Origin of the sequence: Agromyces sp. SYSU T00194 (assembly GCF_040496035.1) — a bacterium.
Classification (GTDB): Bacteria; Actinomycetota; Actinomycetes; order Actinomycetales; family Microbacteriaceae; genus Agromyces; species Agromyces chitinivorans.
Map to the genome: position 1 here is coordinate 854,703 of NZ_JBEPJZ010000002.1, position 55,449 is coordinate 910,151.

Genomic DNA, 55,449 nt, shown 5'->3' on the forward strand with positions numbered 1-55,449 from the left:
GGACCCCCAGTGCCCGCCGGAGTTCGGCACGACCGGCGCCCCGGAGCATCCGTCGCCGTACTGGTCGGACACCCGCTGCCCGACCTGGGTGAGCATGCCGGCGATCGTCACGATCACCAACAGCGCCACCGGTGAGGTCTACCGCCACAGCGACGGGAGCCCAGCGCTCTGCGACAACGCCGGCGTGACGCACCTGGAGGAGCTCGTCGACGGCGACACCACCGCCGTCACCGACCTCGCCTACGACGAATGGGGCAGCTACAACCGCATCGTCTACCCCGAGGGCGAGGACGGCGTGCGGTACGCGGTCGAGTACGTCTACGACGCCGACCGCCACTCCGACATCGCGAAGGTCACCGAGTACGACCTCGACGAGACCGCAGCCACGCTCGACACGGGCTGCACGGACGCGGTGACCTCGGTCGAGGCCTTCCTCGACTACGACGGATGCACCGTGCCGGTGCCCGTGCGCACCGGCCTGACCTCCACGGCGACGTTCGACGGCGACTCGGGACGCATCGCGAGCCGCACCGACGCGAACGGCAACACCACGTCGTACGAGTACGACAACCTCGCCCGCATCTGGAAGATCAGCAACGAGCTGCAGGACGACGTGGTGGAGTTCGTCTACAGCCCGAGCGCCTCGGGCTACGGCTACGCGATCGCGAAGCACCACGACCGGTTCAACGCCGACCCGATCGAGACGATCTCGTTCGTCGACGGGCTGGGACGCGTCACCGAGGAGAAGCGCGACGCGCGCGTGGTCGATGCGACCGGCGTCGCGGTCGACGGCCGCATCGTCACGGGAGCGACGAACTTCGACGACCTGGGCCGCCCGATCGAGCAGTACCGCCCGGTGTTCGACACGGTGGCGCAGACCGCGTACGAATACACCACCTCGGCACCCGACACGGTGACGACGACCGAGTACACGCTCACCGACCTCGAGACGAAGGTCACCGAGCCCGGCGGCCGGGTGACCACCACGGCGTACGACTTCACCGAGGTCGCCGGCGTGACGCTCTTCAGCGCCGCGACCACCGACCCGCGCGATCGGGTGGGCACGACGTTCAGCGACGTGCGCGGCAACACGCGGGTGTACGACGACCAGCCCGACGGGGTCGACGCGCTGCGCTCGGTGTACGAGTACGACGGCATCGGCCAGTTGCTCGCCTCGATCGACCCGGCCGGCGAGGAGACCGTGCACGAGTACGACCAGCTCGGCAACCGGCTCTCGACCGAGACGCCCGACGGCGGCCTCGTCGAGTTCTGGTACGACGCCGAGGGCAAGCTCGTGCGCGACCAGTCGGCGACGCTCCGCGAGGAGGGCCACTTCACCGACTACGCCTACGAGCTGCGTCGCCTCGTCGAGATCGACTACCCGGAGGACACCCCCGACGTGACGTACACGTACGGCGCCGCCGGCGCCCCGGGCAACGGCGCAGGCCGTGTCGTGCAGGTCGAGGACGGCTCGCAGATCACGTCGTTCGCGTACGACGCGCTCGGCGCGGTCGTGCGCGAGTCGGCCGAGGTGAAGCTGCACAACTGGGAGCCCGACCTCGACGCCGACGACGTGGAGAAGTTCACCTGGGTCACCGAGTGGACGTACGACGCGCTCGGGCGCCTCGCCTCGATGGTGTACCCCGACGGCGAGCGCCTCACGTACGACTACGACGCCGGCGGCCGCGTCACGTCGATCGTCGGCGAGGAGGACGGCCAGAAGCAGGTGCCGCTCCTCGACGCGGCCGGCAACGTGGTGCTCGACGAGTACGGCGTCGTGGTCCTCACCGACGCGCCGACCACGTATCAGTACCCGTACGTCGACGACCGCCGGTACGACGAGTTCCTGCGACCCGCAGCGGTCGACCTCGGCAACGGCGTCACCACCGAGTGGACGTATGACGACGAGACGCTCTGGCTCACGGGCATCCACTCGGATTCGCCCGGCCGCGACCTGAAGGACAACCCGGCCGAGTACTCGGAGATCCAGGACATCCGCTACACGTACGACGTCGTGGGCAACCCGAAGACGTACACGAACGACCTGCCGGCGGCCGTGTCGAACCTGTTCGGCGGCGTCGTGACCGCGGCGTACGACTACGACGAGTTCGACCGGCTGGTCGGGGCCGCGGCGAAGTACGACACCCTGCCGAAGGATCGCACGTACACGTTCGCGCTGAGCTACGACGACCAGGGCAACGTGCTGAGCAAGGAACAGGTCGACAAGATCGGCAACAAGGAGCAGAAGGACACGACGTACTCGTTCGACCGCACCTACGCGGCCGACGACCCGCACCAGGCGGTGGCCGCCGGCGACGAGGCGTACCACTACGACGCCGACGGCGAGCTCACCCACATCACCACGGAGACGAAGCAGGGCAGGATCGAGCTCGTCCGCGAGATGGAGTGGGACTGGGCGGGCCACATGGTGCACCTCGACGACGCGTCGAACGACACCGACTACACCTACGACGACCAGGGCCAGCTCGCGATCGAGCGCGGCCCGTCGGGTGAGACGGCGTTCATCAACCCGTGGGTGAGCGTGCGCAACGGCACCGACCTGTACAAGCACATCTGGCTGGACGACGAGCGCATCGGCACCCAGCGCGACAACGAGGGCAGCGGCAACAACGACCCCGACGCCGACGGCGGGTACGAGGAGACCCAGCGGTACTTCCTGCACACCGACCTGCAGGGCAGCACCAACGTGGTCACCGGCCCCACGGGCGACACCTTCCAGCACCAGGAGTACTTCCCGACCGGGGAGGTGTGGGTCGCCGAGCACAGCACGCAGTACCGCACGCCGTACCAGTACGCGGGCGGCTACACCGACGAGCAGCGCGCCATCATCTCGCTCGGCGAACGCTGGTACGACCAGCAGCGGGAGATGTTCACGACGGTCGACCCGGTACTCGTCGACGATCCGACGATCGTCGTCGGCTCGCCCGAACTGCGCGCGACCTACGCGTACGCCGGTTCGAACGCCGTGCGGTTCGTCGACCCGAGCGGCCAACTGTTCACGATCGCGAGCGCGAACGACGTGGTCGCGAAGGCCAGGGCGGCGAGGACCACGACCTCGGCCACCCCGACGGCGGGCACCGCGGGTGCCCAGGGCACCAGCGCCACGACGAAGAAGACCAGGGCCGAACGTCTCTACAAGTTCTCCAAGAAGTGGGACGCCAAGCCCCTGTTCGACATCGATCGGAGTGACGGCACCGTGAAGTTCGCGCCCCTGCTCACCGGCCCGCGCATCAAGCTCAAGGAGGGCAAGAAGGCGCCCGCGTCGCTCCAGACGGCGCCCGGTTCGAACACGACTGCGAACACGAACACCACGTCGACTTCGAAGCCGGATGCCACGAGCTCGACCGGTGGGCCCACGGTGAAGAACGACACCACGTCGCCGACCGGCTCCACCAGCACCAAGGCACCCGCGAAGCCGGGCTCGGGCGGCGGCACGGGCGGTGCGCCCGACAGCGGTGGCGCCGGCAACGTGAAATCGCTGAAGACGTCGTCGACCGCCGGGTCGGGCACCGGTGGTCGCAACGGCACGTAGGCGTCGCCGCCACGGCGCCCCGGCCGCATGATCGGGGCGCCCTGGCTCGGTTCAGACCCGCGCGAGGAACGCGCGCACGCGCTCGAGGAGCAGCGCTGCCGACTCCGGGTCGTACGCGTCGAGCGACGAGTCGGCGAAGAGGTGCTGGTTGCCGGGGTAGACGAACAGCTCGGCGGCATCCGTCGACTCGGCGAGCTCGCGCGCAGCCGGCAGGTCCTCGTCGAAGAACTCGTCGCCGTCCTTGCCGTGGATCTGCACCGTCACCCCATCGGGCCACGACTCCCCGAACTCCGACACGGGCACGCACGAGAACAGCAGCAGCGCGCCGCGGGCGCCGGGCTCGGTCTGCGCGAGCCGCTGGGCGATCATCACGCCGAACGACATGCCGGCGTAGACGAGCCCCGGCCCGAGACCCTCGGCCGCAGCCGCGCCCCGCTCGCGGAGACGATCGAACCCCGCCTCCTGGGCGAACGCGAAGCCCTCCTCGATCGAGTCGAACGTGCGGCCGTCGAAGAGGTCGGGCGTGTGCACGGTGTGCCCGTCGGCCCGCAGCTCGTCGGCGAACGCCCTCACCCCGTCGGTCAGTCCCTGGATGTGGTGGTACAGCAGCACTTCGGCCATCTCGGTCGCGATCCTCCCCGTCGGTCGGTGGCCGCGCACGTCGTCGAGGTCGGCCATGGCGCGAGCCTAGGCCGACCCCACGACAGGGTCACCCCACGGGCTGGCCGGCGGCGAAGAGGTCGTTCGGATCCCACGCCGCCTTCAACTGCAGCAGGCGCTCGCGGGCCGAGCCGAACCCGAGCGCACGGTCGACGCCGCCGTCGATGAAGGTCAGCGCGAGGGCGGGCGCATGCCAGGCGGCCATCGCCGCGACCACGGCGTGGGCGGCGGCGTGCGCCGCTTCGGCGAGCTCGGGGGCCGGCACCATCGCGATGCCGGCGAGCAGGTAGTCGCCGTCGACGGAGCCGATCGCGCCGGCGCCCTCGGGGCGCCGCGCCGCGGCGCCGCCGACATGGCGCACCTCGGCGATGAACAGCACGGGCGTGGTCGTCGCGGCGGCGACCCAGGCATCGACGGCCTCGGACGGGAACGACTCCAGCATCGCACCCGCCGAGAACGCCGGGGACGGCTCCGGCGGATCCATGTGCACCTGCACGAGCGCGGCCGAGGGGATGCGCGCGAACGTGTCGAGCTCCGGCCTGAGCGCACGCAGCGGTGCGAGCAGCGCGGCGGCAGCGGCATCCGTCTCGAGGATCGCCCCGTCGATCACCACCACCGACCGGCCCGACAGGAACGGCGGCAGCTCGGGCAGCGGCGGGAAGTGCATCACGCGCAGCGAGGTCGACGCCGACTCCGGGGCATCCGTCGTCCATGCCGCCCAGGCGTGCGCGACCTCGGAGGCGCGCGATGCGTCCCACAGCAGCATGCCGGCGAACACGTCGGCGACCTCGAGCAGGTCGAGCTCGAGCGACACGACGATGCCGAACGCGCCGGAGCCGCCCCGCACCGCCCAGAACACCTCGGGCTCGTCGCGCGGCGTGGCACGCACGATGCTGCCGTCGGCCGTGACGAGCTGCACGGCACGCACCGAGTTGACCGCCAGCCCGTGGGTGCGCGCGTAGAACGACAGCCCGCCGCTCAGGGCGTAGCCCACGACGCCCACGTCGCCGGCGCTGCCGTGGAGTGCGGTCAGGCCGTGGGGCGCGGCGGCCTCGACGACGTCGTTCCACACGGAGCCGCCGAGTACCATCGCGCTCCGGGCCTCGGGATGCACCGTGACGCCGCGCAGCCGCGACAGCGACACCAGCACGACGTCGGAGAGGTCGGTGTCGGCGAGGGCTGCGGCGCCGTGGCCGGTCGACTGGGGCGCGACGCGCAGGCCGGATGCGGCGGCGGCGCGCACGACGTCGACGACGTCCTCCGCGGACTCGGGCTGCGCCACGGCGAACGGTCGCTGGTCGATCGCGAGGTTCCACGGCAGGCGCACGGTGTCGTACGCGGCGTCGCCCGGAAGGACGATGCGCTCGCCGAGCGCGTCGCGGAGCTGCTGCGCGGCGATGGCGCCGGCGTCGGTCTGGATGGTCATGTGCGAGTTCCCCCACTGCGTCGTCGACGGCACGTCGGATGCGACGGCCGAGGTTCAGTGTGGGGCCGCAGCCGTGGACGACTCCATCCCAGATCGGCGGGCGAATCCGCTCCCCCAGAACTCTGGGATGGCGCCCGCGGGGCATCCGGGAGCACTATGGACGCATGCCGACCGAGTTGGCCTGGGGGCGGGCGCGCAGCGACGTGGACGTGATGTCGCGCGCCGGCCTGCCCCTGCACCGGTTCATGGACGAGGCGGCCGAAGCGGTGCGCCGCGCGATCCCGTTCGTCGGCGGGTGCCTCGTCACGCTCGACCCCGCAACGGCGATGGTCGCGAGCACCCGCAAGGTGGGCGACCTCGACGGCCGCAACGACGGCGACGTGGCGTGGGCGGAGATCGAGTACTGCGAGGACGACCCGACGTCGCTGGCCCGCATGGTGAAGCACGGCGCCGTCGCGGTCGGCGTGCACCAGTCGCTGGGAGGCGCGCTCGACCGATCGATCCGCATGGCCGACTTCATGGTGCCGCGCTTCGACTACGTCGATGAGGCCAGGGCGATCTTCAGCGATCGGAGCGGCCCGTGGGGCGCCATCTCGATGTTCCGCGGCACCGACGACGCGCCGTTCTCCGACGAGGAGATGCGCCTCCTCGCCGAGCTGGCCCCGGCGTTCACCCGCGGCATCCGTGCCGGCCTGCTCGCGCGCATCGGACGCACCGACGCGGGCGAGGACCCGGGCCCCGCAGTGATGGTCGTCGATGCCGCGGGCAGCCTCGTGCAGTCGAGCCCCGGCGCGACGGCCCAATTGGCTCGCATGGCCGAGGTGCCGAACACCGGCGACCCGCTCGCCGTCGTGCACGCGCTGGTGCACGGTGCACGCCGCTTCGCTCGCGGTGAGGGCGATCGGATGCCCCGGGTCCGCGTCCGCACCGTCGACGGCGTCTGGCTCGTGCTCCACGCGTCACCGCTCGGCGGCGCCGGCGACCGCGCGGGCGACGTCGTGGTCACGATCGCCGAGGCGCGCCCGCAGGAGATCATCGGCCTGGTCGCCGATGCGTTCGGCCTCACGCCCCGCGAACGCGAGGTCGTCGCCATGGTGCTGCGCGGTGCCGACACGAAGGAGATCGCCGCCGCGATCCACGTCTCGCCCTACACCGTGCAGGACCACCTGAAGTCGATCTTCGAGAAGGCCGGCGTCACCAGCCGACGCGAGCTCGTCGCGCGGGTGTACTTCGACCAGTACGTCCCGCGTATGGGCGGCGAGCTCGGCCCGACCGGATGGTTCACGGGCTGACCACCGGTGGGGTGGGAAGGGGATTCGGCCCCGTCGCGGTAACCAGCCGCTGCGGCACCCAGCCCTCGACGTGGTGGATGCCGTCGAACACGGCGCCCTGCAGCTCGATCACCTCGCGCAGCGGTCGCTGGTGGAACTTCACGTGGGTGAAGTCCTCGAACAGGACGTAGTACGGCTCGTTCAGGGTGTTCTGGAACTGCTGCCCGGTCAGCACCTCACGATGCCGACGCGAGAACTCCTCGGCCTCGTCCCCGACGACGACGCCGACGTGCTCCAGTCCCATCTTGTAGACGCGCTGGTGGACGGGCGGGATGAGCTCGATGAGCGGGATCACCCGCCCGTCGAGCACCTCGAGCGGTTCGGCGAGCAGCAGCATCGAGATCGGCCGCCCGTTCCAGACACCCTCGACGTTCGCCTCGGAGCGGCGTTCCAGGAGCGTGCGGACGTGCACGTACTGGTCCCACTCCGGCACCCGGAACGCGAGGTGGCTGAACTCGTACGGGGTGATGTCGATGCCACGCGCCCGGAGCCGGTCGCGCTGCACGGCGACGAACGCTCGGTAGTCTCCGATGACGTCCTGAACAGGATCGGCCATGACCATCCTCCCGACTCGGGTACCGGCCGCCGGTGCCCGCCGCCGATCGCAGCGTCGTCGCGCGTGCGTGTCCGGGACGGCCTGCCCCCGGTCTACCGCTCCCGTCGCTCCCTCACAAGCCCGGATGCTGTGCCCTGCGCGGCGACATCCGGGCAGTCCACACCCCGATGGCACGACTGCCGGCGCTCACTAGGCTGAGCGCGAAGCGAACGAACTGCGCACAGGAGGCGACGATGCCCGATTCCCCCGCCGAGACGACCGACACGACCGCGGGCGGCGCATCGAACGCGAAGCCCGACGGCCGCGGCCCGGTCACCCCGGCATGGGAGGCGCCCGCGGGTGCGAGCACCCCCATGACGTGGGCGCCCGACGGCCACGAGCCCGTCTCGCTCACCGCGACCGCGGACTGGACCGTGCTGCGCCGGGAGGAGTCGCCGGCCGCCGAGGTCTTCGCCGTCTCCTACCTCGCCACCGACGCGGCCCCCGATCGCCCGGTGACGTTCGTGTTCAACGGCGGACCGGGCGCCTCGTCCGCGTACCTGCACGTCGGGGCCATCGGCCCCCGCCGTGTCGTCCTGCCCGACGACGGCTCGACGTCGCGGATGCCGGTGCGGTTGGTCGACAACGACGCCTCGTGGATCGCCGAGACCGACCTGGTGTTCATCGACCCGGTCGGCACCGGGTTCTCGCGCCCCATCCCGCCGGAGCAGGACTCGGATGCGCCGGGCTACTGGAGCTACGAGCGAGACCTCGCGGCGATGCGCGAGTTCATCAGCCGCTGGCTGTCGCGCCATCGCCGGTGGTCGGCCCCGGTCTTCCTCGCGGGTGAGAGCTACGGCGGCTATCGGGTCGGGCGCCTCGCGTGGTCGCTGCCGACCGACGAGGGCGTGGGGCTCGCGGGCGCCGTGCTCATCTCGCCGGCGCTCGAGATCACCCCGCTGACCTTCACCGACTACGCCACCGATCCGTACGTCGACACGGTTCCGACCATGGCGGCGGGTGCCTTCCACCACGGGCGCTGCCGGGCGCCCGAGGCGGCGGACGGAGCGGATGCGGTCGCGGCGGCCGCCGTGCGGTTCGCGACGACCGACTACGCGATGTTCCTGCTGCGCGGGGCCGCAGTGCCGGCCGAGGAGCGGGCCGCCGTGCTCGCGCGACTGGCCGAACTGGTCGGACTCGACCCGGCGGTGGTCGAGCACCTGCACGGCCGCATCGGCATCGACCGCTGGACCCGCGAGCTCCTCCGCGACCGCGGCGAGGTCGCGGGCCTCTACGACGTCACCCAGACCGTCGTCGATCCCTTCACCGACCGCGTGTCGTTCGAAGGCGGCGAGCACACCCTGGCGGGCTCGACGGCGGCGTTCACCATGGCGATCAACCACCTGCTGCGCGCCGAGATCGGCGTGGAGACCGACCGGCAGTACGCACTGCTCAGCGAGGAGGTGAACACGAAGTGGGCCACCGACGACGGCCACCACGCACTCGCCACCCCTCCGGGGTCGGTCGACGACCTCCGCCGGGGCCTCACCCTCAACCCGCATCTGCGTGCGCTCATCGTGCACGGTCGCCACGACCTGGTGACTCCGCTCGACAGCTCGCGCCGGATCATCGACCTCATGCGCCTCGCGCCCGCCACCGGCGATCGCGTGCGCCTTCGTGCCTACGACGGCGGGCACATGTTCTACACGCTCGGCGACAGCCGGGCGGCCTTCACCGCCGACGTGCGCGAGTTCTTCGCGGCGTGCCTGCCCGAGGGCGCCTCGTGATCGCAGGGAACGGACTGAGCTGACACCGGATGCCACCCGGCGCGGGCGGCTCGGGGATCTGACCGTTGACAGTTCGACGTGTGCGGCCTATCGTACAACCAAATGGTTGTACGAAATGAACTGACGGATGCTGAGACCGACCGTGTCTTCCACGCGCTCGCCGCGGCCACGCGGCGTGACATCCTGCGCCGCACCGCGGTGCGGGAGCAGTCGGTGTCCGAGCTCGCGGCCGACTACGACATGTCGTTCGCGGCCGTGCAGAAGCACGTCGCCGTGCTCGAGGAGGCACGGCTCGTCATCAAGCGCGCCGAGGGGCGGGAGCGGCTCGTGCGTGCCGACCCGACCGTGATCGCGCGCGTCCGAGCGCTGCTCGCCCAGTACGAGGACCTCTGGCGCGGACGCATCGACCGGCTCGACGCGCTGCTCGCGGAGCATCCGTCACGCGATTCCACCGAAAGGCGCTGACATGCCCACCATCGACATCACCTCCGACCCCGAAGCCCTCACAATGACCGTCGTCGCCGAGTTCGACGCGCCGGTCGAGCGGCTCTGGGCGATCTACACCGATCCGCGCCAGCTCGAGCGGTTCTGGGGCCCGCCCGGGTGGCCGGCGACCTTCTCCGCGTACGACCTCACCGTCGGCGGCCACGCGCATTACGCCATGAATGGCCCGCGCGGCGAGCTGTCGCGCGGCACGTGGGAGTTCCTCGCCATCGAGGAGCCGCACCGCCTCGAGGTGCTCGACGCGTTCGCCGACGAGTCCGGCGCGCCGATCGACGGCATGCCCGCGATGCGCATGGTCCTCACGTTCGAGCAGGCAGGCGCCGGCACGCGCATGCGCACGGTGAGCCACTTCACGTCGGTCGAGGCGCTCGAGCAGGTCATCGAGATGGGCGTGGTCGAGGGCACGCGCCTGGCGATGGGCCAGATCGAGCGCGTGCTGCACGACCTTCGCGAGTACTCCCAGGGGAAGGGCACGCAGACCGAGGTGCTCACCGACCAGCACGTGCGCATCACGCGCCTCGTCGACGGACCGCGCGATCTCGTGTGGCGTGCGCACACCGAGCCCGAGCTCATGCGGCAGTGGCTGCTCGGGCCCGACGGCTGGGCGATGACCGAGTGCGAGATGCCCGCCTCCGCGCCCGGGCCATACCGCTACGCGTGGGCGCCCGTCGCGGGCGGCGAGGGCGAACCGTTCGGCTTCGACGGCGAGGTGACGCTCCTGCAGGCGCCGCGCCGCATGGTCTCGACCGAGCACATGACCGGCACCGACTACCCGCCGACGCTCAACGACCTGCAGCTCTACGAGGAGGACGGCGCGACGCTCATCAGCCTGCTCATCGAGTACCCCGACGCCGCGACGCGCGACATGGTGCTCGCGACCGGCATGCCCGAGGGCATGGAGACGAGCTACGCCCGGCTCGAGCGCGAGCTGCTCGCGGTGTAGGCGAGCGGATGCCCCTGAGCCATCGCGCGTGACGGCGGGGCGCAGTACGGTGGGGCCCGCGGCCGGCGATGTGCCGGGTGCGGGCCCTCACCATGTGCGAAGGGGTACTCATGGGCGAACCGACCGAACCGCAGACCATCTCCGGTGCCGAGTTCCGCCGGGCGCCGGGGGTTGCCGACTGGCGGATGACCGCGTCCGGCGGGCCGCAGGCGGTGTTCACCGCTTCCTCGCTCGCCGAGGCGGCGCGACTCGTCGAACCGGTAGTCGCTGCGGCGGCGCAGCACGGGATACTGCCCGACCTCGATGTGCGGCCCGAGGGCGTCGTCGTGGGCATCCCCGACCGCGATTTCGCGGGCCTCCCCGCGTCTGCTGCGTTGTTCGCGGCCGATGTCTCGCGCGCGGCCGCCGAGCTGGGGCTCACCGCGGATCCAGCGCTCGTGCAGTCCGTGGGCATCTACGTCGCGCAGCACTCGCAGGTCGACGCGCGCCCGTTCTTCCTGGCCGCGCTCGGCTACGAGCCGCTGGGCGACACCGACGCCGTCGACCCCCTGCGTCGCAGCCCGCAACTTGCGTTCAACCCCATCAACGGCGACGCCGCGTCACGAGGCCGCACGCACTTCGACGTCTACGTGCCCGCCGACCAAGCCCAGGCGCGGGTCGACGCGGCTCTCGCGGCCGGGGGTCGGCTCGCCGACGGCTCCAACCCACCGTTCTGGTGGTCGCTCGCCTCCCCCGACAACCACGGCGTCGACATCGCGCCGTGGGCGGATGCCACGGACTGAGCTCGTGACGGGATTGATAGCGTCGCCGTATGGGGCGCCACCTCGTTATTGCTCCAGCCATAGGGCTGACGCTGCTGCTCGCGTCGTGTGCCGGCGGCCAACAGGTCGCGGAGAGCGCGGCACCGGCGGACTCGCCGATCGCCGAGTCGGTGTGCGGACCCGTCGACGCCGGCCAGCAGTTCCCCGACGTCATCGAGGCTGAACTCGAGCCGAGCGGCGACGACTTCTCGATCTCGGTCACGATGTGCTCGCCGTACGACACTCGGCAGCGGTACGCCGACGGATGGCGCGTGCTGACACCCGACGGCGAGGCGCTCGCCGAGCACGAACTCACCCACGACCACGCGACCGAGCAGCCCTTCACCCGCACCCGTGGGCCGTTCCCGATCCCCGACGACGTCGACGAGGTCGTCGTCGAAGGCCGCGACCAGGCGAACGGCTACGGCGGCGAGACCGTCACGGTCGACGTGCCGCGCTGACTCGCTTCGCCCACTCGATGCACCTCGACGAGTGCTCGCCCGGATTCAGTCGACGAAGTCGGTCACGCGACCTCAAGCGGCCTGATCGAAGCGATCTGCGCCCCCGCGAGATCCTCCGCACGGTCGAGCTCGTAGTGACTCTGCAAGTTGATCCAGAACTCCGCCGACGTGCCGAAGTACTTCGCAAGCCGAAGTGCGGTGTCGGCTGTGATCCCACGCTTGCCGTGCACGATCTCGTTGATGCGGCGCGGCGGTACACCGATGGCGACGGCGAGCCTGTTCTGCGTGATGTCGAAGCCCTTGATGAAGTCCTCCATGAGGACCTCACCCGGATGAATCGGGGGAATCTTGTCAGTGATAGTCAACGATCTCCACCTCCTCTGGCCCGGCGTCGGTCCACACGAAGCAGATCCGCCACTGGTCGTTGATTCTGATGCTGTGCTGTCCGGCACGATCGCCCTTCAGCGCCTCGAGCCGATTTCCTGGCGGGAGTCGGAGGTCATCCAGAACCTGCGCGGAACCCACCTGACGCAACTTCCGAAGCGCTGTCGAGTGGATCCGAGGATCAATCGACGGCACACGGTCACGACCCCACAGACGTTCGGTGTCCTTGCTCCCGAACGACCTGATCACACGGGCATTGTATAACGTGATGCGTCAATAACGCTACGCGTTATAGTGAGCGATCGGCCCCTCGCGTCGAGCCGGCTCACACCCGGTGATCGCGTGCGCGAGGATGGGTCGATGATTCAGGTGGTGTTGATGTGCGGCCCGGCGGGTTCGGGCAAGTCGGCGCACGCGCGTCGCCTCGCCGCACGTGGCTTCGCGCTGCTGTCGTTCGACGCGCTGGCGTGGGAGCTCGGGCACCAGGAGCATCCGCTGCCGGATGCAGCCCGTGACGAAGTCCACACTGCGCTCCGGCACGTCCTGACCGAGCATGTCAGCCGCGGAGCATCCGTCGTCGTCGACTCGTCGTTCTGGTCGCGCGCGTCCCGCGACTCGTACCGCCAGTTCCTGGCGGGTCTGGGGGTCGAGCCCGTCGTCCACTACGTGACGGCGCCCAGTGATGTGATCCTCGACCGCCTTGCGCGCCGCAGCAACAGCGGGCCCGACGACATCGCCGTGCCCGAGCATCAGGCACTGACCTACATGGCCGCCTTCCAGGTCCCCACGGACGCCGAGGGCCCGATGCTGCGAGTCGACGGAGCCTGAGCAGCAGCAACTCGCCGATGACGTCGGGCTCACATGCGACTGACGTGACACGCCCCGGGCATGGCGGCCCAGCGCTGGCGAACGACGTGGTGGCCAGCGAGCGGCTCCGGGCGCGAAGACTCGTGATCAGCGCACGCGCACACCCGTAAGCAGCGCGTCGAGGAATCGGTCGACCACCCCCGCATCGCTCGGATCTGCGGTCAGACCGAGCCGTGCTGCATACGCCACGCCGCACATGAGCGGGAAGAGATCGGAGCCCTGCAGGCTGTCGGCAAGGAGGCCCGCCGCCTTGGCGCGAGCGACCAGCCGCATCGCCAGCATGTTGAGCGACGCGATCAGCTCGACGGTGCGCGCATCCGCATGCGAGGGCGCGGCCAGCACCGCCGCCAGCGCTGGATCGCCGAGCTGCGTCTGGAGTCCGAGCCGAAGGAATCCCTCGAGCGACTGCCACGCGTCGTCCGACGCGAGCGCCGAACGTCCCGCCGCCTCGAGCTCCTCCATCACCGGGCGTGCCAGATGCTCGAGCAGCAGCTCCGGCGTCGGGAAGTGCCGGTAGACGGTCGCGACGCCGACGCCCGCGTCGCGCGCGATGTCGTTGAGCTGGAGCGGACGACCGTCGGAGAGGTAGGTCCGGCCGACCTCCGCGATCCGGGCACGGTTCAGCGCGGCATCCCTCCTCAGCGTCGACGATGCGTTCATGATCGCCAGCTTATTGGATACTTCATCCGTTTACGTGCTACCGTCCCAACGGATACATGATCCGTTTATCGCACGATGGGAGCCAGGACATGAGAACGCACAAGATCGAGGCAGGCGGCCGGCGCAGGACCTACCACCACGTCGCTCCATCGTCGCCGCGTGCCGATGCGCCGCTCATCGTCGCGCTCCATGGCACCGGCCAGCAGGGCCCGACCATGCGCAGGTTCAGCGGACGCACGCTCGACCTCCTCGCTGAGAACCTCGGAGCAGACCTCGTGTACCTCGATGGGCACCGACGCTCGTGGAACGACTCCCCCACCCGCAGGTCGAACGGCGCGGGCAGGGCGGGCGTCGACGACGTGTCGTACATCGCCGCAGTCGTCGAGCGCTTCGATCGCCCCGCCCTCGTCGTCGGCTTCTCGAACGGCGGCTGGATGGCGCAGCGGTTCGCACGCGAGCACGGCGCACTGGTGTCCGGCCTCGTCGTCATCGCCGCGGGGATGCAGGTCGACGAGACCGTCGTCCCCGGTGCACGGGAGCCCGGGGCCCTCCGCACCCTCATCCTCCACGGAGACGCCGACCCGATCGTCCCGGTCGACGGGGGCGAGGCGCGGCTGCTCGGCACGAGCCACGGCATCGTCCGGTCAGCACGTGAGACCGCCGAGGCGCTCGCGGGAGGCGGCGAGCCGGTGGAGACCGTGAGCGACAGCGTCGCCCGGTACGACTGGGGCGACGTACGACTGGTGATCCAGAGCGGCGCCGGTCACGTCATCCCCAACCGGACGCACGCGCCGATGCGATTCCCGATCGGCCGCTCGCAGCGCACCGTGGACACCGGGGAGGAGATCTTGAGCCACTTCCGCGTCGGCGCCCAGATCTCCGGGCACACCACTCTGCGGTGAGGTGTGTAGCCGAGCGATAGCTGCTCGTCCCTCTGGTGACGAGCCGGAACCTAAGGCACTCGACCCGGAGCGACAACATCGAGCCCTGCGGACCGCGCTGCCTCGCCGAGCCGGTGGTCGTACGTCAGGACGGCATCGACGTCCAGCCGCATCGCCGCTTCGAGATGCAGGGCGTCGAGCGTACGCAGGTACGGCATCGGCAGCAGCCCTGCCGAGCGGTACGCGACCCGGTCGAGTGCCGCGAGGGATACACCATCGAGGATCGCGCTGACCTTCGACTGATCCCGCCCCTCGCGCACAGCCATCCGACGCAGCTCTGTCTCGAGCAGATCGCTCGAGACGAGCCTGACATCCGCCTGGTCGAGCCACTCGACGAGGGCCTCCGTCTCGGACTGGGCCACCAGGAGCGCGCCGAGCGCCGACGTGTCGACGTAGACGAGCGGGGCGTCGCTCACACGCGATCCTCTCGCATCTCGTCGAGGATCTGAGCCATCGGCCGGTCGCTCTCGACCCGCTGGGGCTTCAACGACGCCCACCCACCGACCCGCTTGGCAGGCCGGACGATCGGCAACGTGGGCGACGGGGCATCGAGCGGAACGATACGACCGACGGGTACTCCGCGGTTGGTCAGCACGAAGGACTGCCCCTCGCCGACAGCGCGAAGGACGCGTCCGGACTCATTGCGCAACTCGCGCTGCGACAGACGCTTACCCTGAGGCATGCTCGCACTCATAGAGCGATCGTAGCACGCGCGCTACGCACGGTGGAGCCCAAGGCTTCCAGCGACCAATGAGACCTAGGCTGAACCCGAGCGGTTGACTCGTCCGTGCGCGGCCCTCGTCCAGCCTTCGCTCGCCAACCACGCGGCAAGCCAATCGATCTCCTTGGCGGACGGCGCTTCGAACGCGAGGTTCGGGTCGTCGGCTTCCGCTTCGTAGCCGAGTCTGATGCTCGCTGCGAGGTCGGCAGCGATCTCCGAGAACTCCCCATGCGCACCCATGGTCGCCGCTACACGTTGAAGCGGAACTCCACCACGTCGCCGTCGGTCATCACGTAGTCCTTGCCCTCCATGCGGGCCTTGCCGCGCGAGCGGGCCTCGGCGACCGAGCCGGCGTCGACCAGGTCGTCGAACGAGATGACCTCCGCCTTGATGAAGCCCTTCTCGAAGTCGGTGTGGATCACGCCGGCCGCCTGCGGCGCCTTCGCGCCCTTCGGGATGGTCCAGGCGCGCGACTCCTTCGGGCCCGCGGTGAGGTAGGTCTGCAGGCCGAGCGTGTCGAAGCCGATGCGCGCGAGCTGGTCGAGGCCCGACTCCTCCTGGCCGGTCGAGGCGAGCAACTCCGCGGCATCCTCGGGGTCGAGGTCGATCAACTCCGACTCGATCTTCGCGTCGAGGAAGACCGCCTCGGCCGGGGCCACGAGCGCGGCGAGCTCGGCCTTGCGTGCAGCATCCGTCAGCACCGCCTCGTCGACGTTGAAGACGTAGATGAACGGCTTCGCGGTGAGCAGGCCCAGCTCCTTGACGGGGGCGAGGTCGACGGATGCCGCCGACAGCGGCGTGCCCCGCTGCAGCACGTCGAGCGCCTCCCGCGCCGCGGCGAGCACCGACGGGTCGAGCTTGCGACCCTTGACCTCCTTCTCGTAGCGCGTGATGGCGCGCTCGAGGGTCTCGAGGTCGGCGAGGATCAGCTCGGCGTTGATCGTCTCCATGTCGTTCTTCGGGTCGACGGCGCCGTCGACGTGCACCACGTCGGCGTCCTCGAAGCCGCGCACGACCTGCGCGATGGCGTCGGCCTCGCGGATGTTCGCGAGGAACTTGTTGCCGAGCCCCTCGCCCTCGCTCGCGCCGCGCACGATGCCGGCGATGTCGACGAACGACACCGTCGCGGGCAGGATGCGCTCCGAGCCGAAGATGCCCGCGAGCACCTCGAGGCGCGGGTCGGGCAGGTTCACGACGCCGATGTTCGGCTCGATCGTCGCGAACGGGTAGTTCGCCGCGAGCACGCCGTTCTTGGTGAGCGCGTTGAAGAGGGTCGACTTGCCGACGTTCGGGAGCCCGACGATTCCGATGGTGAGTGCCACGGGCGACCAGTCTACGTGGGCGCGGGCGGCGCGCTCACGCCGTGCGGTGGAGCAGACGCCCCGGGGCATCCGCTCACCTCGACTCGAGCGCACCCTGAGCACTGAGCGAAACCCGCTCAGCAGCATGTCCGCCTCCCGCGACAGCGACATCGGCACTGCGACATCTTCGACAAGTGACTGAGCGTTCCTCGATTTTCATCTGAACGTAGCCTGAACGAAACCTCGACCCAAGGCCGCCCACGCAGACTCGTCGCATGCGACGAATCGCAGCGACGCTTCTCACAGCGGTAGCGATCCTTGCCCTGATCGGCTGCTCCAACGAGCGCGAAACCAAGTCCGTCGACCTGTCGAGGAAGGCGTCGGAGATCTCCCTCAGCTCTACCGGCTTTCAGATCCTGGGCGCAAAGGGAGAGCCATCGTTCGCATTCGAATGGGCCGACGAATCCGAGCCCGCCATCAGCGCCCTCACTGAGGCCTTCGGCCAGGAGCCGACCGTGACATCCTCGGTCGGCAGTGGGTCTCATCTGGCCGCCTACGACATCTACACGTGGAGTGGCTTCGTGTTCCGGGTGGCGAACCTTGAGGAGCCCAAGCCGGACTTCTACCTCCTGACGCATGTCACGTTCACCGCGGAGTCGGCACTCGGAGTCAGGCTGGTCGCTCCCCTCGGGCTCTCGGTCGGGGATCCGATTGCGGTCGCAATCGACAACACCGGGGATACGCTCACGCTGCAGGACACCGGGCCATACACCGTCGTCCTGGTCGACGCGGAAGACCGCCTTCGCCTGGCCGCCTACGCGAGTCACCTGGAGACCGGAGAGGAGCCTGCGCGCCTCGACGACGAACCATGGTCCACGCGGACGGTGGCGATGCGTTCGACCGATGGTTCGAAGATCGACGTGATCGCGGCGCCACGATGGTCCTATCTGCCGATCGGCACCTTCGACTTCTGGTGATTCGGTGCCGTTCCTTCCGAGACCGCATCGATCACGCCGCAACCGGACCGAGTTCTCCACACCCCGGAATCGAACCGCTTCGATGGTCCAGACTCGTCGCCATGCGACGAATCACGGGGACCTCGCTGCTGCTGCTCACCGCGCTCGCCCTCGCCGGGTGCGCCTCGAGCGGGTCGACCACGGCCGGCACCGCAACGCCCACGCCGTCCGAGACGCCGATGGTGACGCACACGCCGACCGCCGACCCGGTGGTGCCGGCCGCGGTGCAGGTCTCGTCGACCGGCTTCGAGATCGTCGACTCGACGGGGGCGACGACGTTCACGTTCGGGTGGTCGGATGCCCCCGAACCGGCCGTCCACGCCCTCGAGACCGCGTTCGGCACGGCGCCCGCCGTCTCGTTCACGCCGGGGAACGGCACGCACATCGCCGACTACGACGTCTACACCTGGACCGGCCTCACGTTCGAGGCCGCACAGCTCACCGACCCGGCGCGCGACTACTACCTCGCCGCCCGCCTCACGTTCACGGCGCCCGAGGCATACGGGCTCGACCTGCTCGCCACGAGCGGGCTGACGGTGGGCGCCCCGATCGCCGACGCGCTCGCGGTCGCCCCGCACCTCCAGATGCCGACCGACGGCACGACGTCGATCATCCTCGTCGACCCCGAGTTCCCCGCGAAGCTCGCCGCGTTCGAGGCCTACCTCGCCACGGGCACGGTGCCCGCCGGTGACGACCCACTCACCACGCGCGCGGTCGCCGTGCGCACCTCCGCCGGCCCGGCGATCGAGGACATCGTCGCGCCCGAGTACTCGTACCTGCCGTTCTGACGCGCCGCCCCGCGGCATCCGTCCGACGTTCGGACCGAGGCATCCGCTCGGCTCCCGCCGCCCGCCGCGCGATCGCACCGGTTGAGGGCCGAATCTTCGGTTGAGGCCGAAGATTCCGCCCTCAGCCCGACGAACGGCCCTCCGCTGGGAAGCGCGAGCGCTCCGAGAGCATCCGGTGGAGCGGATGCCGCCGAAGGGCGTGCCGCTCCCCCGCCGTGTCGGTCGCCGATGTGAGGATGGCCGCGTGCCAGTGGACTTCACCGCGATCGACTTCGAGACCGCCAACCGATCGAGCGCGTCGGCGTGCTCCGTCGGGTTGGTGAAGGTGCGCGACGGGCGCGCGGTCGACGAGGCGTACTGGCTCATCCGCCCGCCGTTCCCGCACGACGAGTTCAACGAGTGGAACGTGCGCATCCACGGCATCACTCCCGACCAGGTCGAGGACGCCCCCGGGTGGGGCGACCTGCTGCCCGAGTTCGCCGCATTCGCGGGCGACGACTGGCTCGTGGCGCACAACGCGGGCTTCGACATGGGCGTGCTGCGCGGCCTCGCCGAGGCCTTCGAGGTCGAGGCGCCGAACCACCGCTACCTGTGCAGCCTGCAGGTCGCGCGCAACACCTACCACCTCGACTCGTACCGCCTGCCGGTCGCGGCCATGGCCGCGGGCTTCGAGGACTTCTCGCACCACAACGCCCTCGACGACTCGCGCGCGTGCGCCGCCATCGTCGCCCACGCGGCGAAGCGGCACGAGGCCGACGACCTCGAGGCGCTCGCCCGCTCGGCGCGCGTGCGCGTCGGCACGATCGGAGCGGTCGCGACCCGCGAGCACCGGTCCGAACACGGCCCGATGGCCCTGCAGTAGCCGCTCGCACCGCGCACCTCGGCCCCGTCGTGGCGCCACCCCGAGCCCGTTCCGACTCGATGTCGGGGGCCGCTGCAACACTTTCGGCATGGACATCCTCGCCCTCCTCATCGGCCTCGTGGCAGGCGCCGCCATCGGCGCGCTCGTCACCGTGCTCGTGCGTTCGCGTCGGGTGGCGGATGCGCCCGCGGGCGACGACCCCGCCCTCGTCCAGGCGCGCCACCAGGGCGAGCTGCAGCAGGTCCGCGCCGACGAGGCGCAGGCCCGCGCCGAGCTGCTCGCCGAGCAGCAGCGCGTGCAGGGCGAGCTGCGCGCCGACCTCGCGGCCGCGTCGACCGAGGCCGACAACCTGCGCGAGCAGATCACGCAGCAGCGCACGCAGTTCCGCGAGTACGTCGAGCAGCAGCGCACCGACCAGGCCGAGCGCGCCGAGCGCGAGAAGCGCGAGTCGGCGGTGCTGCAGGCGCTGAGCCCCGTGCGCGAGACGCTCAGCACCATGCAGCGCAAGGTCGCCGAGCTCGAGCAGCAGCGCAGCGAGCAGTACGGCTCGATCGCCGAGCAGCTGAAGCAGGCGCAGCTGAACGACGAGCAGCTCCGGGCGACGACCGAGTCGCTCGCCTCGGCGCTGCGCTCGAACAGCACCCGCGGCGTCTGGGGCGAGACCCAGCTGCGCCGCGTGGTCGAGGCCGCCGGCCTCGCCCAGTACGTCGACTTCGACACCCAGGCGTCGATCACGACCGATGCGGGCGCCGGGCGCCCCGACATGGTCATCCGCCTCCCCGGCGGCAAGTCCATCGCGGTCGACGCGAAGGTGCCGCTCGAGCACTACATCGAGGCCAGCCAGATCGCCGTCACCGCCTCCGGCGACGAGGGTGCGCGTCGCAAGGCCCTCATCGAGCGGCACGTCAAGGCGCTGCGCGGCCACATCGACGCGCTCGCGAAGAAGACCTACTGGGAGGGCCTCGACGCCAGCCCCGAGTTCGTCATCGCGTTCATCCCGAGCGAGTCGCTGCTGTCGGCCGCCCTCGAAGCCGACCCGGCGCTGCTCGACTACGCCTTCGGCAAGCGCGTCGCGCTCGCCTCCCCGGTGAACCTCTGGGCCGTGCTCAAGACGGTCGCGTACACGTGGCAGCAGCAGGCGGTGTCCGACGAGGCCAAGAAGCTGTTCGACCTCGGCAACACGCTCTACCAGCGCATCGGCACGCTCGCCGGGCACGCCGACGGCCTGCGCCGCGCCATCGAGCGCACCGTCGAGAGCTACAACAAGTTCGCCAACTCGCTCGAGTCGCGCGTGCTCGTCACCGCCCGCCAGTTCCCCGGCATCGACACCACGAAGATCTCGGCCCTGGCCGAGCCCGAGCCCATCCACGAGACGCCCCGCCGCCTCGCCGCGGCCGAGCTCACCGAACTCGACGCCGGCGACGACGTGCGCATGGTCGAGGCCGGCTCGTTCGGCACCGCGGCGACCGACGTCGCCGAGGCGGCCGGGCGCGACGCCGACGCCCGCGCCGCCGAGCACGACGTCGAGCTCGACTTCGACTCCGGTGAGCCGCTGCTCGACCTCGACCCCGAGATCCGCTCGATCTGACCGCGCGCCCGGGCAGCGCGCCCGGTCAGGGCGCCCGATCAGGGGGCCCGGTCGTCCGGGTGCGGCTCGTCCACCGAGCGTTCGAAGCCCGCGGCCGCCGACCCGCCGGTCACCGTCTCGATCGCCCCGGTCGACAGCGGCACGTCCTCGAGCGGGTGCGCCAGTTCGTCCCGACCGAGCCGGGCGACCCAGATGGTGATCACCGCGATGACCGGTGGCACGAGCCCCGCCACCAGGAACGTCGGCGCCAATCCGATCGCCTCGCCCACGGGCCCCGCGATCGCCATCGACACCGGCATCAGCGCGAGCGACACGAAGAAGTCCAGGCTCGACACGCGGCCGAGCATGTGCGGCGGCACGCGCCGCTGCAGCAACGTGCCCCAGAGCACCTGCGCCCCCTGGAAGAGCAGGCCGCACACGAACAGCGCTGCGACCATCACCCAGAGGGCGTCGGTGAACCCGATGATCGCGAGCGGCAGGCATCCGAACCCGAACCCCAGCATCAGCAGGGTGAGGTAGCGCCGGGGCATCCGCAGCGAGCCGACCCAGAGCGAACCGATCGCCCCGCCGACGCCGAAGGCGGCGAGCACGAGCGCGAACTCGCCCGCACCGCCGCCGGCCTGGTCGCGCACCGCGAACGGCAGCAGCACCTCGATCGGGCCCATGATCACGAGCACCATGAACACCGCGAACAGCAGCGACGCGAGCAGCCACACGGTGCGACGCAGGTACCCGAACCCGGCGCGCAGGTCGAGGAACGTGCGCCGCAGCGGATGCACGTCGTCGTTCTCCCGCTCGCCGCGCAGCGGCGTCGTGCGCATCACGAGCAGCAGCGCGAACGCGCCCACCTGCGCGACCGCGATCACCGCGAACGCGAGGCCCGGCGATCCGACGGCGATGAGCAGGCTCGCCGCCGCCGGACCCCCAGCGTTCATGAGCGTCGGGCGCAGCACCCCCTCCACCCCGTTGGCGGCCTGCAACTGGTCCTCGGGCAAGATGCCCGGCAGCCACGCCGAGTACGCCGGGTAGAAGAACCCGTCGGCCACGCCCAGCACGAACGCGAGCACGGCGAGGTGCCACACCTCGATCGCCCCGCCCAGCGCGAGCAGCGCCGCGGTGCCGAACGCGGCGCCGCGCACCGCCTCGACGCCGAGGAGGATGCGCCGCTGCGGAATGCGATCGGCCGCGACCCCGCCGAACAGCACGGCGAGCACCAGGCCGACCGCGGCCCCGGTCGCCACGACCGACAGGTCGACCGGCGACCCGCCGAGCTCGACGACCTGCCAGACGGATGCGACGATCCAACAGCCCGCGCTGAACAGCGAGAACGCCAGTGCGCCGGTCAGCAGCCGGTACTGGCCGAGCCCGAACGGCCGCAGCGCCCGGGGGACGCGCATGGGCGGCTCCTGTGGGTTCGGTGCAGGGAGTGCGTCAGAGGAAGTCGGGGTCGAGCCACTTCTGCGCGAGGTGCTCGGCGGCGACCCGTCGGATCGTGCCGGACTTCGACCGCAGCACGATCGACTCCGTGGAGATGTAGGGGCCGTTCTTCTTCACGCCGAGCAGGAGCGCACCGTCGGTGACGCCCGTGGCGACGAAGAAGTGGTTGTCGCCCGACACCATGTCGTCGAGCTCGAGGATCTTGTCGCAGTCGAGGCCCGCGGCCTCCCCGCGGGCGCGCTCGGCGTCGTCGCGCGGCGCGAGCTTGCCCTGCATGAACCCGCCGAGCGCCTTCACCGCGCAGGCGGTCGTGATGCCCTCGGGGCTGCCGCCGATGCCGATGCAGGCGTCGATGCGCGTGTCGTGCCGGGCCGCGTTGATGCCGCCCGCGACGTCGCCGTCGAGGATCAGGCGCGTGCCGGCACCCGATGCCCGGATCTCGGCGATCAGCTCCTCATGGCGGGGGCGGTCGAGCACCGCCACGCGCACCTCGCCGATGTCCTTGCCCTTCGCCGCGGCGAGCGCCCGCAGGTTCTCCCCGACGGGCCTGCGGATGTCGACGACGCCGTGCCCCTCGGGACCGGTGACGAACTTGTCCATGTAGAAGACCGAGGACGCGTCGAGCATCGTGCCGCGCTCGGAGACCGCGATCACCGAGAGCGCGTGCCCGCGCCCGGCGGCGGTGAGGCTCGTGCCGTCGATCGGGTCGACCGCGATGTCGCACGCGGGGCCGCGTCCGTTGCCCACCTGCTCGCCGTTGAAGAGCATGGGCGCCTCGTCCTTCTCGCCCTCGCCGATCACGACGACGCCGTCGAAGTTCACGGTGCCCAGGAAGAGCCGCATCGCGTCGACCGCCGCCTTGTCGGCGGCGTTCTTGTCACCCTTGCCGATCCACGGCACGGCGCGGATCGCGGCGGCCTCGGTGGCGCGCACCAACTCCAGTGCGAGGTTGCGGTCGGGGTGGTGGAACAGTGGTGCGGGTTCGGTGCTCGTCAACGCATGACTCCAGATTCGACTGCGGATCGGCGCGACGCACACGGACGTGGTCGGCCGCTGCTGACGAGCCTATCCAGCGCGCTCGCGCGCGATCCGCAAACGGGGGACGATCGGCGTGAAAGAATCGCGAATCTTTCACGCCCGCGCGGCGACGACTCGCACCGCCGCGGCATCCGGCTCGCCGAAGTCGCACCGCGTGACGGGTGACACGAACACCATCGCCTCGCCCGCGCAGAGCTCGTCGCGGTCGAGCGCGCGCTCGACCGGCACGCCGGCCGCTCGCACCCGTGCCGACTCCTCGTCCGACTGCGGAGCGAACCGCGCCTGCATCGTGCCGCCGAGCGCGCGCACCGCCGCGGCCTCGATGACGCCCTCGGGCGCGCCGCCGATGCCGAGCAGCAGGTCGAGGTCGCCGCCCGGCTGGGCCGCCTGCACGGCGCGCTCGATGTCGCCGTGCTCGAACGCGACCACCTCGGCGCCGGCGGCACGCACGGCCGCCGCGAGCGCGGCGTTCCGCGGACGCTCCTGCACGGCCACGCGCAGCGCGCGCACGGGGCATCCGATCGCCGCCGCGAGGCGCTGCAGGTTCTCGGCCGGCGGAGCGTCGATCGCCAGCCCCGCGGCATCCGCACCGCACACCAGCTTGTCCATGTAGAAGGCCGGCCCGATGTCGAGGAACGCCCCGCGGGGCGCGGCCGCCAGGATCGCCATCGCGCCGGGCCGGCCGGATGCCGCCAGGCGCGTGCCGTCCACCGGGTCGACCACGATGTCGACCGCGGGGCCGCCCGTGCCGAAGCGCTCCCCCGGCGCGAGCATCGGCGCGTCGTCCTTCTCGCCCTCGCCCGCGACGACGCGCCCGTCGACCGGGACCCCCGAGAGTGCAGCACGCAGCGCGTCGACCGCGACCGCGTCGACCGCGTGGCCGTCGCCGCCGTCGACGCGCGCCATCGCCGCCCACGCGGCTGCGGCGACCGCGCGCTCGAAGGCGTGCACGACGGGGCTCTCGAAGTGCGTCATGCAGAACATCTTGGCGGACACGGGGCTCCGCCCGTAGCCCCACGCGGCCGACCCCGTGCCGTGCGCGATCGACTCACTAGACTCGTGCGTGCACGCCCACGATCCCGCTTGAAGGAGCATCATGCCCATCGCAACCCCCGAGCAGTACGCAGAGATGCTCGATCGCGCCAAGGCCGAAGGCTTCGCCTACCCGGCGTTCAACGTGTCGAGCTCGCAGACCCTCAACGCGGTCCTGCAGGGACTCACCGAGGCCGGCTCCGACGGCATCATCCAGGTCACGACCGGCGGTGCCGACTACTTCGCCGGCCACACCGTGAAGGCCCGCGCCACCGGCGCGCTCGCCTTCGCGAAGTTCGCCCACGAGGTCGCCAAGTCGTACCCGGTCACCGTCGCCCTGCACACCGACCACTGCCCGAAGCCCGCGCTCGAGGACTTCGTCATGCCGCTCATCGCCGCCTCCGAGGAGGAGGTCAAGGCCGGCCGCAACCCGATCTTCCAGTCGCACATGTGGGACGGCTCGGCCGTGCCGCTCGACGAGAACATCCAGATCGCCGAGGACATGATCAAGCGCACCAAGGCGATCAACGCGATCCTCGAGGTCGAGATCGGCGTCGTCGGCGGCGAGGAGGACGGCGTCGTGCACGAGGGCACGAACGACGCGCTCTACACGACCGTCGGCGACGTGACCAAGGCCGTCGAGGCCCTCGGCCTCGGCGAGAACGGCCGCTACATCGCCGCGCTCACCTTCGGCAACGTGCACGGCGTGTACAAGCCCGGCGGCGTGAAGCTGCGCCCGGAGCTCCTCGGCGAGATCCAGGAGGGCATCGCCGCGAAGTTCGGCACCGGCCCGAAGCCGCTCGACCTCGTCTTCCACGGCGGCTCGGGCTCGACCGACGAGGAGATCGCCAAGGCGGTCGCCAACGGCGTCGTGAAGATGAACATCGACACCGACACCCAGTACGCGTTCACCCGCTCGGTCGCCGGCTACATGTTCGCCAACTACGACGGCGTGCTGAAGGTCGACGGCGAGGTCGGCAACAAGAAGCAGTACGACCCGCGCGCCTGGGGCAAGGTCGCGGAGTCGGCCATGGCCGCCCGCGTCGTCGAGTCGACGAAGCAGCTCGGCTCGTTCGGCCACTCGAAGAGCTGAGCCGGATGCCGCAGTCCGACCAGTCGCGCGAAGGCGGCGGCGCACCCGGCGACGGGTCCGCCCCGCCCCCGCCGCCGCCTCCCGCGTCCCGGGACGAGCGTCCGAAGCCGAAGTACGGCGAGTACGCGCCCGAGGGCTGGAACTGGCAGCCGCCCGAGCAGACCACCCACGAGGACCCGCCGCAGGCGCCCGCCACGACGCAGGCCCCTGCCGCCCCCGCGGCTCCCGCGGGGTCCGCGCCCACGGCACGCCTCTGGGACCGCCCGATCACGCTCGGGCTGCTCGTGTTCGGCATCATCGGCGTCTCGCTCGCCGTATCGATCCAGCAGACCCTGCCCGACGCGATGTCGCTGCTGCACACGCAGGAGGGCATCGACCCGTACGTGCCCGCCGACGCGGTCGCGGGCATCATCTCGACCGGCATGATCGCCCAGATCGTGCTCTGGGTGCTCACGGCGCTCATCGCGATCGTGCGGCTGATCCGCCGCCGGGTCGCGTTCTGGGTGCCGCTCGCCGGCGCGGCGCTGTCGTTCGTCGTGCTGTTCGGGGTGGTCTGGGCCGTGCTCGCGACCGACCCCGTGCTCGTGGAGCACTTCGGCACGGTCGGCGTCGGCGGCTGACCCGCCCCGCACCGCGTGACGACGCCCCCGCCCGGACCGGGCGGGGGCGTCGTTCGTGCGGGCACTAGCTCGGCTGCCCCACCAGCGCCGCGTCGCCCTCGGGGTCGTCCTCCTCGATCGGCGCCGCGAACTGCGCCTCGTACAGTCGCGCGTACGCGCCCTCCGCGGCGATCAGCCCGGCGTGCGTGCCCTGCTCCACGATCGAGCCGTGCTCCATGACGATGATGGTGTCGGCGTCGCGGATCGTGGAGAGCCGGTGGGCGATCACGAAGCTCGTGCGGTCCTTGCGCAACGCGCTCATCGCCTGCTGCACGAGGAGCTCGGTGCGGGTGTCGACCGAGCTCGTCGCCTCGTCGAGGATGAGCACGCTCGGCCGCGCCAGGAACGCCCGCGCGATCGTGAGCAGCTGCTTCTCGCCGGCGGAGAGGTTCGACGCCTCGTCGTCGAGCACGGTGTCGTAGCCGTCGGGCAGCATGTGCACGAAGCGGTCGACGTAGGTGGCGCGCGCCGCGTCGAGGATCTCCTCCTCCGTGGCACCGGGCCGCCCGTAGGCGATGTTGTCGCGGATCGTGCCCGCGAACAGCCACGTGTCCTGCAGCACCATGCCCATGCGGGCGCGGAGGTCGTCCCGTCGCATCCGGGTGATGTCGACCCCGTCGAGCGTGATGCGGCCCGCGTCGAGCTCGTAGAAGCGCATGATGAGGTTCACGAGCGTGGTCTTGCCGGCACCGGTCGGGCCGACGATCGCGATCGTGTGCCCCGGCTCGGCGACGAGCGACAGCCCGTCGATGAGCGGCACGTCCTCCTCGTAGCGGAACGACACGTCCTCGAACTCCAGGCGCCCGGTGCGCTCCAGCGGCTGCTCCCCCTCGTCGGGGTCGGCCGACTGCTCGTCGGCGTCGAGCAGCTCGAACACGCGCTCGGCACTCGCGACGCCCGACTGCAGCAGGTTGACCATCGAGCCGATCGTGGTGAGCGGCTGCGTGAACTGGCGCGAGTACTGGATGAACGCCTGCACGTCGCCGAGTCGCATCGACCCGTTCGCGACCAGCAGGCCGCCGACGACCGCGATCGCCACGTACACGAGGTTCCCGATGAACATCATCGCCGGCATGATGATGCCGGAGAAGAACTGGGCGCCGAAGCTCGCCTGGTACAGCTTCTCGTTCGTGCCGTGGAAGTCGCGCTCGACCTCCTTGCTGCGACCGAACACCTTCACGAGGGCGTGGCCGGTGAACGCCTCCTCGATCTGCGCGTTCAGCTCGCCGGTGTGCTTCCACTGCGCGACGAACCGCTTCTGCGAGCGCTTGGCGATGAACACGGTGACGACGAGCGTCAGCGGGATCGTGACCAGCGCGATCACCGCGAGCAGCGGCGAGATGACGAACATCATGGTGATCACGCCGATGACGGTGAGCACCGAGGTGAGCAGCTGGCTCAGCGTCTGCTGCAGGCTCTGCGAGATGTTGTCGATGTCGTTCGTGACGCGCGAGAGCAGCTCGCCGCGCTGCATCTTGTCGAAGTACGACAGCGGCAGGCGGTGCAGCTTCGTCTCGACGTCCTCGCGCAGGCGGTAGACGGTGCGCTGCGTGATGCCGTTCAGCACGTAGCCCTGCAGCCACGCGAACACCGACGCGAACACGTACAGGCCGAGCACGAGCAGCAGCACCTGCGACAGCGCGCCGAAGTCGATGCCCTCGCCGGGGGTCAGGTTCATGGCCGAGAGCATCTCGGCCTGCTGGGTGTCGCCGGATGCCTCGAGCCCGGCGACGATCTGCTCCTGCGTGGTGCCCGCCGGGAGGTTCGCCGAGATCGCGCCCTCGAAGACGAGGTTCGTCGCCTCGCCGAGCGCCTTCGGGCCGAGCACGGTCAGCGTCACGCTGACGACGCCGAGCAGGATGACGCCGAAGACCGCCCAGGCCTCGGGTCGCAGGCGCCCCATGAGGCGCTTGGCCGACGGCCCGAAGTTCATGGACTTCTCGACCGGCATGGCCATGCCCGCGGCGGGGCCGCCGGGCTGGGGGCCGCGCTGCTGCGGCCGGCTGGGGGTGCGCTCGCTCATGCCGCCTCCTCCGCGCTCAGCTGGCTCTCGACGATCTCGGCGTAGGTCGGCGACGTCTCGATGAGCTCCTCGTGGGTGCCGCGGGCGACGATGCGCCCCGCGTCGAGCACGAGGATCTGGTCGGCGTCGACGATGGTCGACACGCGCTGCGCGACCACGATGCGGGTGGCGTCGGCCGCTGCACGGTCGAGCGCGGTGCGCAGCCGGGCATCCGTCGCCGTGTCGAGCGCCGAGAACGAGTCGTCGAACAACAGGATCGGTGGTCGTTTCAACAGGGCCCGGGCGATCGACAGGCGCTGGCGCTGGCCGCCCGAGACGTTCGTGCCGCCCTGGGCGATCGGGGTGTCGAGTCCCTCGTGCATGGCCTGGACGAAGTCGGATGCCTGTGCGGTCGCGAGCGCCTGCCAGACCTCGTCGTCCGTGGCATCCGGGTCGCCGTACCGCACCGTGGAGCCGACCGTGCCCGCGAACAGGTACGCCTTCTGCGGGATCAGCCCGAGCTGGGCGTTGCGCACCTCGGGGTCGAGCTCGCGCACGTCGACGCCGCCGACGAGCACCTGCCCCCCGGTGACGTCGAACAGGCGCGGGATGAGGTTCAGCAGCGTCGTCTTGCCGGCGCCGGTGCTGCCGATGATCGCCGTGACCTGGCCCGGCCGTGCGGTGAAGCTGAGGTCGTGCAGCACCGGCTGCTCGGCGCCCGGGTACGCGAACTCGACGCTGCGGAATTCGACCGTCCCCGGGTCGGTGAGCGTCGTGGTCGCGTCGGTCGGCTCGACGACGCTCGTGTCGGTGAGCAGCACCTCCTGGATGCGCCCGCCGGAGACCGCCGCGCGCGGGAGGATCACGGCGATGAACGTGGTCATCATGACCGCCATCAGGATCTGGATGAGGTACGTGAGGAACGCCGTGAGCGCGCCGATCTGCATCGAGCCGTCCTCGATGAGGAACGCGCCGAACCAGAGCACGGCGACGCTCGAGATGTTCAGCACCCCCATCGCGACGGGGAAGACCAGGGCGAACAGCCGTCCGGCGCGCAACGCGGTGTCGGTGAGCTCGGCGTTGGCGGTCGCGAAGCGCTTCGTCTCGACCGGCTCGCGCACGAATGCGCGGATGACCCGGATACCGGTGAGCTGCTCGCGCAGCACGCGGTTCACGGTGTCGATGCGCTTCTGCATCTTCTCGAACTGCGGCACCATGCGCACGACGATGCCGCCGATCGCGATGAGCAGCACCGGCACGGCGACCGCCATGATCCACGACAGCTGGAGGTCCTGGCCCATCGCCATGATCACGCCGCCGATCGCGAGGATCGGGGCCGACACGAGCAGGGTGCACGCCATGAGCACGAGCATCTGCACCTGCTGCACGTCGTTGGTCGAGCGCGTGATGAGGCTCGGCGCGCCGAAGCGCGAGACCTCCTGCTCGCTGAAGACGCCGACCCGGGCGAAGACGGCCGTGCGCACGTCGCGACCGAGACCCATCGACAGCTTCGCGGCGAAGTACACGGCGATGATCGCGCAGGTGATCTGCGCGAGCGTGATGACGAGCATGAGCCCGCCCGTGGAGAGGATGTAGCCGGTGTCGCCGGTGGCGACGCCGTCGTCGATGATGTCCGCGTTGAGGGCGGGCAGCAGGAGCGTCAGGATCGACTGGATCAGCTGGAACACCACGACTGCGGCGAGCAGCGGCCAGTGCGGCCTCAGGTAGCGGGTGAGGAGTTTCCAGAGCACGGGGTGTGCCTTCTTCCGTTGGTGCGAGTGGAGTGTCAGGGGCGGTCGAGCGGATGCCCGGACGCGATGCCGTTCGTGATCAGGTCGACGAGCTCTGCGGTGTCGAGGCCGACGGTCTCGCCGAACGCGGGCACTGCGGAGGCGAAGGCGATCATGCGCAGGTAGCGCGCGACCTGGCGGGGAGTGGCGCCGAGGCGATCGGCGTCCGGCGCCAGCAGGTCGGCGATGATGCCCTCGTAGACCTCGCCGTGGTGGTGGCGGTGCGGGGGCGGCGGGCGCATGCCGGCCGCGGACATCACGCCCATCACGCCGCGGAACCGCTCCTGCAGGTGGTCGAGCACGCGCTCGACCTTCCACTCGAGCGGCATCGAGGCGTCGATCGCGCGCAGCTTCCGCCGCAGCGGCTCGGGGTCGAGGTACCGCGTGACGGCCGCGTCGATGATCGCGTCCTTGTCGTCGAACGCACGGAACAGCGTGCCCTCGGCGACGCCGGCCGCCTCGGCGATCTGTCGGGTGCTCACGTCGCGTCCGTGCGCGACCAGCAGCGGTACGACGGCGTCGGCGATCGCCTCGCGGCGATCCTCCGGCGGAAGGGGCCGCGCCCGCTCCGTGCGCACTGCCATGCGGCGATGCTAAGCGAGTGAGTGCTCACTCACAAGCATCCGCCCGCCCTCTGCTGTGCGCCTGCAGCGAACGGATCAGTGCTGGGCGGCGCCGCGCGCGCGGCCCGAGCCCTTCAGGTCCTTGCGGAGCTCCTTCGGCAGCGAGAACATGAGGTCCTCCTCGGCCGTCTTGACCTCCTCGACCGCGCCGTACCCGGCATCGGCGAGCTCGATCAGCACCTCCTGCACGAGGCCCTCGGGCACGGATGCGCCGCTGGTGACGCCGACCGTCTCGACGCCCTCGAGCCACTCCTGCTGGATCTGCGTCGAGAAGTCGACCCGGTACGCGGCCTTCGCGCCGTACTCGAGGGCGACCTCGACGAGGCGCACGCTGTTCGACGAGTTCGCGCTGCCGACGACGATGACGAGGTCGGCGCCCTGCGCGACCTTCTTGATCGCGACCTGGCGGTTCTGCGTGGCGTAGCAGATGTCGTCCGACGGCGGGTCCTGCAGGTTCGGGAAGCGCTCGCGCAGGCGGCGCACGGTCTCCATGGTCTCGTCGACCGACAGCGTGGTCTGCGAGAGCCAGACGACCTTGTCGGGGTCGTTCACCTCGATGTTCGGCACGTCGTCGGGGCTGTTCACGAGGGTGACGTGGTCGGGCGCCTCGCCGGCGGTGCCCTCGACCTCCTCGTGGCCCTCGTGGCCGATGAGCAGGATCTCGTAGTCGTCGCGCGCGAAGCGCACGGCCTCGCGGTGCACCTTGGTGACCAGCGGGCACGTGGCGTCGATCGCGTGCAGGCCACGGTCGGCCGCGGCACCCACGACGGCGGGCGAGACGCCGTGCGCGCTGAAGACGATGTGCTCGCCCTCGGGCACCTCGTCGACCTCCTCGACGAAGATCGCGCCCTGCTTCTCGAGCTCGGTCACGACGTGGATGTTGTGCACGATCTGCTTGCGCACGTACACGGGCGCGCCGTAGTGCTCGAGCGCCTTCTCGACGGCGATCACCGCGCGGTCGACGCCCGCGCAGTACCCTCTCGGGGCGGCGAGCAGCACCTTCTTCTCGCCTGCGACCGGGGTATCCTTGAGCCGCCCGCGCACCGCGGGGACGCGGGGCATGCCGAGGGCGACTCGGGGGGCATCCGTGGTGATCGTCACGCCGCCAGTCTACGGGCCGCCGCCTGGGCGCCGGCCCGAGAGGAGACCATGACCGACGCCCCCTCGACACGCGATGCACCGTGGCCCGTCGCCCTGCTCTCCGAGAAGCTGCGCGGCTACATCGACCGGCTCGGCACCGCCTGGGTCGAGGGCGAGGTCACCCAGTGGGGCGTCTCGAACGGCAACGTCTACGGCAAGCTCAAGGACCTCGACCGGGATGCCACGCTGAGCTTCACGCTCTGGTCGTCGGTGCGCGCGCGCCTGTCGGAGGAGTTCGCACAGGGCGATCGCGTCGTCGCGCTCGTCAAGCCGAACTGGTGGGTCAAGGGCGGCTCGCTCTCGATGCAGGTCTACGAGCTGCGCCACGTCGGACTCGGCGACCTGCTGGAGCGCCTCGAGCGCCTGCGCGCGCAGCTCGCGGCCGAGGGGCTGTTCGATCCCGCCCGCAAGCGCCCGCTGCCGTTCCTGCCCCATTGCATCGGGCTGGTCACGGGCAAGGACAGCGACGCCGAGCAGGACGTGCTGCGCAACGCACGTCTCCGCTGGCCGTCGGTCGACTTCCGCGTCGTGCACGCGGCCGTGCAGGGCGACCGCACCGCCCGCGAGGTGAGCCGCGCGATCGAGCGGCTCGACGCCGACCCCGAGGTCGACGTGATCATCGTCGCCCGCGGCGGCGGCGACTTCCAGAACCTGCTCGGCTTCAGCGACGAGCGGGTGCTGCGCGCCGCGGCGGCCGCGACCACGCCCATCGTCAGCGCCATCGGGCACGAGGCCGACCGGCCGCTGCTCGACGAGGTCGCCGACCTCCGGGCCTCCACGCCGACGGATGCCGCGAAGCGCGTCGTGCCCGACGTGGCCGACGAGCTGGCCCGCGTGCGTCAGGCCCGTGCCCGCATCGGCGCACGCATGACGCATCTGGTCGCCGCGGAGGTGGACCGCATCGGCCAGCTCCGCTCGCGCCCGGTGCTCGCCGACCCGCGCAGCATCGTCGACGCGCGCGCCGAGGAGGTCACACGGTGGGTCGCGCGCGGCGCCGACCTGGCCGAACGCGCGATCGAGCGCGCGGGCGTCGCGACCGACCAGCTGCACGCGCGCCTGCGTGCGCTGTCGCCGCAGGCCACGCTCGACCGCGGCTACTCGATCGTGCAGCGCACGGACGGGCGCATCGTGCGCGAGCCGGCCGACGCCCCCGCGGGCGACGAGGTGCTCGTGGCACTGCCGGTCGGCTCGATCCGCGCCGCGTCGCTCGGCCCGGGCGAGCGCGTGGACGGCGCCCCGCCCGCGGAGCATCCGGTGGCCGCATCCGCCGCCCCGACCGCGCACGCCACCGACCCCGACCCCGACCCCGACGGCCGCACCGCCGGGGCCGAATAGAATGGACCCCATGCCCGCCCACGACGACATCGCCGAGCTCAGCTACGAGCAGGCGCGCGACGAACTCGTCCGCGTCGTCGGCGAACTCGAGCAGGGCGCCCCCACCCTCGAGCACTCGCTCCAGCTCTGGGAGCGCGGCGAGGCGCTGGCCGCCCGCTGCGAGGAGTGGCTCGTCGGTGCGCGCGCACGCCTCGAGGCGGCCCGTGCGGGCACGGCGGCGAGCGCCGGGGACGACGACTGATGGCCCGCGGCCCCCGCGTGGTCGCCGAGCTCGGACGACCGGAGACGCCCGCCGAGACCGCCGCGCGCAAGGCGCAGGGCGCGGCCGACCGCCGACGCCGCCAGACCGTCGGCAACCTGCTCGGCTCGCTGTTCGCGTCGCTCGGCATCGTGCTGGTCATCGTGCTGCTCGTGCCGCGCAGCGACACCCCGATCGAGCCCGACGTCGACGTCGCGTCGGTCGCCGAGCAGGCGGCCATCGCGACCTCCGAGACGCTCGCGGTGCCCGAGCTGCCCGACGGCTGGCGCGCGAACGCCGCCGAGCTGCGCACGAGCGGCGTCGACGGCGTGACCAGCTGGTACGCCGGCTACCTCACCCCGTCGGACGAGTACGTCGGCATGTACCAGGCGTTCGACGCGAACCCGACCTGGGTCGCCGAGACGCTCGCGCGCACCCTCGCGGTCGGCGTGACCGACGTCGCCGGCGTCGAGTGGACGGTCTACGACAACCGCACCTCCGGCGACGACGTCGGCAACGCCCGCTACGGCCTCGTCACCGAGGCGGGCGGCAGCACCTTCGTGCTGCTCGGCACCGGCACCGACGACGAGTTCGTCGCGCTCGCCGAGGCGGTCGCGCCGACCGTCGCCGCGAACCTCCCCTGACCCGCACCACCAGACCGCCGCATCCCCGACCGCCTCGAGAACGGACCGACCGATGGCCCGCACCGACAGCCCCTTCCTCCCCGTCTCGCCCCGCGACACGTGGATCGCCCTGCGCGACGGCAACCGCCGCTTCGTCGCCGGCACCCCGGAGCACCCGCACCAGGACGTCGAGCACCGCGCCGCGCTCTCCCAGGGCCAGCGCCCGCTGGTGGCGATCTTCGGCTGCGCCGACTCGCGCCTCTCGGCCGAGATCATCTTCGACGTGGGGCTCGGCGACGCGTTCGTCGTGCGCAACGCCGGCCAGGTCGTCGCCGAGGACGTGCTCGGCTCCCTCGAGTACGCGGTCGGCGTGCTCGGCGTGCCGCTCATCCTCGTGCTCGGCCACGACGCGTGCGGCGCCGTGCAGGCCGCGATCGACTCGCAGGCCGCCGATGCCCAGCCGTTGCCGGCGCACGTCAAGACGGTCGTCGACCGCATCGTGCCCGCCGTGCGGAAGGTCGCGGGGGTGGGCCCGGATGCCCCGGTGGAGCCCTCGCACGTCGACGCCGGGTTCGTCGGACGAGAGCACCTGCGCGACACGGTGTCCGAGATGATCGAGCGCTCCGAGATGATCAGCGAGGCGATCGCGGAAGGTACGCTGGCTGTCGTCGGGGCGAACTACCGGCTCATGGAAGGCCGGGTCGAGACCGATGTCGTCGTCGGGCAGCTCTAGCGCACGACGAGACCCCCGCCGGGCGGCGTCCCGGCACGCCGACGAAAGGGAAGCACACACCGTGGTGGACAATCAGGCCGAGTACCGGATCGAGCACGACACGATGGGCGAGGTCCGCGTCCCCGCCTACGCCCTGTACCGGGCCCAGACGCAGCGGGCGGTGGAGAACTTCCCGATCTCGGGCTCCACGCTCGAGCCCGCGCAGATCGCGGCGCTCGCGCGCATCAAGAAGGCCGCTGCACTCGCGAACGCCGAACTGGGCGTGCTCGATCGCGCCCTCGCCGACGCGATCGCCGGTGCCGCCGACGAGGTCATCACGGGCCGCCACGACGCGCACTTCCCGGTCGACGTGTACCAGACCGGTTCGGGCACCTCGTCGAACATGAACATGAACGAGGTGCTCGCAACCCTCGCGACCGAGCGCCTCGGCTCGCCGGTGCACCCCAACGACCACGTGAACGCCTCGCAGTCGTCGAACGACGTGTTCCCGACCTCGGTGCACATCGCCGTCACGAGCGCGCTCATCGACGACCTCATCCCCGCCCTCGACCACCTCGCGGTGTCCCTCGAGGCGAAGGCCGAGGCCTGGGCGAACGAGGTCAAGTCGGGTCGCACGCACCTCATGGACGCCACTCCCGTCACCCTCGGCCAGGAGTTCGGCGGCTACGCCCGCCAGATCCGCCTCGGCATCGAGCGCGTGCAGTCGGCGCTGCCCCGAGTCGCCGAGGTGCCGCTCGGCGGTACCGCCACCGGCACCGGCATCAACACCCCCGCGGGCTTCCCGCAGCGCGTCATCGCGATCCTCCAGGAGGAGACCGAGCTGCCGATCACCGAGGCGCTCGACCACTTCGAGGCGCAGGCCAACCGCGACGGGCTGGTCGAGGCATCCGGTGCCCTGCGCACCATCGCCGTGAGCCTCACCAAGATCTGCAACGACCTCCGATGGATGGGCTCGGGCCCGAACACCGGCCTCGGCGAACTGCACATCCCCGACCTCCAGCCCGGCTCGTCGATCATGCCCGGCAAGGTCAACCCCGTCGTACCCGAGGCCGTGCTCATGGTCGCCTCCCGCGTGGTCGGCAACGACGCGAGCATCGCCTGGTCCGGCGCATCCGGCTCGTTCGAGCTGAACGTGCAGATTCCGGTCATGGGCACCGCGCTGCTCGAGTCGATCCGCCTGCTCTCGAACGCCGTGCGCGTGCTGGCCGACAAGACCGTCGACGGGCTCGAGGCGAACACCGAGCGCACGAGCGCGCTGGCCGGCATGTCGCCGTCGATCGTCACGCCGCTCAACAAGGTCATCGGCTACGAGGCCGCCGCGAAGATCGCGAAGCACTCGGTCGCCAAGGGCATCACGGTGCGCGAGGCGGTCATCGACCTCGGCTACGTCGAGCGCGGCGAGGTCACCGAGGAGCAGCTCGACGCCGCCCTCGACCTGCTGAAGATGACGCGCCCGCCGCAGGCCTAGCTGTTGTTGGCCAGGAGGTTCTTGACGTGAACGCGCCAGATATATGCGATTCGCATACACTGTGTTCATGGAATCAGTCCTAGAAAAGGCCATCAACGAATGGCATGCGGCAGTGAACTCTGGTGATCTACGTCGTTCGGCGGAGGCTGTCGGTGATCCGATCGTCGTGCTAGGGCCGAAGGGCGCGGGACCGATCTCGTCGGACCAGTTCGCTGATTGGGTTGAGCGCTCTGGGATCCGGCTCGTCCCGCGCTCGTGGCATCCGATCAGTGACCGGCTGATGGTGGTCGAGGAAGACGCGACATGGCCTGAGAATCAGACACCCACGCGTGTGGCGACGGTGTTCCGCGTAACGGACGGGAGGGCCACTGCTGCGCTCCGGTTGCCTGATCTGAGGTCGGCGCTGGATTTGGCATACATCTGTCGCGAGATGGCCGCAACAGAATGAGCGCGCCAGGGCCGGGGCAGCTTCTCTTCGGTTTCGTGCGGCATTGGTCACGTCGTTCCATGGCTGGCGATGCCTCCATCGCTGAACAGGGGCGGCTGGTCTTGGCAACGGAGGCCGTGGCTGCCCTGGTCGGGCGCGAGGAGCCTGCGACAGTGAATGCGGTTGCGGACGAGATCGGCATCGATCAGAGCGGCGCGTCGCGCCTGGTCAAGAGCGCAGTCGACGCCGGCTACGTGACGCTGGTGACCAACCCAACCGATGGTCGTAGGCGTGAGGTCGCTGTCACTCCCCGCGGACGCGCTGTCCTGCGGCAGGCTCACGCATGGCAGGAACGGGTGTTCGACGAGTTGACGACAGGATGGACCCATCAGCGGCGCGTCGACTTCCAGACGGCGATGGCCGACCTCATTGCACGGTCCCACACGATCAGCGGATGAGTCATGCCAATGCACCGTTGACGGTCGAAGGCCGTCGTCGACTGGTGGAGCGGTGTCGGACACGCCCGATCGCGCACGTCGCCGCGGAGATGGGAGTCTCCCGCGCGACAGCGTCGAAATGGGTGAACCGGCACCGACAGTTTGGCGAGATCGGCCTGCAGGACCGTTCCTCAACGCCGCTGCGCCAGCCAACCGCGACCGACGGCACGCTCGTTGCGCAGATCGAGCGGATGCGCCGTGACTTCAAATGGTCGGCATCGAGAATCGAGTTCGAGCTGGCGAAGGAAGGCGTCGTCATCAGCCGCCGCACGGTCACGCGCGTCCTAGCGCAGCTCGGGCTGAACCGGCGCAGGTTCATCGACCCGAGCGGGGAGCCCGACCGCGAACCACAGCGCATCATCGCCCAACGTCCCGGGCACATGATCCATATCGACGTCAAGAAGGTCGGACGCATCCCCGACGGCGGCGGCTGGCGCGTTCATGGACGAGGCAGCGCGCAGGCCCGAGCCGTCGAACGAACGAAGCAGCGCGGCGCCCGCGCAAGCTACGTCTACCTCCACTCCGCCATCGACGGACATACCCGCCTCGCCTACACCGAGGCTCTCGACGACGAAAAGGGCGCTACCGCGGCCGAGTTCCTTGACCGGGCGAAAGAGTGGTTCGCCGCGCACGGGATCACCTCGATAGAACGCGTCGTCACGGACAATGGCGCCTGCTACCGCGCGAAGGTCTTCGCCGAGACCGTCAGGCCCGCACGGCATCAGCGCATCACGCCCTACACGCCGCGCCACAACGGGAAAGTCGAGCGCTACAACCGGATCCTCGCGGAGGACTTCCTCTACGCCCGCACCTGGCGCTCAGAACAAGAGCGTGCAGACGCGCTGGTGCTCTGGAACCTGCACTACAACTATCACCGACCACACGGAGCACACGGCGGAAGCCCGCCCGCTGCCATCACCCCGGCCAGCGTCAACAACGTCCTGGCCTCCTACACCTAGCCGGCAGCCGCAGACGACGCGAGGCGCCCCCGCATCAGGAGCGGGGGCGCCTCGTCGTTGCCGGGGCCGAACGGATGCCGGGCCTACGGCAGGTCGTTCCCGTCGAGCATCTCCGACACGAGCGCGGCGATGGCCGACCGCTCCGAGCGGGTGAGGGTGACGTGCCCGAACAGCGGGTGCCCCTTCAGCGTCTCGATGACGGATGCGACGCCGTCGTGCCGTCCCACCCGCAGGTTGTCGCGCTGGGCGACGTCGTGGGTGAGCACGACCCGCGAGTTCTGGCCGATGCGCGAGAGCATCGTCAGCAGCACGTTGCGCTCGAGCGACTGGGCCTCGTCGACGATCACGAACGCGTCGTGCAGCGATCGGCCCCGGATGTGCGTGAGCGGCAGCACCTCGAGGATGCCCCGCTCGACGACCTCGTCGAGCACGTTCTGCGAGACGAGCGCGCCGAGCGTGTCGAACACGGCCTGGCCCCACGGGTTCATCTTCTCGCCCTGGTCGCCCGGCAGGTAGCCGAGCTCCTGGCCGCCGACGGCGTACAGCGGGCGGAAGACCATGATCTTCTTGTGCTGCTGCCGCTCGAGCACGGCCTCGAGGCCCGCACAGAGCGCGAGCGCCGACTTGCCGGTGCCGGCGCGGCCGCCGAGCGAGAGGATGCCGACCTCGGGGTCGAGCAGCAGGTCGATCGCGAGCCGCTGTTCGGCCGAGCGGCCGTGCACGCCGAACACGTCGCGGTCGCCGCGGACGAGGCGCATCGAGCGCTCCCCCGTGACGCGGGCGAGCGCCGAGCCCCGCTCGGACTGCACGACCAGGCCGGTGTTCATCGGGAGTCCCTCGACGAGGTCGCTGTCGAGCGTCTCGTGCTCGTAGAGCAGGGCCATGTCGTCGCCGCCGAGCGCGATCTCGGACATGCCGGTCCAGCCGGAGTCGACCGCGAGCTCGTGGCGGTACTCCTCCGCGTCGATGCCGATCGAGGCGGCCTTCACGCGCAGCGGGAGGTCCTTGGACACCACGGTGACGGCGACGCCGTCGTTGGCGAGGTTCATCGCGCACGCGAGGATGCGGGAGTCGTTGTCGCCGAGGCGCAGGCCGCTCGGGAGCACGGTCGGGTTGGAGTGGTTCAGCTCGACGCGGAGCGAGCCGCCGTCACCGACCGGGATGGGGAAGTCCAGCCGCTCGTGCTCGACGCGGAGCTCGTCGAGGATGCGCAGCGCCTGACGTGCGAAGTAGCCGATCTCCGGGTCGTGGCGCTTGGCCTCCAGCTCGGTGATGACGACCACCGGCAGGATGACCGCGTGCTCCGCGAAGCGGAACAGCGCCCTCGGATCGGACAGCAGGACGGAGGTGTCCAGGACGAAGGACCGTTCCGCCTGTGGGATCTTCGCGTCCCGGGCCCGCTCGGCCCGGCTCGTCGGCTGTGTGGTGGACTTCGGTGTTTCGAGTGAGGTCACAACCGCTCCCACTCCGAGCTGCAGCTCGGCTCTTGCGAGCCGGCCACGCAGCTTCGGTTCGAGTCGTACGCGGCCGCCTCGACCAGGCGCCTTGCCTGATGTCTCCGACGGTACGTCCGACCCCCGACGGCGGAGGTAACCGACACGCGGAACGAAACGCGCCCGTCACGCGATCGACGCCTGCGCGTTGCCTGCGGGTCCCGAACCGGACCGCACCGGATCGGTACCCCGCCTCGATGCCGCCCGGCAGCGGGCCGGCTCAGAACCCGGTCGTCGAGAACGACACGAGCGCGGCGCGCAGCATGTCGAGGGTCTCCTCGTTCGTGCCGGCGTGGATCGACAGGCGCACCGTGCCGAGCCGGGTGGTCGCCGTGACGCCGTGGTTGTGCAGCGCGGCGGTCAGGGCGCTCAGCCGCTCGGGCTCGGGCTCGAGCACCACGATGCCGGCGCGCTCCCGCTCGTCGCGCGACGACGCGAGCGGCACCGCGAAGTCGTCGGCGAGGTCGATCACGTCGCTGACCCGGCGTGCGATCGACGCCTGGATCTCCGCCACGCCGACTTCGGCGATCTCCTCGAGGGCAGCGGCGAGGCGCGACTCCGCGATCGGGTCGGGTGACGACGTGCGATAGGCGCGGGCGCCGGATGCCGGTGGCGGCACCTCGCCCCACACCTCGTCGGCGTCCGTGCCGGTGTATCCCGAGAACACGGGCACGAGCAGCTCCTCCGCACGCTCCGACAGGGCGAGGAAGCCGGTGCCCCAGCCCGCACGGCACCACTTCTGGCCGCCGGACGCGATGACGTCGGCGTGCTCCCACGGGACGTCCACGACCCCGAAGCCCTGGATGGCGTCGACGATGAGCAGGCGGTCGCCGATGACCTGGCGGATGCCCTCGAGGTCGGCCAGGTACCCGGTGCGCGCGTCGACGAGGCTCACCGCGACGGCGACGGTGTTGTCGGCAAGCTGCTCGCGGACGGTGCCGGGCGTGACCCGCCCGTGGTCGGTCGCGAGCCACGCGGGCTGCACGGTGTGCAGCGCCTCCTGGGCCCGCACGGCGGAGATCGGCAGGCTCGGGAACTCGTCGGGCGAGAGCAGCACCTGACCGGTCAGGCCGAACATGGCGTGCAGCAGCCCGGACGTCGTGTTGGGCTGGAAGCCGATGCGCTCGACGTCGAACCCGGTCAGCGCGGCGACGGCCTCGCGCAGCCGCAGGTCCTGGTCGTCGAGCACGTCGAGGCTGCCGTGCCGTGCCCGGCGCAGGAAGTCGGCGAAGACGTTGCCCTCCTCGAGCACCACCCGCGAGAGCGGTCCGAAGCGCCCGTAGTCCAGGTAGCCGGGCTCCTCGTCGAAGCCCTCGATGTAGCGGTCGAGACTCACGTGGTCTCCCCCTCTCCGCCGCTCATTCTGGCAGAGCACCGCGCCGCGCGGGCAGGCCTCATCCGCCGAACCGCCGCTGACGGCTCGCGAAGTCGCGCACGGCGCGCAGGAAGTCGATGCGCCGCAGGTCGGGGCCGAGCGCCTCCACGAAGTAGAACTCGCTGTGCGCGGCCTGCCACAGCATGAAGTCGCTGAGGCGCTGCTCACCCGAGGTGCGGATGACCAGGTCGGGGTCGGGCTGCCCGCCCGTGTAGAGGTGCTGGCCGATCAGGTCGGGGGTGAGCGACTCCGCCAGGTCCTCGAGGCTGCGCCCCTCGGCGTGGTGCGAGGCCACGATCGAGCGCATCGCGTCGGTGATCTCGCGGCGGCCGCCGTAGCCGACGGCGAGGTTCACGTGCAGCCCGGAGCGACCCGCGGTACGCGCCTCGGCGGCCCCGAGCGCAGCCACCAGCGGCTCGGGCAGCCCCTCGCGCGAGCCGACGTGCTGCACGCGCCAGTCGCGGTACCGGGAGACCTCGTCGGCGAGGTCGGCGATGATCTCGACGAGGTCGCTCAGCTCGTCGTCCGAGCGGTTGCCGAGGTTGTCGGCCGAGAGCAGGTAGAGCGTGACCACCTGGATGCCGAGGTCGTCGCACCACTCGAGGAACTCGCGCATCTTCGCGGCGCCCGCGCGATGCCCGTGCGCCGCCGTCTCGTAGCCGAGCTGCTTCGCCCAGCGGCGGTTCCCGTCGATGATCATCGCCACGTGGTGCGGCAGCGTCATCGACTCCAGTTCCCGCTGCAGTCGGTTCGCGTACAACCGGTAGAGGATGCCGCGGTCGTTCGATCGGTCCCGCTTCTGCACGGACCTACCGTACTCCCGACCGGCCGCGCGTCGCGGCCACGCGATCCTGCCCACACTCCCAGCTTCCCGGCATACGTGCTGTCCTACGCTTGCTGCATGACCCCGCAGCAGACCGGCCGGCCCGAAGACGTCGCCGAGCACCTCCACCACCCGGCGCAGGAGCTCGATGCCTCCGACCGGGCGGTCGCCGCGGACGAGCAGCGCGATCCGCACCTGCCGAACATCCCGCTCCTCGACGCGTCCGTCGCCAATCCGGCGGAGATCCGCCCCACATGGCGCGGCTGGATCCACGCCGGCACCTTCCCGGTCGCGATCGCCGCGGGCATCGTGCTGATCTCCCTCGCGCAGGGCGCCCCCGCGAAGTGGGCGTCGGCGGTCTTCATGCTCACGTCGCTGCTGCTGTTCGGCAACTCGGCGCTGTACCACCGGTTCGACTGGTCGCCGAAGGTCAAGGTCATCCTGAAGCGCATCGACCACGCGAACATCTTCCTGCTCATCGCCGGCACGTACACGCCGCTGTCGATCCTCGCGCTCCCGCCCGAGAAGGGCTGGCTGCTGCTCGGGATCGTCTGGGGCGGCGCCCTGCTCGGCATCGGCTTCCGGGTGTTCTGGATCACCGCGCCGCGCTGGCTGTACGTGCCGATCTACCTGCTGCTCGGCTGGGCGGCGGTCATGTTCCTCGGCGACCTGCTCGAGGCGAGCGTCGCGATGATGGTGCTCGTCACGGTCGGCGGCGTGCTCTACACGCTCGGCGCCGTCGTCTACGCGCTCAAGAAGCCGAACCCGTGGCCCGGCCACTTCGGCTTCCACGAGATCTTCCACGTGTTCACCGTGCTGGCGTTCCTCTGCCACTGGACGGCGACGCTGCTCATCGCCCTCGCGCCCGCCTACCACGCGGGCTGAGCCCGCGCGGGCGAGCCCGCGGGCTGACGCGTCAGCCGCGCGAGTCGTCGGGCCGGTCGGTCGAGGGCTCGCCGGAGGCATCCGTCGACTCGCCCGGCTCTCCCGCGTTCGCGGCGGCCTCGGCCTCGGCGGCGAGCTGCTCCGCCTCGAGCCGCTCACGGATCTCGTCGCGGTAGGTGGTGCGACGGATGCGGCGGACCATGTCCATCGCGAGCAGGATGACCGCGATCATCACCACGAAGATGGCGATGAAGCCGAGCGGACCGGGCGTCACCGAGTTCGGGTCGAACTCCTCCTCGGCCGTGCGAACGAGGAGCACCGCGACGGCGGAGAACGGCATGGACGACCCTTCGATCACGGGAGTTTAGGCTGGTTCCAGCGTAATCGATCGAGAGGAGCGCACGTGGCCGACGAGGTGCTCGCCGAACGGTACGGGCGCACCCGCACCTCGAAGCGGCGCGAGCGCACCATCCTCGTCGTGGTGGCCGCGGCATTCGCCGTGGTGTTCGTCGCGTGGGTCGTCTGGGCCGGGCTCGACGGCACCCGCCCGACCCTCGAGGTGACCGACACGGGGCACCGCCTGCTCGCCGACGAGCGGGCCGTCGAGGTGCGCTGGGACCTCGCGGCGCCGGTCGGCAGCACGACCGCGTGCGTCGTGCAGGCACTCAACGAGGACTTCGTCGTCGTGGGCTGGAAGGTCGTCGAGATCCCGGCCTCCGACGAGTACACCCGCACCTTCACCGAGACCGTCCGCACCGCACAGGAGGCCAACACCGGTTTGATCTACCGGTGCTGGCTGACCTAGAATCAATGATTCGCCCCGGCACTCGTCGGGGCGCGACGTGTATCTGGAGGAGAACCATGGCGCAGGACGCTACGGTCACCTGGCTCACCCAGGACGCCTACGACCGCCTGGCCGGCGAGCTCGAGCACCTCAGCACCGCCGGTCGCGACGAGATCGCGAAGCGGATCGAGGCTGCCCGTGAGGAGGGCGACCTCAAGGAGAACGGCGGCTACCACGCCGCGAAGGACGAGCAGGGCAAGCAGGAGGCGCGCATCCGCCAGCTCACCGCGCTGCTGCGCAGCGCGCAGGTCGGCGAGGCCCCCGAGTCGCACGGCGTCGTCGAGGCCGGCACGGTCGTCACCGCCACCATCGCGGGTGACAGCGAGCGGTTCCTCGTCGGCAACCGCGAGATCGCGGGCGACTCCGAGCTCGACGTGTACAGCCCGCAGAGCCCGCTCGGCGAGGCCATCCTCGGCCTGAAGGTCGGCGACTCGACCACCTACACCGCTCCCAACGGGCGCGAGATCACGGTGAAGGTCACCGACGTGGCCACCTGGGACGGCAAGTAGCCCGACCCGCAGTTCGCGCGCGACGCCCCCGCCACGACGGCGGGGGCGTCGTCGTCCGCCGGGCTCAGTCCCCCACGACCGGGTCGTACCCGGCCTCGCGCAGGATGCGCAGCACGTGCGCGCTGTGGTCGGGGCCGCGGGTCTCGACCGACATCTTCAGGGCGACCTCGGTGATCATGAGGTCGGACCCGTGGCGGGTGTGCAGCACCTCGACGACGTTCGCGTTCGCCTCGGCGATGAGCTCGGCGATGCGGGCGAGCTGACCCGGGCGGTCGGGCAGGCCGATCGTGAGCGTCAGGTAGCGGCCGGATGCCGCGAGGCCGTGCGCGACCACGCGCTGCATGAGCAGCGGATCGATGTTGCCGCCCGACAGGAGCGCGACCGTCGGCCCCGATCCGACCACCTGGCCCGACAGGATGGCGGCGACCGAGACCGCGCCGGCGGGCTCCACCACGAGCTTCGCGCGCTCGAGCAGCACGAGCAGCGCGCGTGCGATGTCGTCGTCGGAGACCGTGACGACCTCGTCCACCGCCTCGCGGATGATGTCGAAGTTCAGCACGCCCGGACGGTAGACGGCGATGCCGTCGGCGATCGTCGGCACCACCGGCACGGGGACCGGCTCCCCCGCCGCCAGCGAGGGCACGTACGGTGCCGCGTTGCGCGCCTGCACGCCGATCACCCGGATCGTGCGCCCGAGCTCGGCAGCGCGCTGCTTCGCGGCGCTGGCGACGCCGGAGGCGAGCCCCCCGCCGCCGATCGGCACGATGATGGTCTCGACGTCGGGCGCCTGCTCGAGGATCTCGAGGCCGAGGGTGCCCTGCCCGGCGATCACGTCGGGGTGGTCGTACGGGGGGATGACGACGGCGCCGGTCTCACGGGCGAAGGCGGATGCCGCGGCGAGCGTCTCGGCGATCTCCCCGCCCTCGAGCACGACGTCGGCGCCGTACGCCTTGGTCGCCTCGAGCTTCGGCAGCGCGACGCCGACCGGCATGAAGATCGTGGCGCGGATGCCGAGCTCACGGGCCGCGTAGGCGACGCCCTGGGCGTGGTTGCCGGCCGATGCGGCCACGACGCCGCGCGCCTGCTCCTCGGGCGTCAGCTGGGAGATGCGGTGGTACGCGCCGCGGAGCTTGTACGACCCCGTGCGCTGCAGGTTCTCGCACTTCAGGTGCACGTCGACGCCGAGCCGCGCCGCGAGGAAGCGGGAGGTCTCCATGGGCGTGCGCCGGGCCACCCTGCTCACCTGCGCCGCGGCGGCCTCGAACGCGGCGAGGTCGGGGCCGGGGAAGCGCGCCCCCGTGGCATCCGCCTGCTCGTCGTGCCCTTCGGCCGCGTGCACCGGGCCGTCGCGATGGTCGACGGGCATGGTCATTTCGTGTTCCGCTTCCTTCGAGTGAATCCCCGCACCTCCTGCGGCACGGTCGTCCACAGCGGCGACCGGATCGTGGCGGGCGGGGGAGCCTGATTCTTCCACACGCCGCTGGACACGTAGAGCACCATGACGTTGGCCACGGCTGCGACCGGCACCGCGAACAGGGCTCCGGGGATGCCCGCGAGCAGCGACCCGGTGGCGACCGCGACGACGACGCCGAGCGGATGCACCTTGACGGCGGTGCCCATGATGAGCGGCTGCAGCACGTGGCCCTCGATCTGCTGCACGAGCAGCACGACCCCGAGCATGAGCAGTGCGATGACCCAGCCGTTGTAGACCAGCGCGACGAACACCGCCAGCGCCCCGGTCACGATCGCGCCGACGAACGGCACGAACGAGCCGAGGAAGACGAGGATGCCGATGGGGATCGCGAGCGGCACGCCGAGCAGGAACGCGCCGGTGGCGATGCCGATCGCATCGATGGTCGCGACCAGGATCTGCACCCGCACGAAGTTGCGCAGCGTCGACCAGCCGGCCTCCCCCGCACCGTTGACCGCGGCACGCGCGCGCCGCGGCATGACGCTCACGAGCCAGTTCCAGATGCCGCGCCCGTCGATCAGGATGAACAGCGTCGCGAACAGCGCGAGCAGCATGCCCGCGAGGAAATGCCCGAGCGTGCTGCCGACCGACAGCGCGCCCGAGATGAAGATGCCGCTGTCCTCCTGGGCCGTCTGCACGATCTGGGCGATGAAGTCGTCGATCTGCTGCTGCGTGATGTGGAACGGCCCGGAGAGCAGCCAGTCCTGCAGGTCGGTCCAGGCGACGGCGGTCTGCGCGGCGAGCTCGTCGAACCCGCGCACGATCTGGCTGATGCCGAGCGTCAGCAGGCCCGCCACGACCGCGAGGGTGCCGAGCATCGCGACGGTGACCGCCAGCCACTTGGGCCAGCGGTGGTGCATGAGCCACTGCACGAAGGGCACGAGCAGCGCGCCGAGCAGCACCGCCACGAGCAGCGGGATGACGATGAGCCGCAGCTGGATGATCAGGAAGATGACGACGGCGAGCACGGCGCCGACGAGCAGCAGGCGCCACGACCAGGCCGCGGCGAGACGCATCGCGGGCGGGATCGACTCCTCGATCTCCGGTGTCTCGGGCACGTCTGCATCGCGCTTGCGTCCGAACATCGACCCCCACCGGCTTCCCCGCGCATCCGCCATCGCCTCAGTCTATGACCGGTGCATGTCGGCGGGCGCATGGAAGCGGACCCCCCGATGTGGGTGGTGACCGGTACGCTCACGGCATCATGGTCGACTCCGTCTCGCCGGCGCTCGCGCGCCGCATCGCGCTCGCCGCGCAGGGCTTCGGCCGCCCGCGGCCCGACGCACCCGGCACCCGGCAGCTGCGCAGCGTGGTCGACCGGCTCGGGCTGCTCCAGATCGACTCGGTCAACGTGTTCGAGCGCAGCCACTACCTGCCGGCGCTCAGCCGACTCGGCCCGTACGACCGTGCCGGCCTCGACCGGCTCTCCCACGGCCGTCGCGGCCGGCTCGTCGAGTACTGGGCGCACCAGGCCGCGTTCGTGCCGCGCGAGCTGTGGCCGCACTTCGGGTTCCGTCGCGCCGCGTACCTCGAGAAGGGCAGCGACTGGGGCGGGTACGTCACGGAGAACCGGTCGCTGTCGGACTGGCTGCTCGACGAGCTGCGCGCGAACGGCCCGATGCGGGCGAGCGAGATCGAGCACGACGCCAACGAGCGGCGCGGGCCGTGGTGGGGCTGGTCCGACGTCAAGCGCACGCTCGAGTGGATGTTCCGCACCGGCGAGGTCGTGTGCGTCGAGCGGGTGCGGTTCGAGCGCGTCTACGCGCTGCCCGAACAGGCGCTGCCGGGCGAGCTGCTCGACGCGTCGCCGCCGGAGGACGAGCAGGTGCGCGTGCTCGTCGAGCGTGCCGCATCCGCCCTCGGCATCGCCACCGAGGCCGACCTCGCCGACTACTGGCGCATGCTGCAGGCCCGGGTGAAGCCCGCGATCCGCGAGCTGGCCGACGCCGGGGTGCTGCTGCCGGTGACCGTGCCCGGCTGGGGCGTGAACGGGCGGCCCGGCCGCGCCTGGCTGCACGCCGACGCGCGCCGTCCGCGTCGCGTGGAGGCGGCGGCGCTGCTGTCGCCGTTCGACCCGGTGGTGTGGTTCCGGCCGCGCACCGAGCGGCTGTTCGACTTCCACTACCGCATCGAGATCTACACGCCCGAGCCCGAGCGCGTGTTCGGCTACTACTCGCTGCCGTTGCTGGTCGACGAGCAGGTCGTCGGCCGCGTCGACCTCAAGGCCGACCGCAAGGCGGGCGTGCTGCGGGTGCAGTCGGCATGGGCCGAAGCGGATGCCCCCGAGGAGACCGCCGCCCGCCTCGTGCCGCTGCTGCGCGACGCCGCCGCCTGGCAGGGCCTCGACGGAATCGCGGTCACCGGCCGCGGCACGCTCGCGCCCGCGGTGGCATCCGAGCTCGCCCGCGCCTAGCCTCCCCTCCCGCCCGCGCCTGACCCCCGCCCGCGCCTCCGGCCTTCGCCCGCGCCCGCCCGAGGGCCACTTCTCGCTTGAGGGCGATTCCTTGGCCCGAGGGCTGAAGCTTCAGCCCTCAGCCCCAGAAATGGCACTCAAGCGCAGCCCAACTCCCGCGAGAGCGCAGGGAATCGACGCGTCTGGAACTAGAACGAGCCGCCCATGGTGCGCAGGCGCTCGACCCGCTCGGGAATCGGCGGGTGCGTCGCGAAGAGGCGGTCGATGACGCCGGGCTTCATCGGGTCGGCGATCCAGAGGTGCGCCATCGAGGAGTTCTGCTTGCGCATGGGCCGGCCGTAGGCGCCGAGCTTCTCGAGGGCGCGAGCGAGGGCCTCGGGGTGACGGGTGGTCATCGCGCCGGTGGCGTCGGCGAGGTACTCGCGCTGCCGGGAGACGGCCAGCTGGACGACCGTGGCGACGATCGGGGCGATCAGCATCGCGACGAGGCCGACGACGAAGACGATCGGGTTCTGGTTGTTGCCGCGACCGAAGAACGCCATGCGGATGAACATGTCGGCGATGAAGCCCACGGCGACGACGAGCCCGAACACGATCATCGAGACGCGGATGTCGTAGTTGCGCACGTGGCCCAGCTCGTGCGCCATGACGCCCTCGAGCTCGGAGTCGTCCATGATGTCGAGCAGCCCCGTGGTGGCCGCGACGATGGCGTGCTCCGGGTCGCGCCCGGTCGCGAACGCGTTCGGCGCCGGGTCGTTCACGATGTAGACCTTCGGCATGGGCGTGCCGGTCGCGATCGACAGGTTCTCGACCGTGCGCCAGAGGCGCGGGTGATCGGCCTTCGAGCGCACCTGCACGGCGCCCGACATCGACAGCGCCTGCCGGTCGGCCATGAAGTACTGGAACACGGCGTAGCCGATCGAGAACAGCACCGTCCAGACGAGGATCGCCCAGCTCTGGTACACGTATGCGGCCAGCCATCCGAGCCCGCCGATGATGGCGAGGAACAGGATGATGATGAAGACGGTGTTGCGCTTGTTCTTCGCGATCGCGCGGTACATCTACGCCCGGCGCCTAGAACTGCACGCGAGGGGGCTCGGCGATCGCCGCCGGCTCGTCGACCTCGAAGAACTCGCGCTCGTGGAACCCGAGGCCCCGCACGAACAGGGTGTTCGGGAAGACCTTGATCTTGGTGTTCAGCTCGCGCACGCCACCGTTGTAGAAGCGGCGCGCGGCCTGGATCTTGTCCTCGGTGTCGACGATCTCGGCCTGCAGCTGGAGGAAGTTCTGGCTCGCCTGCAGCTGCGGGTACGCCTCGGCGACCGCGAAGATCGACTTCAGCGCCTGCTGCATGTGGTTCTCGGCGGCGGATGCCTCGGCCGGGCCCTGCGCGGAGAGGGTCTCGGCGCGCGCCTTGGTGACGGCCTCGAACACGCCCTTCTCATGCGCGGCGTAGCCCTTGACCGTGTTGATCAGGTTCGGGAGCAGGTCGGCCCTGCGCTTGAGCTGGACCGTGATGTCGCTCCACGCCTCGTCGACGCGCACGTTCAGGGTGACCAGCGAGTTGTACGTCGCCCACAGGTAGATGCCCACGATGAGGACGATCGCGACGATGATGAGGACGGGGATCAGCCATTCCATGGCGATGTGCTCCTTGCGACATGCAAACGTGCGGAATGTGCACAATCCTACTCGGCGGGCTGTGCGCTACCTGTGGGCCTGCCCTGATTGTGGGCCGATTCCGAGCCCCGGAACGGGGCCTAGGTCCCGAGCACCCGATCGAGGTACGGATTCGCGAACCGGCGGTCGGGGTCGAGCCGGTCGCGCACCGCCAGGAAGTCGTCGAACCGGGGGTACGCCTGCCGGAGGTACGCGGCGTCGCGCGTGTGCATCTTGCCCCAGTGCGGGCGGCCGCCGTGGGCGACCATGATCTCCTCGACGGCCGCGAAGTACTCGGTCGGGTCCTCGCGGAAGTACCGGTGCACGGCGATGTATCCGGTGGGCCGCTCGTAGGCGGTCGACAGCCAGACGTCGTCGGGCGCGGCCGCGCGCACCTCGATCGGGAAGCTCACCCGCCAGCCGCGGCGCTCGATGAGCGAGCGCACCTCGCGGAAGGCCTCGGGCACCTGCGCGAGCGGCAGCGCGTACTCCATCTCGCGGAACCGCACGGCACGGCGCGAGGCGTAGACGTCGGCGGAGCGGTCGCTCCACTCGCGCGTGCCGAGCAGGCGCTCGACGACCTTCGCCACCGAGGGCGTGAGCGGCGGGGCGACGCGGCCCAGCACGCTCACGGCGCCGACCGCGCCGTTGGCGACGAGCTCGTCGTCGACGAAGCGGGCGAGCGGATGCTGCGGGCGGCGTTCCGCGTCGCCGGGCATCCGCGTGTTGGTCATCGTGAGCGCCGTCGAGGTGTGCGGGAACCAGTAGAACTCGAAGTGGTCGGCGGCCGCGACTCGCTCCTCCCACGACTCGAGCACCTCGTCCAGGGGCGCGGGCGCCTCGGACGCGTGGAGCACGAACTCGGGCACCAGGTCGATCGTGAGTTCGACGAGCACGCCGAGTGCGCCGAGGCCGAGCCGCACGGCGGGCAGCAGCTCGGGGTGCTCGTGCTCGTTCACGGTGAGCAGCTCGCCCGTGCCGGTGACGAGCCGGGCACCGGCGATGCGGGTGGCGAGTCCGCCGAAGGCGGCGCCGGTGCCGTGCGTGCCGGTGGAGGTCGCTCCGGCGATCGACTGCCGGTCGATGTCGCCGAGGTTCTGCATCGCGAGGCCGTGCGGCGCGAGCAGCGCGGGCACCCGGAACAGGCGCGTGCCGGCGAGCAGGGTCGCGCGCACGGCGGCCCGGTCGACGTCGACCAGGCCCGAGAGGTCGTCGAGGTCGAGCTGCACGTCGGGCGCCACGGCGATGCCGCTGAAGCTGTGGCTCGCGCCGACCGGCTTGATGCGCATGCCCGCTCGGCCCGCCGCCTGCACGGCGCGCTGCACCGCCTCGGGGGTCGCCGGGCGCTCGACGCGCTGCGGCCGCACGCGCTCGGTGCGGCCCCAGTTGCGCCAGGTGCCGCCGCTCGCGGTCACAGGAAGGTCTTCCCGTCGCCGCGGTAGGTGGCGACCTCGTCGACGACGGTGCCGGCGTGCACGACGCGGAGCACGTCGAGGTGCTCGCTGAGCTCCCCCGACTTCGCGTGGCGGAACCAGACGCGCTCGCCGGGTCGCAGGGCGGCCGCGGCGGCGCCCGTGACGGGCGTCTGCACCTCCCCCGCGCCCTCGCGCTCGATGAGCGACAGCCCCGCGGGGCGCACCGGCAGCGGCGAGCGGTCGGGTCCGGCGGGACCGGAGGCGATCCAGCCGCCGCCGAGCAGGGTGGCGTGGCGGCGGTCGGGTCGTCGCACGACGTCGAGGGCGAACGCCGACGCGGGCGCGGGCGTGAAGCCGGCGTACCCGTCGAAGTAGTGGCCGGCGAGCAGGCCGCTGCCCGCGGCGAGCTCGGTGATGGCCGGGTCGTCGGTCGTCAGCTCGAGCGAACCCGTGCCGCCGCCGTTCACGAAGCGCAGTTCCGCGTGCTGCGCCACCTCCGCCACCGCTGCCGTGCGCCGGGCGCGGAGCTCGGCCATGGAGCGCTCCCGCATCCAGCGGATGAACGCACCGGTCGGGCCGGATGCCCCGTCGGCGACGCCCGCGACCTGCGCCTCGTACGACATGACGCCGACGAGCCGGAACCCGGGCCGGGCCGCGATGCGCGCGGCGAGCTCGCCCGCCTGCGCGGGCGTGCGCACGGGCGAGCGCCGCACGCCGACGTGGCCGAGCCCGGCGACCCGCCACGAGGCGTCCAGCTCGAGGCAGACCTGCACGACCTCGCGCCGCGAGGGCGCGAGCACCTGGTCGATGACATCGAGCTGCGCCTCGGAGTCGACCATCAGCGTCACGCGGCGGGCCAGCTCGGGGTCGATGGCGAGCGAGCGGATCGCGGAGCGGTGCGCGGTCGGGTACCCGACGAGCACGTCGTCGATGGTGCTCGCGAGCCAGAGCGCCTCGGGGAGGGTGTAGGCCATGACGCCCTCGAAGCCGGGCACGGCGAGCAGCGACTCGATCACCGCCCGCGAGCGGATCGACTTCGTGGCCACGCGGATCGGCACGCCGTTCGCGCGCCGGAGCAGGTCTGCGGCGTTCCAGCGCAGCGCGTGGAGGTGGAGCGCTCCGAGCGGGGCGTCGAGTCCCGTCGTCGCGCCGTCGAGCTCCTCCGCGACGCGCACCGCATCGGGTCGGCGGCCGACGGCGTCGGGTCGGGGCGCGAGGTCGAAGGTCACTGGGGTGCTCCCGTCTCGGGCGAGGCGCCCGGTGCAGCGTGGGGGTCGGTGGGGCGGGCGGCGGCGGCGACCGTCTCGGCGAGCAGGTCGATGGCGGCCTCGGCGACCGCGTCGTCGCGGGTCACCAGCCAGGTCATGGTGATGCCGTCGGTCATGGCGACGACCAGCCCCGCGATGTCGGCGACCGGGCGGGTCCAGGTGACGCGGGCGCGTTCGGCCGCGACCTCGAGCGACGCCTCGGCGAGCTCGCGGTAGTGCGCGTACTGGCGGCGCGCGACGTCGTGCCGGGCCGGATCGCGCAGGGCGTGCTGGGTGAGCTCGAGCATCGCCTGCTCGGCGTCGGGGTCCTGCCTGAGGTGGTCGAGGTAGCGGCGGAGCCCGAGCCGCACGACCTCGCCGACGTCGGCGCCGGGGATCTCGGCGCCGGGAACCTCGGCGCCGGGGTTCTCGTCGCCGAGGATCGCGGCACCCTCGGCGCCCACGACGTGGGCGATGAGCGCGTCGACGAGCTCGTCGCGCGAGGCGAAGGCGTAATGGAAGCTGGCCAGGGACATGCCCGCCTCGGCGACGATGGCACGGGTGGTCGCCTGCGCGAGCCCCCGGCGGGCGACGACGCGCAGGGCGGCGCGAACGAGCGCGTCGCGGCGGTCCGCGGCCGACATCCGAGGCATCCGTCAGCTCCCCTCGACTGGGTCATCCGACCCAGTTCGGCCCAGTATGCCGCAATCCGGCGTCACCTGGCACCCGCGATCCACATGCGATGGGAGAATCGTCGTGGGGGACGCATGCACGTCGAGGGGCACCGCACCGCGGCCGACGTCGCCGCGTCCGTCGGCGTGCGCGGCGGAGGCCCACGCGCCACGGTACACGGCAGGCGGATGCCCCTGCGCCGGCGCATCGCGCTCGCCGCGTCCGCCCTCGCGCTGGCCGCCGCATCCGCCCTCGTCGCCGCTCCCGCGAGCGCCGCACCCGGCGACCCGCCCGGACTCACCCCCGCGATCGACGCACCCGCCGACGGCAGCCTCGTGCTCGACCGCACCGTGACCGTGACCGGCACCCGACCGGCCGGCGCCCAGGTCACGATCTCGAACCCGAGCGGCGGCGGACCGCTCTGCGTGGTGCCCGCGGAGCCGTCGACCGCGTGGTCGTGCCGTGTGACGCTGCCCGACGGGCCGAGCGTGCCCATCCGCGCCTCGACCGACACCGCGGCGGGCACCGCGTCCGACGAGATCACCGTCGCCGTGCTCGGGCCGCCGTTCGTGCGCGTGCCGTCGGGCGCGACCGACGGCACCGTCACCGGCCTCGCCTACCCCGGGGCCGAGGTGCACGTGTCCGACCAGACCGGCGGCTCCTGCGCCGCCACCGCGGGCACCTCCCGCGAGTGGTCGTGCGTGCTCGCCGGCGGCAGCGGCGCCGAGCGACAGGTGCGGGCCACCCAGTCCACGGGCTTCAGCGCACCCCGTCACTCGGCGGCGAGCGCGCCCATCGCGTACCGGGTCGACCAGTCGGCGCCCGCTGCGCCGTTCGTCGGCAGCCCGCGCGACGGCACGCGCCTGGCCACGGGCGCGACCACGGCACGGGGCGTGGGCGAGCCCGGCGCGGAGGTCACCCTGTACGAGGGCGGCGCGCAGCTGTGCTCGACCACCGTGGCGGGCGACGGTTCGTGGGCCTGCGCGATCCGATCGCTCGGCGACGGATCGCACGTGCTCACCGTGCTGCAGTCCGACGCGGTCGGCAACATCAGCCGGCCGTCGGCGCTGACCCTGCTCGTCGGCGACGGTGCGGTCGCCGAGGAGGTCGGCACGGGGGCGACGGATGATCCGGCCGCCGACGCGGACGGCGGGACGCGCGCGACCGACGGCGCCTCCAGCACGGACCCGACCGCGTCGCCGACCCCGCAGATCGTGGTCGCGGCCCCGTTCGTCGACGACGGGGCGCCCGCCGCCGCGAGCGACTGGAGTCGTGCGACCGGGCTCACGACCGCGCTGCCCAGCGCAGCGGCGACGAGCGCCCTCCCCTGGCTCGGAGCCCTGCTCGCGGCGGTCGTGGCGATCCTGGTCGTCGCACTGCCGGCGCGCCTCGTGCCCGCGGGGCCCGGTGCCGCCCGCACCGCGGCGCACGTCGCCGGGCGCCACCACCCCGCAGACGACTACGACCACACGCCGTCGGTGCCCGTCGGGCGCAGCGCGGCCATCGCCGCGTGCGTGGTCGGTGCGGCGCTGCTGTCGCTCATCACCACGCCCGTCGCGGGCCTCGCGACGGCCCTGCGGACGCTGCTGGCCATCACGATCGGGCTCGCGATCGTCAACCTCGTGGCATCCGTCGTACCGGCGCTCGTCATGCGCCGGGTGCCGCCCGCCCGGGCGCGCCCCGTCGCCGCTCCGTGGGGCCTGGTGCTCGTCGCCGTCGCCTCGTTCCTCGCCCGCGTGGTCGGGCTGGAGGCGATCGTGCTGTTCGGGGTCGTGACGGGCGTGCGCTTCGACGGCCACTCCCCCGCATCGGTGCGCGGGCTGGTCGCGGTGCTGCGCATCGCCGGCCTGCTCGCGCTGTCGGGGCTCGCCTGGATCGGCGTCGCCGCGCTCCCGTCGGGCACGGGCGCGACCCTCACCCTCGCCACCGAGGTGCTCACGGTCGTCACGCTCTCGGGCGCGACCTCGGCCGCGGCGCTGCTGGTGCCCCTGCCGCACTCGGCCGGACGCGCCGTGATGGACCGATCGCCCCTCGCCTGGGGGCTGCTCGCGCTCGTGACCGGGGTGCTCGTGGCCCTGCTCCTGTCGATGCGCTACGCCGAGTCGGCCCTGCCCGTCATCGCCCCCGCCATCGCGGCGGGCCTCGGGGTGGTCACCGCGGTGGCCGCGGGCGTGCGGCTGCGCCGGTGGGTCGCCGAGCGCCGGGAGGCCGCACCCCGATAGGGTCGCAGCATGCGACTGGGAGTGCTCGACGTCGGCTCCAACACCGTTCACCTGCTCGTGGTCGATGCGCATCGCGGCGCCGCGCCGGTGCCGAGCGCATCGCACAAGTCGGTGCTGCGGCTCATGCGGTACCTCGATGCCGACGGTGCCATCACGCAGGAGGGCGTCGACGCCATCCTCACGGCGATCCGCGGCGCCG

Annotated in this window: 56 protein-coding genes (2 of these 56 running past the window's edge); 29 read left to right on the plus strand and 27 right to left on the minus strand. The window is 71.3% G+C overall.

Annotated elements, in window-relative coordinates; genetic code table 11:
* Positions 1 to 3,553 carry the 3' portion of a SpvB/TcaC N-terminal domain-containing protein gene (locus ABZK10_RS16715; RefSeq protein WP_353810416.1) on the plus strand. The gene continues 5,432 nt to the left of window position 1, outside the view, so only the last 3,553 of its 8,985 coding nucleotides appear in the window; the start codon falls outside the window, past its left edge; its stop codon occupies positions 3,551 to 3,553.
* 51 nt (positions 3,554 to 3,604) lie between these two features.
* On the opposite strand, the gene ABZK10_RS16720 is transcribed toward ABZK10_RS16715, so the two are convergent.
* Positions 3,605 to 4,231: a dienelactone hydrolase family protein gene (locus tag ABZK10_RS16720; RefSeq protein ID WP_353810417.1), complete on the minus strand. Its 627-nt coding sequence runs from the start codon at positions 4,229 to 4,231 to the stop codon at positions 3,605 to 3,607.
* A 31-nt stretch (positions 4,232 to 4,262) separates the two neighbouring features.
* Positions 4,263 to 5,639: an FAD-binding oxidoreductase gene (locus ABZK10_RS16725; RefSeq protein WP_353810418.1), complete on the minus strand. Its 1,377-nt coding sequence runs from the start codon at positions 5,637 to 5,639 to the stop codon at positions 4,263 to 4,265.
* A gap of 164 nt (positions 5,640 to 5,803) precedes the next feature.
* On the opposite strand from ABZK10_RS16725, the gene ABZK10_RS16730 reads away from it, so the two are divergent.
* Positions 5,804 to 6,931, plus strand: a complete 1,128-nt coding sequence (locus ABZK10_RS16730; protein WP_353810419.1) for a helix-turn-helix transcriptional regulator — start codon at positions 5,804 to 5,806, stop codon at positions 6,929 to 6,931.
* On the opposite strand, the gene ABZK10_RS16735 is transcribed toward ABZK10_RS16730, so the two are convergent.
* Positions 6,921 to 7,526 (minus strand): VOC family protein, encoded by a 606-nt coding sequence (locus ABZK10_RS16735; RefSeq protein ID WP_353810420.1) that lies wholly within the window; start codon positions 7,524 to 7,526, stop codon positions 6,921 to 6,923. The two genes, ABZK10_RS16730 and ABZK10_RS16735, sit on opposite strands and share 11 nt — an antisense overlap.
* A 233-nt stretch (positions 7,527 to 7,759) precedes the next feature.
* Between ABZK10_RS16735 and ABZK10_RS16740 the strand changes: the two genes are divergently transcribed.
* The 5 genes from ABZK10_RS16740 to ABZK10_RS16760 all read left to right on the plus strand — a co-directional run bounded on the left by ABZK10_RS16740 (position 7,760) and on the right by ABZK10_RS16760 (position 12,000).
* Positions 7,760 to 9,292 (plus strand): S10 family peptidase, encoded by a 1,533-nt coding sequence (locus tag ABZK10_RS16740; protein ID WP_353810421.1) that lies wholly within the window; start codon positions 7,760 to 7,762, stop codon positions 9,290 to 9,292.
* A 102-nt stretch (positions 9,293 to 9,394) separates the two neighbouring features.
* Positions 9,395 to 9,757, plus strand: a complete 363-nt coding sequence (locus tag ABZK10_RS16745; RefSeq protein ID WP_353810422.1) for an ArsR/SmtB family transcription factor — start codon at positions 9,395 to 9,397, stop codon at positions 9,755 to 9,757.
* 1 nt (position 9,758) lies between these two features.
* Complete coding sequence (locus ABZK10_RS16750; RefSeq protein ID WP_353810423.1) at positions 9,759 to 10,739, plus strand: SRPBCC family protein; 981 nt, start codon at positions 9,759 to 9,761, stop codon at positions 10,737 to 10,739.
* A gap of 110 nt (positions 10,740 to 10,849) precedes the next feature.
* Positions 10,850 to 11,521 carry a VOC family protein gene (locus tag ABZK10_RS16755; RefSeq protein ID WP_353810424.1) on the plus strand — a complete coding sequence of 224 codons (672 nt, stop codon included), beginning with the start codon at positions 10,850 to 10,852 and terminating at the stop codon, positions 11,519 to 11,521.
* A 29-nt stretch (positions 11,522 to 11,550) separates the two neighbouring features.
* Positions 11,551 to 12,000: a hypothetical protein gene (locus ABZK10_RS16760; protein WP_353810425.1), complete on the plus strand. Its 450-nt coding sequence runs from the start codon at positions 11,551 to 11,553 to the stop codon at positions 11,998 to 12,000.
* Between the two features lie 62 nt (positions 12,001 to 12,062).
* Here ABZK10_RS16760 and ABZK10_RS16765 read toward each other — a convergent pair whose 3' ends face one another.
* Both ABZK10_RS16765 and ABZK10_RS16770 read right to left on the minus strand, forming a co-directional pair.
* Positions 12,063 to 12,365, minus strand: a complete 303-nt coding sequence (locus ABZK10_RS16765; protein ID WP_353810426.1) for a HigA family addiction module antitoxin — start codon at positions 12,363 to 12,365, stop codon at positions 12,063 to 12,065.
* A complete protein-coding gene (locus ABZK10_RS16770; RefSeq protein ID WP_353810427.1) occupies positions 12,352 to 12,633 on the minus strand; it encodes a type II toxin-antitoxin system RelE/ParE family toxin in 282 nt (93 codons plus the stop codon). The genes ABZK10_RS16765 and ABZK10_RS16770 overlap by 14 nt, the downstream gene beginning before the upstream one ends.
* A gap of 111 nt (positions 12,634 to 12,744) precedes the next feature.
* Between ABZK10_RS16770 and ABZK10_RS16775 the strand changes: the two genes are divergently transcribed.
* Positions 12,745 to 13,212, plus strand: a complete 468-nt coding sequence (locus ABZK10_RS16775) for a P-loop nucleotide/nucleoside kinase family protein (protein ID WP_353810428.1) — start codon at positions 12,745 to 12,747, stop codon at positions 13,210 to 13,212.
* A gap of 126 nt (positions 13,213 to 13,338) precedes the next feature.
* On the opposite strand, the gene ABZK10_RS16780 is transcribed toward ABZK10_RS16775, so the two are convergent.
* Positions 13,339 to 13,911 (minus strand): TetR/AcrR family transcriptional regulator, encoded by a 573-nt coding sequence (locus tag ABZK10_RS16780; protein ID WP_353810430.1) that lies wholly within the window; start codon positions 13,909 to 13,911, stop codon positions 13,339 to 13,341.
* A gap of 89 nt (positions 13,912 to 14,000) precedes the next feature.
* On the opposite strand from ABZK10_RS16780, the gene ABZK10_RS16785 reads away from it, so the two are divergent.
* Complete coding sequence (locus ABZK10_RS16785) at positions 14,001 to 14,813, plus strand: CE1 family esterase (protein WP_353810431.1); 813 nt, start codon at positions 14,001 to 14,003, stop codon at positions 14,811 to 14,813.
* A gap of 50 nt (positions 14,814 to 14,863) precedes the next feature.
* Here the strand turns inward: ABZK10_RS16785 and ABZK10_RS16790 are convergent, their stop codons facing one another.
* The 3 genes from ABZK10_RS16790 to ychF all read right to left on the minus strand — a co-directional run bounded on the left by ABZK10_RS16790 (position 14,864) and on the right by ychF (position 16,895).
* The gene (locus ABZK10_RS16790; protein WP_353810432.1) at positions 14,864 to 15,268 is read right to left on the minus strand and encodes a type II toxin-antitoxin system VapC family toxin; all 405 of its coding nucleotides are present in this window, start codon (positions 15,266 to 15,268) and stop codon (positions 14,864 to 14,866) included.
* Positions 15,265 to 15,546 (minus strand): type II toxin-antitoxin system Phd/YefM family antitoxin, encoded by a 282-nt coding sequence (locus ABZK10_RS16795; RefSeq protein WP_353810433.1) that lies wholly within the window; start codon positions 15,544 to 15,546, stop codon positions 15,265 to 15,267. Before ABZK10_RS16795 ends, ABZK10_RS16790 begins: the two co-directional genes overlap by 4 nt.
* A gap of 275 nt (positions 15,547 to 15,821) precedes the next feature.
* Positions 15,822 to 16,895: a redox-regulated ATPase YchF gene (ychF, locus tag ABZK10_RS16800; RefSeq protein WP_353810434.1), complete on the minus strand. Its 1,074-nt coding sequence runs from the start codon at positions 16,893 to 16,895 to the stop codon at positions 15,822 to 15,824.
* Positions 16,896 to 17,149: 254 nt separating this feature from the next.
* Between ychF and ABZK10_RS16805 the strand changes: the two genes are divergently transcribed.
* From ABZK10_RS16805 to ABZK10_RS16820, 4 genes are all read left to right on the plus strand, one after another.
* Complete coding sequence (locus tag ABZK10_RS16805; RefSeq protein ID WP_353810435.1) at positions 17,150 to 17,851, plus strand: hypothetical protein; 702 nt, start codon at positions 17,150 to 17,152, stop codon at positions 17,849 to 17,851.
* 101 nt (positions 17,852 to 17,952) lie between these two features.
* The gene (locus tag ABZK10_RS16810) at positions 17,953 to 18,678 is read left to right on the plus strand and encodes a hypothetical protein (protein WP_353810436.1); all 726 of its coding nucleotides are present in this window, start codon (positions 17,953 to 17,955) and stop codon (positions 18,676 to 18,678) included.
* Between the two features lie 244 nt (positions 18,679 to 18,922).
* Positions 18,923 to 19,540, plus strand: a complete 618-nt coding sequence (locus ABZK10_RS16815) for a 3'-5' exonuclease (RefSeq protein WP_353810437.1) — start codon at positions 18,923 to 18,925, stop codon at positions 19,538 to 19,540.
* An 88-nt stretch (positions 19,541 to 19,628) separates the two neighbouring features.
* The gene (locus ABZK10_RS16820; RefSeq protein ID WP_353810438.1) at positions 19,629 to 21,128 is read left to right on the plus strand and encodes a DNA recombination protein RmuC; all 1,500 of its coding nucleotides are present in this window, start codon (positions 19,629 to 19,631) and stop codon (positions 21,126 to 21,128) included.
* A 38-nt stretch (positions 21,129 to 21,166) separates the two neighbouring features.
* Here ABZK10_RS16820 and ABZK10_RS16825 read toward each other — a convergent pair whose 3' ends face one another.
* The 3 genes from ABZK10_RS16825 to ABZK10_RS16835 form a co-directional block, all read right to left on the minus strand.
* Positions 21,167 to 22,525 (minus strand): MFS transporter, encoded by a 1,359-nt coding sequence (locus ABZK10_RS16825; protein WP_353810439.1) that lies wholly within the window; start codon positions 22,523 to 22,525, stop codon positions 21,167 to 21,169.
* Positions 22,526 to 22,559: 34 nt separating this feature from the next.
* The gene (glpX, locus tag ABZK10_RS16830; protein WP_353810440.1) at positions 22,560 to 23,561 is read right to left on the minus strand and encodes a class II fructose-bisphosphatase; all 1,002 of its coding nucleotides are present in this window, start codon (positions 23,559 to 23,561) and stop codon (positions 22,560 to 22,562) included.
* A 135-nt stretch (positions 23,562 to 23,696) separates the two neighbouring features.
* Complete coding sequence (locus ABZK10_RS16835) at positions 23,697 to 24,578, minus strand: fructose-bisphosphatase class II (RefSeq protein ID WP_353810441.1); 882 nt, start codon at positions 24,576 to 24,578, stop codon at positions 23,697 to 23,699.
* A gap of 121 nt (positions 24,579 to 24,699) precedes the next feature.
* Here ABZK10_RS16835 and fbaA point away from each other — a divergent pair, with 121 nt between their 5' ends.
* Positions 24,700 to 25,728 (plus strand): class II fructose-bisphosphate aldolase, encoded by a 1,029-nt coding sequence (gene fbaA, locus ABZK10_RS16840; RefSeq protein ID WP_353810442.1) that lies wholly within the window; start codon positions 24,700 to 24,702, stop codon positions 25,726 to 25,728.
* A gap of 5 nt (positions 25,729 to 25,733) precedes the next feature.
* A complete protein-coding gene (locus ABZK10_RS16845) occupies positions 25,734 to 26,348 on the plus strand; it encodes a DUF6264 family protein (protein WP_353810443.1) in 615 nt (204 codons plus the stop codon).
* A 64-nt stretch (positions 26,349 to 26,412) separates the two neighbouring features.
* Here the strand turns inward: ABZK10_RS16845 and ABZK10_RS16850 are convergent, their stop codons facing one another.
* The 4 genes from ABZK10_RS16850 to ABZK10_RS16865 all read right to left on the minus strand — a co-directional run bounded on the left by ABZK10_RS16850 (position 26,413) and on the right by ABZK10_RS16865 (position 31,864).
* Positions 26,413 to 28,410, minus strand: coding sequence for an ABC transporter ATP-binding protein (locus tag ABZK10_RS16850; RefSeq protein ID WP_353810444.1), 1,998 nt, complete (start codon positions 28,408 to 28,410; stop codon positions 26,413 to 26,415).
* Positions 28,407 to 30,140, minus strand: coding sequence for an ABC transporter ATP-binding protein (locus tag ABZK10_RS16855; RefSeq protein ID WP_353810445.1), 1,734 nt, complete (start codon positions 30,138 to 30,140; stop codon positions 28,407 to 28,409). The genes ABZK10_RS16850 and ABZK10_RS16855 overlap by 4 nt, the downstream gene beginning before the upstream one ends.
* A gap of 35 nt (positions 30,141 to 30,175) precedes the next feature.
* Entirely contained in the window at positions 30,176 to 30,763 is a 588-nt protein-coding gene (locus ABZK10_RS16860) for a TetR/AcrR family transcriptional regulator (protein ID WP_353810446.1), read from the minus strand.
* A 75-nt stretch (positions 30,764 to 30,838) separates the two neighbouring features.
* Entirely contained in the window at positions 30,839 to 31,864 is a 1,026-nt protein-coding gene (locus tag ABZK10_RS16865; RefSeq protein WP_353810566.1) for a 4-hydroxy-3-methylbut-2-enyl diphosphate reductase, read from the minus strand.
* A gap of 87 nt (positions 31,865 to 31,951) precedes the next feature.
* Here ABZK10_RS16865 and xseA point away from each other — a divergent pair, with 87 nt between their 5' ends.
* The 8 genes from xseA (at position 31,952) to ABZK10_RS16905 (ending at position 38,222) form a co-directional block, all read left to right on the plus strand.
* Positions 31,952 to 33,277, plus strand: a complete 1,326-nt coding sequence (gene xseA / locus ABZK10_RS16870; RefSeq protein ID WP_353810447.1) for an exodeoxyribonuclease VII large subunit — start codon at positions 31,952 to 31,954, stop codon at positions 33,275 to 33,277.
* Between the two features lies 1 nt (position 33,278).
* On the plus strand, positions 33,279 to 33,518 hold the full coding sequence (locus ABZK10_RS16875; protein WP_353810448.1) for an exodeoxyribonuclease VII small subunit: 240 nt from the start codon (positions 33,279 to 33,281) through the stop codon (positions 33,516 to 33,518).
* Positions 33,518 to 34,159 carry a DUF4245 domain-containing protein gene (locus tag ABZK10_RS16880; protein ID WP_353810449.1) on the plus strand — a complete coding sequence of 214 codons (642 nt, stop codon included), beginning with the start codon at positions 33,518 to 33,520 and terminating at the stop codon, positions 34,157 to 34,159. Before ABZK10_RS16875 ends, ABZK10_RS16880 begins: the two co-directional genes overlap by 1 nt.
* 52 nt (positions 34,160 to 34,211) lie before the next feature.
* Complete coding sequence (locus tag ABZK10_RS16885) at positions 34,212 to 34,871, plus strand: carbonic anhydrase (protein ID WP_353810450.1); 660 nt, start codon at positions 34,212 to 34,214, stop codon at positions 34,869 to 34,871.
* Positions 34,872 to 34,932: 61 nt separating this feature from the next.
* On the plus strand, positions 34,933 to 36,339 hold the full coding sequence (locus tag ABZK10_RS16890) for a class II fumarate hydratase (protein WP_353810451.1): 1,407 nt from the start codon (positions 34,933 to 34,935) through the stop codon (positions 36,337 to 36,339).
* 67 nt (positions 36,340 to 36,406) lie between these two features.
* Complete coding sequence (locus tag ABZK10_RS16895) at positions 36,407 to 36,787, plus strand: hypothetical protein (RefSeq protein ID WP_353810452.1); 381 nt, start codon at positions 36,407 to 36,409, stop codon at positions 36,785 to 36,787.
* A gap of 59 nt (positions 36,788 to 36,846) precedes the next feature.
* Positions 36,847 to 37,224 (plus strand): MarR family winged helix-turn-helix transcriptional regulator, encoded by a 378-nt coding sequence (locus ABZK10_RS16900; RefSeq protein ID WP_353810453.1) that lies wholly within the window; start codon positions 36,847 to 36,849, stop codon positions 37,222 to 37,224.
* On the plus strand, positions 37,221 to 38,222 hold the full coding sequence (locus ABZK10_RS16905) for an IS481 family transposase (RefSeq protein ID WP_353810454.1): 1,002 nt from the start codon (positions 37,221 to 37,223) through the stop codon (positions 38,220 to 38,222). The genes ABZK10_RS16900 and ABZK10_RS16905 overlap by 4 nt, the downstream gene beginning before the upstream one ends.
* 83 nt (positions 38,223 to 38,305) lie before the next feature.
* Here ABZK10_RS16905 and phoH2 read toward each other — a convergent pair whose 3' ends face one another.
* The 3 genes from phoH2 to ABZK10_RS16920 all read right to left on the minus strand — a co-directional run bounded on the left by phoH2 (position 38,306) and on the right by ABZK10_RS16920 (position 41,895).
* Entirely contained in the window at positions 38,306 to 39,676 is a 1,371-nt protein-coding gene (gene phoH2 / locus ABZK10_RS16910; RefSeq protein WP_436408540.1) for an RNA 5'-3' helicase PhoH2, read from the minus strand.
* 259 nt (positions 39,677 to 39,935) lie between these two features.
* Positions 39,936 to 41,051, minus strand: a complete 1,116-nt coding sequence (locus ABZK10_RS16915; RefSeq protein ID WP_353810455.1) for an aminotransferase class V-fold PLP-dependent enzyme — start codon at positions 41,049 to 41,051, stop codon at positions 39,936 to 39,938.
* 58 nt (positions 41,052 to 41,109) lie between these two features.
* Complete coding sequence (locus ABZK10_RS16920) at positions 41,110 to 41,895, minus strand: isoprenyl transferase (protein ID WP_353810456.1); 786 nt, start codon at positions 41,893 to 41,895, stop codon at positions 41,110 to 41,112.
* Positions 41,896 to 41,991: 96 nt separating this feature from the next.
* On the opposite strand from ABZK10_RS16920, the gene trhA reads away from it, so the two are divergent.
* Positions 41,992 to 42,798: a PAQR family membrane homeostasis protein TrhA gene (gene trhA / locus ABZK10_RS16925; protein ID WP_353810457.1), complete on the plus strand. Its 807-nt coding sequence runs from the start codon at positions 41,992 to 41,994 to the stop codon at positions 42,796 to 42,798.
* 31 nt (positions 42,799 to 42,829) lie between these two features.
* On the opposite strand, the gene ABZK10_RS16930 is transcribed toward trhA, so the two are convergent.
* A complete protein-coding gene (locus ABZK10_RS16930; protein WP_353810458.1) occupies positions 42,830 to 43,138 on the minus strand; it encodes a hypothetical protein in 309 nt (102 codons plus the stop codon).
* Positions 43,139 to 43,201: 63 nt separating this feature from the next.
* Between ABZK10_RS16930 and ABZK10_RS16935 the strand changes: the two genes are divergently transcribed.
* Both ABZK10_RS16935 and greA read left to right on the plus strand, forming a co-directional pair.
* Positions 43,202 to 43,603: a DUF4307 domain-containing protein gene (locus tag ABZK10_RS16935; RefSeq protein WP_353810459.1), complete on the plus strand. Its 402-nt coding sequence runs from the start codon at positions 43,202 to 43,204 to the stop codon at positions 43,601 to 43,603.
* Between the two features lie 56 nt (positions 43,604 to 43,659).
* Positions 43,660 to 44,151, plus strand: coding sequence for a transcription elongation factor GreA (gene greA / locus ABZK10_RS16940; protein ID WP_353810460.1), 492 nt, complete (start codon positions 43,660 to 43,662; stop codon positions 44,149 to 44,151).
* Between the two features lie 64 nt (positions 44,152 to 44,215).
* On the opposite strand, the gene ilvA is transcribed toward greA, so the two are convergent.
* Together ilvA and ABZK10_RS16950 are read right to left on the minus strand one after the other, a co-directional pair.
* The gene (ilvA, locus tag ABZK10_RS16945; protein ID WP_436408548.1) at positions 44,216 to 45,517 is read right to left on the minus strand and encodes a threonine ammonia-lyase; all 1,302 of its coding nucleotides are present in this window, start codon (positions 45,515 to 45,517) and stop codon (positions 44,216 to 44,218) included.
* A 2-nt stretch (positions 45,518 to 45,519) separates the two neighbouring features.
* Positions 45,520 to 46,740: an AI-2E family transporter gene (locus ABZK10_RS16950; protein WP_353810462.1), complete on the minus strand. Its 1,221-nt coding sequence runs from the start codon at positions 46,738 to 46,740 to the stop codon at positions 45,520 to 45,522.
* An 86-nt stretch (positions 46,741 to 46,826) separates the two neighbouring features.
* On the opposite strand from ABZK10_RS16950, the gene ABZK10_RS16955 reads away from it, so the two are divergent.
* Entirely contained in the window at positions 46,827 to 48,035 is a 1,209-nt protein-coding gene (locus tag ABZK10_RS16955; RefSeq protein WP_353810463.1) for a winged helix-turn-helix domain-containing protein, read from the plus strand.
* Between the two features lie 188 nt (positions 48,036 to 48,223).
* Here ABZK10_RS16955 and ABZK10_RS16960 read toward each other — a convergent pair whose 3' ends face one another.
* The 5 genes from ABZK10_RS16960 to ABZK10_RS16980 form a co-directional block, all read right to left on the minus strand.
* Entirely contained in the window at positions 48,224 to 49,096 is an 873-nt protein-coding gene (locus ABZK10_RS16960) for a M48 family metallopeptidase (protein ID WP_353810464.1), read from the minus strand.
* Between the two features lie 13 nt (positions 49,097 to 49,109).
* Complete coding sequence (locus tag ABZK10_RS16965; protein ID WP_353810465.1) at positions 49,110 to 49,676, minus strand: LemA family protein; 567 nt, start codon at positions 49,674 to 49,676, stop codon at positions 49,110 to 49,112.
* A gap of 119 nt (positions 49,677 to 49,795) precedes the next feature.
* Complete coding sequence (locus ABZK10_RS16970; protein ID WP_353810466.1) at positions 49,796 to 51,109, minus strand: D-arabinono-1,4-lactone oxidase; 1,314 nt, start codon at positions 51,107 to 51,109, stop codon at positions 49,796 to 49,798.
* A complete protein-coding gene (locus ABZK10_RS16975; protein WP_353810467.1) occupies positions 51,106 to 52,338 on the minus strand; it encodes an alanine racemase in 1,233 nt (410 codons plus the stop codon). Before ABZK10_RS16975 ends, ABZK10_RS16970 begins: the two co-directional genes overlap by 4 nt.
* Positions 52,335 to 53,000, minus strand: a complete 666-nt coding sequence (locus ABZK10_RS16980; protein ID WP_353810468.1) for a TetR/AcrR family transcriptional regulator — start codon at positions 52,998 to 53,000, stop codon at positions 52,335 to 52,337. Before ABZK10_RS16980 ends, ABZK10_RS16975 begins: the two co-directional genes overlap by 4 nt.
* A gap of 123 nt (positions 53,001 to 53,123) precedes the next feature.
* Here ABZK10_RS16980 and ABZK10_RS16985 point away from each other — a divergent pair, with 123 nt between their 5' ends.
* The gene (locus ABZK10_RS16985; RefSeq protein ID WP_353810469.1) at positions 53,124 to 55,250 is read left to right on the plus strand and encodes an Ig-like domain-containing protein; all 2,127 of its coding nucleotides are present in this window, start codon (positions 53,124 to 53,126) and stop codon (positions 55,248 to 55,250) included.
* A 9-nt stretch (positions 55,251 to 55,259) separates the two neighbouring features.
* On the plus strand, positions 55,260 to 55,449 hold the 5' portion of the coding sequence (locus tag ABZK10_RS16990; protein ID WP_353810470.1) for a Ppx/GppA phosphatase family protein. 737 nt of this gene lie beyond the right edge of the window; only the first 190 of its 927 coding nucleotides appear in the window; it begins with the start codon at positions 55,260 to 55,262; the stop codon falls past the right edge of the window.

Excerpts from the sequence above, each read along its gene's own strand:
- greA (WP_353810460.1), top strand. The coding sequence starts at position 43,660 with ATGGCGCAGGACGCTACGGTCACCTGGCTCACCCAGGACGCCTACGAC.
- ABZK10_RS16745 (WP_353810422.1), top strand. The coding sequence starts at position 9,395 with ATGGTTGTACGAAATGAACTGACGGATGCTGAGACCGACCGTGTCTTC.
- ABZK10_RS16850 (WP_353810444.1), bottom strand. The coding sequence starts at position 28,410 with ATGAGCGAGCGCACCCCCAGCCGGCCGCAGCAGCGCGGCCCCCAGCCC.
- ABZK10_RS16880 (WP_353810449.1), top strand. The coding sequence starts at position 33,518 with ATGGCCCGCGGCCCCCGCGTGGTCGCCGAGCTCGGACGACCGGAGACG.
- ABZK10_RS16960 (WP_353810464.1), bottom strand. The coding sequence starts at position 49,096 with ATGTACCGCGCGATCGCGAAGAACAAGCGCAACACCGTCTTCATCATC.
- ABZK10_RS16750 (WP_353810423.1), top strand. The coding sequence starts at position 9,759 with ATGCCCACCATCGACATCACCTCCGACCCCGAAGCCCTCACAATGACC.
- ilvA (WP_436408548.1), bottom strand. The coding sequence starts at position 45,517 with ATGCCCGTCGACCATCGCGACGGCCCGGTGCACGCGGCCGAAGGGCAC.
- ABZK10_RS16980 (WP_353810468.1), bottom strand. The coding sequence starts at position 53,000 with ATGTCGGCCGCGGACCGCCGCGACGCGCTCGTTCGCGCCGCCCTGCGC.
- ABZK10_RS16845 (WP_353810443.1), top strand. The coding sequence starts at position 25,734 with ATGCCGCAGTCCGACCAGTCGCGCGAAGGCGGCGGCGCACCCGGCGAC.
- ABZK10_RS16965 (WP_353810465.1), bottom strand. The coding sequence starts at position 49,676 with ATGGAATGGCTGATCCCCGTCCTCATCATCGTCGCGATCGTCCTCATC.
- ABZK10_RS16730 (WP_353810419.1), top strand. The coding sequence starts at position 5,804 with ATGCCGACCGAGTTGGCCTGGGGGCGGGCGCGCAGCGACGTGGACGTG.
- ABZK10_RS16820 (WP_353810438.1), top strand. The coding sequence starts at position 19,629 with ATGGACATCCTCGCCCTCCTCATCGGCCTCGTGGCAGGCGCCGCCATC.
- ABZK10_RS16775 (WP_353810428.1), top strand. The coding sequence starts at position 12,745 with ATGATTCAGGTGGTGTTGATGTGCGGCCCGGCGGGTTCGGGCAAGTCG.
- ABZK10_RS16785 (WP_353810431.1), top strand. The coding sequence starts at position 14,001 with ATGAGAACGCACAAGATCGAGGCAGGCGGCCGGCGCAGGACCTACCAC.
- ABZK10_RS16780 (WP_353810430.1), bottom strand. The coding sequence starts at position 13,911 with ATGAACGCATCGTCGACGCTGAGGAGGGATGCCGCGCTGAACCGTGCC.
- ABZK10_RS16835 (WP_353810441.1), bottom strand. The coding sequence starts at position 24,578 with ATGACGCACTTCGAGAGCCCCGTCGTGCACGCCTTCGAGCGCGCGGTC.
- ABZK10_RS16900 (WP_353810453.1), top strand. The coding sequence starts at position 36,847 with ATGGCTGGCGATGCCTCCATCGCTGAACAGGGGCGGCTGGTCTTGGCA.
- ABZK10_RS16805 (WP_353810435.1), top strand. The coding sequence starts at position 17,150 with ATGCGACGAATCGCAGCGACGCTTCTCACAGCGGTAGCGATCCTTGCC.
- ABZK10_RS16825 (WP_353810439.1), bottom strand. The coding sequence starts at position 22,525 with ATGCGCGTCCCCCGGGCGCTGCGGCCGTTCGGGCTCGGCCAGTACCGG.
- xseA (WP_353810447.1), top strand. The coding sequence starts at position 31,952 with ATGACCGACGCCCCCTCGACACGCGATGCACCGTGGCCCGTCGCCCTG.
- ABZK10_RS16875 (WP_353810448.1), top strand. The coding sequence starts at position 33,279 with ATGGACCCCATGCCCGCCCACGACGACATCGCCGAGCTCAGCTACGAG.
- ABZK10_RS16930 (WP_353810458.1), bottom strand. The coding sequence starts at position 43,138 with ATGCCGTTCTCCGCCGTCGCGGTGCTCCTCGTTCGCACGGCCGAGGAG.
- ABZK10_RS16895 (WP_353810452.1), top strand. The coding sequence starts at position 36,407 with ATGGAATCAGTCCTAGAAAAGGCCATCAACGAATGGCATGCGGCAGTG.
- ABZK10_RS16950 (WP_353810462.1), bottom strand. The coding sequence starts at position 46,740 with ATGGCGGATGCGCGGGGAAGCCGGTGGGGGTCGATGTTCGGACGCAAG.
- ABZK10_RS16905 (WP_353810454.1), top strand. The coding sequence starts at position 37,221 with ATGAGTCATGCCAATGCACCGTTGACGGTCGAAGGCCGTCGTCGACTG.
- ABZK10_RS16985 (WP_353810469.1), top strand. The coding sequence starts at position 53,124 with ATGCACGTCGAGGGGCACCGCACCGCGGCCGACGTCGCCGCGTCCGTC.
- ABZK10_RS16885 (WP_353810450.1), top strand. The coding sequence starts at position 34,212 with ATGGCCCGCACCGACAGCCCCTTCCTCCCCGTCTCGCCCCGCGACACG.
- ABZK10_RS16795 (WP_353810433.1), bottom strand. The coding sequence starts at position 15,546 with ATGAGTGCGAGCATGCCTCAGGGTAAGCGTCTGTCGCAGCGCGAGTTG.
- ABZK10_RS16760 (WP_353810425.1), top strand. The coding sequence starts at position 11,551 with ATGGGGCGCCACCTCGTTATTGCTCCAGCCATAGGGCTGACGCTGCTG.
- ABZK10_RS16810 (WP_353810436.1), top strand. The coding sequence starts at position 17,953 with ATGCGACGAATCACGGGGACCTCGCTGCTGCTGCTCACCGCGCTCGCC.
- trhA (WP_353810457.1), top strand. The coding sequence starts at position 41,992 with ATGACCCCGCAGCAGACCGGCCGGCCCGAAGACGTCGCCGAGCACCTC.
- ABZK10_RS16720 (WP_353810417.1), bottom strand. The coding sequence starts at position 4,231 with ATGGCCGACCTCGACGACGTGCGCGGCCACCGACCGACGGGGAGGATC.
- ABZK10_RS16735 (WP_353810420.1), bottom strand. The coding sequence starts at position 7,526 with ATGGCCGATCCTGTTCAGGACGTCATCGGAGACTACCGAGCGTTCGTC.
- fbaA (WP_353810442.1), top strand. The coding sequence starts at position 24,700 with ATGCCCATCGCAACCCCCGAGCAGTACGCAGAGATGCTCGATCGCGCC.
- ABZK10_RS16755 (WP_353810424.1), top strand. The coding sequence starts at position 10,850 with ATGGGCGAACCGACCGAACCGCAGACCATCTCCGGTGCCGAGTTCCGC.
- ABZK10_RS16955 (WP_353810463.1), top strand. The coding sequence starts at position 46,827 with ATGGTCGACTCCGTCTCGCCGGCGCTCGCGCGCCGCATCGCGCTCGCC.
- ABZK10_RS16865 (WP_353810566.1), bottom strand. The coding sequence starts at position 31,864 with ATGCCCCGCGTCCCCGCGGTGCGCGGGCGGCTCAAGGATACCCCGGTC.
- ABZK10_RS16740 (WP_353810421.1), top strand. The coding sequence starts at position 7,760 with ATGCCCGATTCCCCCGCCGAGACGACCGACACGACCGCGGGCGGCGCA.
- ABZK10_RS16725 (WP_353810418.1), bottom strand. The coding sequence starts at position 5,639 with ATGACCATCCAGACCGACGCCGGCGCCATCGCCGCGCAGCAGCTCCGC.
- ABZK10_RS16860 (WP_353810446.1), bottom strand. The coding sequence starts at position 30,763 with ATGGCAGTGCGCACGGAGCGGGCGCGGCCCCTTCCGCCGGAGGATCGC.